A 57,671-nucleotide genomic window follows, 5' to 3' on the forward strand; every position below is an offset into this window, starting at 1 on the left:
TTGGTCATTGATAAAATGACAACAGTCAACAGTCAACAGTCAACAGTCAACAGTCAACAGTTAACAGGCTAATTCCCCAAAAAATAGCCTCTGGTGCGTCAATTAAGCCTGCGGCTGTATCAGGAAAGGCTGCGGTGAGGTATTTTAAAAGCATAGTGCGATCGCCCCCCGTGACCGCTATTTTGCTATCAGGAAACAAACACCGCCAATCTTCAATAAAATCCCTAACTCCTGCCACCGTCGCATACACAACTCCGCTTTTAATTGCCCCAGCAGTGTCTTTCGCCCAGCGATGCGGCAGATTTTGTGGTAAACTGATTAATGGTAATGCAGCGGTTTTTTTACCTAGCGACGATAACTGCAAACCCAAACCTGGTAAGATTGCGCCCCCAACTAAATACCTATTGACATCAGCCCCAGTAAATGTTAAAGCTGTACCAGCATCTATAAGTAAAACAGGCCAACCAAATTGGTTGCCAGCACCCAGTACAGCCAAAGCTCTGTCAATTCCCAGGGTAGGATAGAGTCCCCCGATCGGTAACTGGTCTAAAGTAATAATCCCGACATCTGGATAACTCTGCCAAATTGCTGTTTGCTGGGGAACAACGGAGGCTAAAACTAGAGGCAGGGGAACTAAAGAAAGTGTGTGAGGACTAGAAAATGCGGGAGTAGCAGGAAGACAAAGGAGATTTTGAGCAGATATTTCCTCGATCGACCTCATTACTGTTTGCACCAAATATTCTGCCTTTTGCTTCTCGGAGGACCAGGAAACAGCATCAGCATTGAGATGCTCTGTATCCCATGTTTTCTCCAGGGTTTTGCCCACAAATAATCCCCAGTGTAGCCGGGAATTGCCGATCGCCAAAGCTATTTTAATCTGCGCTTTACCTGTCGATCCAGAAGTAATGTTGTCGGTGGTTGCTGGCGAACTAAAATTGTCGGGAAGCGAATTTTCCATGTTAAGCGGGCCGGCGCAAACATTGAACTAAAGATAGATTTTAGATTAATTTTATTTGCTTAACCGGGCGGTTAACTCTATTTGACATCTGACCAAGTTCCATGCCGCGCACCAATTAGTATTGTCACCTGCAGAGGGCATACTTGCTAAATATAAATATTTGTAAAGCAAATAATTGCTTTGCTCAGGCTGCCTCCTTTATAATGTCTTAAGATATTCCAAAAGTCCTGGTAGCTGCGATGGGGCTGTTGGCGGGGTAAGCACAGGTTTATAAAACCAGACTCAATCAAAATACTGTACAACGGCTGAGTAAATATGTCTTTAAAAATACAAGAACACGAAAACCCCTGGCAGAGAGTAACTTCGCGGTTGCCTGAATCTGAAAATTGGAGGCAGGAAGAAAGTCTTTCGCTGCCGGAAGTAGACCAACAAAAAGCCCTAATCGTGCAGATGCAGCAGCAAGTTCAGTTATCAAACTTGCTGAACCAAATTAATAACGAAATTCGCAGTACACTTGACATAGAAGAAATTTTGACATCGGCCTGCAGATTGCTGGGGCAAGCGTTACAGTGCAGCCGCGTGAGCATTTTAGTCAAAGAATCAAATACAGAAAAAACTTTAGTCACTCGCGGAGAGTACAACGCGGGGGACTATCCGATCCAACTGGGAATGAAAGTACCGATGAGTGACAACCCGCATTTGGCAGCCGTCGTGTCTCAGCAAGAGTCCCTAGCAGTGACGAAGTTTCTCGATTTTCCGGGATTGAATCCACAAACCCGAAAAATTGCCGAAGCTTTGGAGATTAAGTCAATGCTGGCCGTAGCTACTCGCTATCAAGGTGAAGTGAATGGCATAATTGGCTTGCATCAGTGCGATCGCGAACGGGAATGGACTGATTGGGAACAGCAGCTTTTAGAAGGGGTAGGATCGCAATTGGCGATCGCGATCAATCAAGCCAAACTATATAGCAAAACCAGGCGCCAAGCCGAACGAGAATCCCTGCTACGGCTGATCGGCAACCAAATTCGCAGTACCCTGGATCTGGGAACTATCCTGGAAACAGCCGTGAGGGAAGTCCGCCAACTGTTGCAGTGCGATCGAGTAATTATCTATCAGTTTCAAGACAACTGGCAAGGAAAAGTTGTTGTTGAAAACATGACTGTTCCTTGGCCTTCAATTTTAGGAGATATGGGGGCTGATAAGTGTTTCCGAGGAGATTACGCCGATCTTTACCAGCAAGGGCGTGTCAAAGCAATTAATGATATTTTTAATGCTGGTTTAGAGCCTTGTCATGTCGATTTCTTAGATAGTTTGCAGGTAAAAGCTAATCTGATTGTGCCGATAGTTACATCCAGAACTGAAGAAAATACCTCCGACACAGCCGGAAGCTATAATCCTAAATATCCCGGTAGGCTGTGGGGTTTGCTGATTGCTCACGAGTGCGGGGATACCCGCAATTGGCAGCGGCAAGAAATGGAGTTGCTCTCCCAGATAGCCAACCAAATGGCGATCGCCATTCAGCAAGCAGAACTTTACAGCCAAGTCCAAGACGCTGCGGTAAAATCTCAAGCTCAAACCCAGCAGTTGCAGGCTGCGTTAGAAGAATTGCGATCGGCACAGCAGCAATTGATTCAAAGCGAAAAAATGTCAGGTTTGGGGCAAATGGTAGCGGGAATTGCTCATGAAATTAACAACGCCAACAATTTCATCCACGCTAACTTGTTTCACGCTCAAGAATATTTTAAAGCGTTGAACCAAGCTCTAGAACAGGTCGGCAATGCCTGCCCGGAAGCAGGGGAGGCAATGGTCAGAATCAATGAAGAACTAGAACTCGATTACATTCGAGAAGACTTTGGTAAACTGATCAATTCAATGCGGGAAGGCAGCGGGAGGATTCGCTCGATCGTGATGACGCTGCGAAATTTTTCTCGTTTAGACCACGCTGAATTAAAACCAGTAGATTTGAATGAAGGTTTAGAAAGCAGTTTTTTGATGCTGCAAAATAAGCTAAAAACCCATATCAAAATAGACAAGCAATACGGCAGTTTGCCGCCCGTCCAATGTCATGCCAGTCAAATTAACCAAGTATTTTATAATTTGATTGACAATGCTTTAGATGCGCTCCAGTCAACGAGCAAACCGGGGGAATTAACTATCCGCAGTTGGCAAAGCGAGCCGGACTGGGTAACAATCTCTGTCCGCGACACCGGAAGTGGAATTCCTGTGGAAATTCAAGACAAGATTTTTGACCCATTTTTTACTACTAAACCTGTGGGTAAAGGTACGGGTTTAGGACTTTCAGTCTGCTATCAGGTAATTGTTCAAGCTCACGGCGGCAAGCTGAGCTGCGTCAGTCAGGTGGGCGAAGGAACTGAGTTTATTGTAGAGTTGCCGCTGACAAATCAGAAGAGGGTAAGTGCATAATTCCTGCTTGAGTCAGATTAAGCCTTTTTTGTCACTTTGGCAGTAGTAGAGAACCTATTTGACATCTTGAGGGCGATCGTCAATCACATTACGGAGCACCAATAAACTTGGTTTTTTAGCGATGCCTACGGCTAGCTTCGCTAACGCATTTTTAATGAAATCAGATTTAACTTACGCCCGAACCTCTATTTTTAGAAATTCCCAACAGGGTTATGCGTAGACATATAAAACCCTGATTATTTGGGTCTTCCGTACTTAGTATGCTAATTTAGCTTTAAATTATATTGAAAACCTTGCAAAGCAAGGCTTTGAGGATTATTTCAGATAAATCTGTCTTTGAGCCACCTGCGAGCGCACTGAAACCGCGTATAGCTAGCTCTGAGGCACTCGAAACTAATAATTTAGCATAGCAAGTACGGAAGAGCCGATTATTTTTACTCATAATAGTCTCTCCTAATCCACTTTTGCCCGCTGAAGCAGTGAACGCTCCCTCTTGGGGGGCCAGCATCTGGGATTTAAGCTCTCCTCTACAGATGTGGAAAAGCCGCTTTTTATAGGGCTGAAAAAAAGAGCGCACTTTTTCCGGATAAAACTTATTGATGATGAAAGTAAGGAATAATCGCGTTCCTGAATACAGGTATGAATCAACTTTTCGCTTGAGGTTACACAACTCACCCTCAAGCGGGCTTATAGTCATTTGGCAATCTTGAATTCATACCTGTATTCAGCAACATCCTAAATTAGGTACTCATGGCAAAGATCCGACTTTTCCGACTTTACGATCCGACTTTTCCGACTTTACAGAGGCAGGGGTTCTAAGCCATGATAGAGATAGGGGAAAGTCAACCCACGATATCTAGATTGTAAAGATATTGTGAACCGGCGTTGCTGAATTGGGTATGCAATTTGTAGGGCAAATCCCCCCGCGGTTGCCACACCGCTGACGGGCTAAGCACTTAGAATTACCCCTACAGGTTTTGATTCAGCAGCGCCAGAATAAGCATCTATATTAAGTAGGGAAGTAATTACACTTAACATCTAATCAGGGGCAATCTAGCCTTGAACTGCTTATTGGGAAAGCATTTGGGCAGGGTAAGCATTTTTCCAGGATTTATCTGCACCTACTTATGACGAAATTTTTCTTGCAGTGACTGATAACGATAAAGAAAGCCCAACATCTGGTTTTCAGTCACTTCTAATCCTTAATTACTCATCACTAACACAGAAGCTATGGCTACTTCATTCACTGGTTCTTTGGGTCAAACCAATAATTACAGCGCTCTCAATGACCTGATCGCAAAATGGCCTACTGCCGCCCAGAATCAAGGCATCAAACTGTCTGGAATAGCTTTTGATGGCTTTGAAACTGACTATCTTAACCCTAGTGTCATCAGCAACCTCACCTTAGCAACGAACGAAAACCCTAAAAGCTGGTTGAGCTACGGCAGTACCGGTGGTATTGGTGCCCCATCCTCTTATGATGGTTGGTTTACCGACGCTAAGAAAAATCGGGCGGAAATCAACCATAACCCCAACACCAATCAATCTCAGGCGCTGAAGGTGAAATGGGCAGATAACCAAGACATTACTAGCGCCACGATCGACCTCAGTGCATTGAGTCCCAAAACAAGTCCAGGTTTGGGCGATCAAGGTAACGAAGTTGGTCTCCTGCAAGTCTTCAATAATGGGGTTTTGGTACCGGCTACCAATTTTACTTTCACTCGCCTCAACGCTCCGATCGCTCCAAAACCGCTCGCTGTGTCTTCAGATGGAGTGACTTTCATTGGCGATCGAACCGATGGCAGTTTCAAATTCAAGATAGATGCAAACCCTCTGGGCGGCGCTACTTTTGACGAACTGCGGTTCTCCACCAAAGCCTACGATAGCGCCACCGCTGCCTACGTCGCTACCCCCTTCAAAGACGATGGTTCCGACTACCTGGTGCGGAACATTGAATATCAAGGAACTGAAGATCCGATTAGCCTTCAGTTTAGTGCTCCAACCTTTAGCGTCAACGAAAATGGGACGGCTGTTGCCGCCGTGACAGTCACTCGCACTGGCAGCAGCGTCGGCACCGCATCAGCTACCGTGAACCTCACTAATGGAACTGCTACAGCCCCTGGAGACTACAACAATGCTCCCATCAGCGTCAATTTTGCCAATGGGGACACCGCAGCTAAGACTATCACCATTCCCATTGTCGATGACACCTTGGTCGAGGGTAACGAAACCGTTAATTTAAGATTGACCAACCCCACCGGCACCAGCCGTGTCACCTTGGGAACGCAAAGCACCGCCACTTTGAACATAGTGGACAATGACACCAGCCTGCAATTTAGTGCTCCAGAGTTTAGCGTCAACGAAGATGGAACGCCGATTGCAGCCGTGACAGTCACTCGCACTGGCAGTACGACTGGCGCAGTCTCAGCCACGGTGAACCTCAGCAATGGTACCGCTACAACCCCTGGTGACTACTTCAATGTTCCCCTTGCTGTGAATTTTGCCAGTGGGGATTCTGCACCCAAAACCGTCACCATTCCGATCGTCAACGACACTTTGGTGGAGGAGCTCGAAACTCTCCAGTTAAGGTTGACCCAGCCTACAGGTAATGCCTCGCTTGGAACGCAAAATACTGCCACTTTGAACATAGTGGACAATGACAGCACCCTGCAATTTAGTGCTCCAGAGTTTAGCGTCAACGAAGATGGAACGCCGAATGTAGCCGTGACAGTCACTCGCACTGGCAGTACGACTGGCGCAGTCTCAGCCACGGTGAACCTCAGCAATGGTAGCGCTACAACCCCTGGTGACTACTTCAATGTTCCCCTTGCTGTGAATTTTGCCAGTGGGGATTCTGCACCCAAAACCGTCACCATTCCGATCGTCAACGACACTTTGGTGGAGGAGCTCGAAACTCTCCAGTTAACGTTGACCCAGCCTAAAGGTAATGCCTCGCTTGGAACGCAAAAGACCGCCACTTTGGACATCGTGGACGATGACAGCACCCTGCAATTTAGTGCTCCAGAGTTTAGCGTCAACGAAGATGGAACGCCGATTGCAGCCGTGACAGTCACTCGCACTGGCAGTACGACTGGCGCAGTCTCAGCCATGGTGGACTTGACAAATGTGACTACAGCCCCTGATGACTACAGCAATGTTCCCATCTTTGTTAATTTTGGGGCTGGGGACAGCGCACCCAAAATTGTCACCATTCCGATCGTCAACGATACTTTGGTGGAGGATCTCGAAACTCTCCAGTTAACGTTGACCCAGCCTACAGGCAATGCCTCGCTTGGAACGCAAAAGACCGCCACTTTGGATATCGTGGACGATGACACCAGCCTGCAATTTAGTGCTCAAGAATTTAGCGTCAACGAAGATGGAACACCGAATGTAGCCGTGACAGTTACTCGCATTGGCAGTGCTACTGGCGCGGTCTCAGCCACGGTGGAGTTGACCGATGAGACTGCTACAACCTCTGGTGACTACTTCAATGTTCCCCTTGCTGTGAATTTTGCCAGTGGGGACACCGCAGACAAAACCATCACCATTCCGATCATCAACGATACTTTGGTGGAGGAGCCCGAAACTCTCCAGTTAAGATTGATCCTGCCTACAGCCAATGCCTCGATTGGAACGCCAAGCACCGCTACTTTGACCATCGTAGACGATGATGTTCCAGCTACTCCGATCAATCTTCCGATCGGTTCTCTGATCGCTCCTGTGACCAATCTTCCGATCGCTACTCCGATCGCTACTCCGATCGATAACGAAGATGGCACCCCGATTGCAGCCGTGACAGTTACTCCCATTGGCAGTGCTACTGGCGCGGTCTCAGCCACGGTGGAGTTGACCAATGGTACTGCTACAAACCCTGATGACCACTTCAATGTTCCCCTTGCTGTGAATTTTGCCTCTGGGGACACCGCAGACAAAACCATCACTCTTGGGAGAGTCAATGACGCTTTGGAGGAGGATCTCGAAACTGTCAACTTAAGTTTGACCAACCCTACAGGCAATGCCACGATTGAAACGCAAAGCACCGCCATTTTGAACATCCTAGACGATGAGGTTGCACCTACTCCGATCGATAACGAAGATGACACCCCGATTGCAGCCGTGACAGTTACTCCCATTGGCAGTGCTACTGGCGCGGTCTCAGCCACGGTGGAGTTGACCAATGGTACTGCTACAAACCCTGATGACCACTTCAATGTTCCCCTTGCTGTGAATTTTGCCTCTGGGGACACCGCAGACAAAACCATCACTCTTGGGAGAGTCGATGACGCTTTGGAGGAGGATCTCGAAACTGTCAACTTAAGTTTGACCAACCCTACAGGCAATGCCACGATTGAAACGCAAAGCACCGCCATTTTGAACATCCTAGACGATGAGGTTGCACCTGCTCGGGTCGATCCCTTAAGTGCAGCGAGTATTGTCTTCGACGATCCACTTACTGGCGATCGTTCGGCTAGTGCGATCGGTGGTATCCTGCCACAGGATTCCAGCTTGCTTGTGGGAGCAGTGGATATAAGCAATTTCATCACCAACTATTTCAATTGGGTGGCGAGCGCTCATCCTAGTGTGACAGTCGCTGGCACCCAGAACTGGTGGTGGCCTTCACCTACAGGGTCGATTGTGGGCGCCCTCGACCAGAATCCCATTGCTGGGGCTGGTACTGGATCGAGTTCCTTCAACCCATTTGCTACTTCGGTCTGATAGAACCCTTTCAAGGTCGTACTCTTAGATGCTACGCCCGTTATTATAGTACGACCTTGAACCCTTGTATATTGAAAAAAGTAGATGGCAATTGGCTATTGGGTGGGGTTTTTTGAGATTGTTGGTTTGTGGCAATTATTGTTGGTAAAACCCGTCGCTAAATTGATCGATTGGATATTATTGTTTTTTTGCGCTTACCTACTTAATCCTTAATTTGTTGATAAGCTTGCTGACACTGTTCAAAGGTTGAGGCGTCAGCTTCCGTATTCCCAAAATATAGTTGCTCATGTATTGTTATCACAGTTTCGTAAGGCACGGGCTGGGGTAATTGCTGGATTAATTGCAAATATTCGCCATCAGTGCGACTGGGTTGGTGAACCGCAGTTCCCGCATCATTTAACCGCTGCAACACCGCCATGTAAACACAGCGGCAAGCTTGGCGGTATTTCCCTTGCTGCTGCAACTTTTGCGATTGCAACAACCACTCTGCTACCGACAAATCGTTAATTGTTTTTTTCGCACTTCCATCAGTTGTTTGATTCCTCTTTTTGAAATTATGAATATAAAAACGTAACAGTTGCCAAATCTGCCAACTCGCCCAGACTGCGAGCAATGCTAAGATTAACCAAAAAGCGGCTTTAACGATCGCCCACAAGATGGGGGAATCAAACCAAGATGGCAATTTGACATTCGGTATATTTTGGGCAGTTTTTAGTTCCCACCACTCCTGCAATCGCTGTTGCGACTGTCCTAATTGTCACCCCAAATTAGTTTTATCAAAGGAACTTTCAGAGATAGCTTTACATCACTTAATTGATTGGGGCTTGTGGATTTGGGATTTTTTTATTCGATCGTCTTACTGCACATTTTGTACAAGTTAAGTGGCTACTAACTAATTGACTGCGGGAGAGGAATTTCCATGCAAAACTCAGTACCTCGATCGCCCAATCGATCAAACTTGCTTTCCATACCACACATATTTGCTTTTTGTCAAGAGTTATAGATAACTTTTGGGATGCTTAACTGAGTGATAGGAAATTTGATAAAGATTTACAAAAGAAACGTGTCAGAATGAAGACAATAAGGTAATGGGTAAAAGACAAGGAGGCACTGATGGTAGCGCTGACTGAACGAGTCCAACGCAGATTGACGGTGGAAAAAGTCGAAATTGCCCCTGACACAACGGCAATTCGATGCCTGGACTGGGATAGAGACCGCTTTGACATCGAATTCGGACTCAAAAACGGTACAACATACAACTCATTCATCATTCGCGGTGAAAAAACAGCCCTCGTCGATACCTCGCACGAGAAGTTTCGCCAGCAATACATGGACACTCTGACGGGCGAAATTGACCCCAAAGAGATTGACTATTTAATTATCAGCCACACCGAACCAGACCACAGCGGTTTAGTCAAAGACGTGCTGGCGTTGGCACCCCAAGCCATTGTCGTGGGGGCCAAAGTAGCAATTCAATTTTTAGAAAACCTTGTACACCAACCATTTGAGCGATTGGTAGTCAAAAACGGGGACAAACTAGATTTAGGAAACGACCACATTATCGAATTCGTATCGGCGCCGAACTTGCACTGGCCCGATACTATTTTTAGCTACGACAGCAAAACTCAAGTGCTGTTTACCTGCGACGCTTTCGGGATGCACTACTGTTCTGACAGCACCTTCGATGACGATTTAGCAGCAATTGAGGAAGATTACCACTTTTATTATGAGTGTTTGATGGGTCCCAATGCTCGATCGGTACTCGCTGCAATGAAGCGGATGGCAGAATTGGGAGAAATCGGTACAGTTGCTACCGGTCACGGGCCGTTGCTGCGGCACAACGTAGTTGAACTTACCGGACGCTACAAAAAGTGGAGCCAAGCGCAAGCTAAGGCAGAAACCACTGTAGCGGTATTTTACACCTCCGACTACGGATTTAGCGATCGACTCAGCCAAGCGATCGCCCACGGTATCACCAAAACCGGTGTCGCCGTGGAAATGATGGATTTGAGAATCGCCGACTTGCAAGAAGTCCGCGAACTTGTCGGTACCGCCGCCGGTATCGTAATTTGTTCGCCGCCGAGTAGTGGTACTGCTGCTGTGAATGCCGAAGCCGCAATCAACACAATTTTAGTTGCAGCTAACAACAAACAATCTTTCGGTTTGTGTGAATCCGGTGGCGGCGATGACGTATCAGTTTACCCGCTGCGAAACAAGTTCAAAGAGTTGGGTTTAAAAGAAGCATTTCCCAACATTTTAATTAAAGAATCACCGACAGAAGCGAGTTATCAACTTTGCGACGAAGCCGGCACCGACTTGGGACAGTGGCTGACGCGGGACAAAGCAGTCAAACAGATGAAATCCCTCGACAGCGACCTCGATAAAGCTTTGGGACGAATCAGTGGCGGACTGTACATCATCACCGCCCAAAAAGGCGATGTTAGCGGTGCGATGCTGGCTTCTTGGGTAACTCAAGCTAGCTTTAAACCGCTAGGTTTAACAATAGCAGTTGCGAAGGATCGGGCTATCGAATCGATGATGCACGCGGGAGATAAATTTGTTCTCAACGTGCTGGAAGAAGGCAATTATCAAACCTTGATGAGGCACTTTTTAAAGCGTTTTGCTCCTGGTGCCGATCGATTTGCCGGAGTTAAAACTCAACCTGCTACCAACGGTTCTCCGATTTTGACAGATGCTTTGGCTTACATGGAATGCGAAGTAGTCAGCCGGATGGAACTTTCGGATCATCATATCGTATATGCGATCGTCGATAGCGGCCGCGTCTCCAATCCAGATGCACTGCCGGCAGTTCACCACCGAAAAGTCGGAAATCACTATTAGGAAGTCAGTTGACGGTTGACAGTTGACGGTTGTCAGTTGACTGTTGACTGTTGGCAGTTGTCAGAAGCAAGAGGGAAATTCAACGATATATCGATCGACTGTCTGAGTCAACACACCTCAAACGTATTAGTAAGGTGCGTCAGCCGATGTTTTATTCGACTTCATCATCGACTATGTACAGCCGCACCCTACAATTACAGTCTAGGACGCAACTGGCTACCCAAAAACTCTCAACGTTGGGTGCTTGTGGCGCACCTTACCGGGTTCTGGGTGTTGGGTGCGCCACAAGCAGCAAACCGGGCAAACCGTTGTCATTTTGACTCCATTTTAACTAGGGGAATTGCCAATGCCTGCCAATCTTTTAGAAGACCGAGATTACACAATTATTATTGCCCGAAGCGATGCCAGCAGAGACCCTCACCATCCTTGGTACGAGGATTGGGTAGAAGCACAGGCATCTCTGATCGACTTAGCAAAAAAATGTCAGCAATTTGACAGCGACGGCATCACCCTTTACGAAGCTTCTACTCCTATGTGGAAGTATAAAAATTCCAATGTAGCGCGGTTAGCTGAAATTTTGCAGCGACAAAATACGGAACCGGATTCAGCAAAGCCGACTACAATTCATTTGGAAGAAGCTCTGACAGCAACTTTTAGCGACTATTTCGCAAGCAAAACAAATCCCACAGGGAAGAACGGAGCAATAATTGTTGCAGTCCTAGATCAAAAACCAGAAAATACCGCTGCTGTTGCCGAAATTCTTGTAAGTGCGGCAAATAAAATAGAGAAAGATGAAGAAATTGGGGTTAGCTTTATCCAAATTGGGGACGATCTGAAAACCAGGGAATTTCTGACTGACCTCGATACCAATTTACAGGGTAGAGGTGCAAGGTTTGACATTGTAGATACCAAGTTTTGGCACGAAATCAAAAGAAGTTCTGTAGTTCAGTTTCTCATAGGTGCAATTAATGACTAACACTTTGACTCCTAGACTCGCATCGGATGCCAAACCCCGCGACGTGCAGTTTATCCCGATCGCACTCGATACTTTTATTGTGCGATCGCGCACTTGGGACAGACTCAAATTTGAAGTCGAGTATTCGCTGCAAAAGGGGACGACAGCAAATAGCTATATTATTCAAGCTGACAAAACTGCTTTGTTCGACCCGCCAGGGGAATCTTTTACTCAAAATTATCTGGAATTTTTGCAGAAACGGGTGGACTTGACAAAGCTGGATTACGTGATTTTGGGGCATTTTAATGCTAACAGAGCAACCACGATTAAAGCTCTGTTAGAATTAGCTCCTCAAGTAGCTTTGGTTTGCACTAATCCAGCAGCAATTAGTTTGCGGGCCGCTTTTCCCGACCAAGAATTAAACATTATGATCGTTCGGGGAGAAGAAACTCTCAACTTAGGTAAAGGTCACGCCTTAAAATTCATCGCGACTCCCACTCCTCGCTGGCCTGATGAACTTTGCACCTACGATCCGCACACTCGAATCGTGTTCACTGACAAACTATTTGGAGCTCACGTTTGCGGCGACCAAGTATTCGATGAAGGGTGGAGCGTTTACACCGAAGATCGGCGCTATTATTACGATTCCCTGCACGCATCTCAGGCAAAACAAGTGCTGACCGCAATGGATAAATTCGCCGATTTACCAGCAGCATTTTATGCTCCCGGTCACGGCCCGATCGTCCGTTACGGCCTTAATGAACTGAGCAATTTGTATCGGGAATGGAGCCAGCAACAAAATTCAAAGGACTTGACAGTTGCTTTGATTTATGCTTCGGCTTACGGAAATACGGCGACTTTAGCGCAGGCGATCGCCAAAGGAATTACGAAAGCCGGCGTTGCGGTGGAAAGTATTAACTGCGAATTTGCCGAACCGGGAGAAATTCAAGAGGCGATCGAAAAATGCGCGGGATTTATCATCGGAACTCCCACGCTAGCAGGACACGCTCCGACGCAAATTCAAACAGCTTTGGGAATTGTTTTATCCACCGCAACTAAGAGCAAACTAGCGGGGGTTTTCGGTTCTTTTGGCTGGAGTGGAGAGGCGATCGACTTAGTGGAAAACAAGCTGAAAGATGCCGGCTATCGAATTGGATTTGAGCCGATTCGAGCCAAGTTTAAGCCGACGGCGACGACGATTCACGAGTGCAAAGAAGCGGGAACGGATTTTGCTCAAGCTTTGATTCGATCGCAAAAATTGCGGACACCGAAACCCCAGTTAGCAGCGGGGAGCGATCGCACTGAACAAGCAGTAGGAAGACTCGTTGGTTCGCTGTGCGTACTCTCGGCGAAGCGGGGGGATGTCACCAGTGCGATGCTGGCTTCCTGGGTGTCGCAAGCAACGTTTAATCCCCCTGGCGTGACGATTGCGGTGGCGAAAGATCGATCGATCGAAGCTTTGATGTATGCCGGAGATAAGTTTGTACTCAACATCTTAGCCGAAGGGCGACAGTTGCGGAAGTATTTCATGAAAAACTTTGCTCCGGGAGAAGACAGATTTGCGGGAGTCGAAACAATGGAAGCTAGCAACGGCTGTCCAGTTTTGACTGATGCTCTAGCTTATCTGGAATGCGAAGTGATAAGTCGGATGGAATGCGGCGATCACTGGGTAGTTTATGCGGCGGTTGAAAACGGTCATTTGCTGAAAAATGACGGCGTGACAGCGGTGCATTACCGGAAATCTGGGAGTCATTATTAAGCTACGGCTAGGACACGGCAGTGCCGTGTCCCTACAACTATATCGTAGTTTTTATCTGCGTTAATCCGCGTTCATCTGCGGTTAAAAAACCGATTTACTTGTCCTCAGCAGTCTTTTCCGGCCACAGATAAATAGCGCCAGAAATCAAAGTTAAAGCCACAGAAACCCAAAAAGCAATTAATGCCGGAAAATTCCACGCTTCAGACAGAGGAGCAATTAAAAGTGCGATCGCCACAATCTGACTCACCGTCTTCAACTTCCCCCAAATATTAGCTCCCGAAATCGTAGTTTTATTAACACGCCACCCCGCAATTGTCAACTCCCTGCCCAAAATCAAAAACACTCCCCAAGCCGGGACTCGACCCAACTCAATCAACACTAAAAGCGGCGCGAGCACCAACAATTTATCCACCAAAGGATCGAGAAACTTACCCAAATCGGTAATTTGATTCAGCTTCCTAGCCAAATAGCCGTCCAGCCAATCAGTAGCCGCAGCTACCACAAAAATTGCGGTGCAAATCCAGCGGCTTTGAGCGCTTGGGTCGTACAAACCGTAGAGCAGGAAAGGTACTCCCAGCAAGCGAGAAAAAGTAATCAAATTAGGCAAATTCATAATAGATATGACTAAGGCAAAGGGCAAAATCAAACAAAGGTATGTAGTTGCGCTTTAGCGCTCTTAGCTTAGGAAAGAGCGCTAAAGCGCAACTACATACCTAAAATTTAACCCTATTTGTGACAGTTGGTCTTAGTCCTAATAGAAAGAAGTTCGGCAACGAAGCAGTGTAAGGGATTTAACGGATGTAACCTATCTCAGGAAGAAGTCAGAAGTCGATCGCGCAATTCATTAACTGTCGATCCAGTTCTATAATATAATCTCTGCCGTAAGATAGATTTTCTAATCCTTGTACCAGATTTTCTGGCAGGTCTTGGGCAATTTCATTGCTACAGGAACCAGCAGCTAAAGCAATTGTTGCTACTGTATCAACATCTCCCGAAAAAGCAATGCAATCTTGGAGCAGTGTGCTCATACTATCATTTCGCATGACCGCAGTAATAGCTGCTCTAACACAGACCACACCTTTAACGCTGACTTCTCCTTGCCAAGGTATCGACCACTCACCAGGGACGTGCTTTTCTAGAAAATTTCCCAAATTCTTCTTTAAACCTAGCTGATAAATAAAGTAATGAGACATCAAAGCGGCCGCTCTAGCTGCTTTAATGCCATCAGGAGTATTGTGAGTAATGGCAGCTTGAATGGTAGCATTTTCGATAACTTTTTCAATAGTAGGAAAAATTCCAATGGGGCCTGCTCGCATCGCCGATCCGCTTTTATCGCTAGCGGAGTGAATTTTGTCTAAGAATTCTTTTCCGTCTTGAACTTGTAGCAAAAAATTGTAAAATTTACCAGCATAACCCAATCGCCGATCGCGCCCAAAAGCTGCAACAAATTTGCTGGCTAAAAGTTCCGGTGTCCAAGGTTCTCGGCTGACGATAGCTTCTGCGACGGCTAAACTCATCTGCGTATCGTCGGTGTAACACCCAGGCTGAATGTCGTGACGGGGATGCTTGATGTAGCCGTTGAGATTGTTGTACAATTCGATCGTCTGCTGGTCAACAAATTCAAAACCCGCACCGTAAGCATCACCAATCGCTAATTCTATTAACATACATTTAATCCGTTTCCTACTATTTCATCCCCGGTTTTCCCTAAAATTTAAAATCCCAAAACAACCCAAACAGCAAGTCTATTAACACGCACCGTTTTTACTGAAGACAACCCCAATTGTTTGGCAAATCAGAGTGATGTCGTAGACAACAGACCACTTGCGCTGATAGTCGAGATCCATGCGGACAATCTCGTCAAAGTCTTTAACTCCAGACCGTCCGTTGACTTGCCACTCCCCAGTAATACCGGCTTTGACATTTAAACGCTGCCAGTGAAAATCGTCATAGGCAGCAACTTCATCGGGAGTTGGCGGTCGAGTTCCCACTAAACTCATGTCGCCAACTAACACATTCCAGAATTGAGGCAACTCGTCCAAACTCGTGCACCGTAAAAAGCGGCCGACGCGGGTAATTCGCGGGTCATTTTCATTCTTAAAAATGTGACCCTTGGCTTGGTTCCTAACTAAATGTTTGAGGTTTTCTGCACCGACAACCATCGATCGAAATTTCCATATTCTGAAAGGTCGCCCTTTGAAGCTGCAGCGGACTTGACTGTAAAGCAGCGGGCCCGGATTGTCCCACAGCATCGCCACTGCCACCGGCACCGCCACCACTGCAGCAATTGCCAGTCCCAGCAGCGAGCCCAAAATATCGATCGACCGTTTTACCTTGCTCGTTACGGATCGGTGATGCTGTTGTTTTGATACACCGACTCTGTAAGTAAATTCTTGAAAAAATAAGGACAGCATTTCTGATAATGATGATTTCGACGAGGCACCCATCGGAAATTTCATATGATTTGTCTCAACTTTAACGATCTCTTACGTCCATCTTATTAGCCATCCCAAATCTGCAGAACCTGAAATGCTCAGCTTTGCACAATCTTTAAAAAGCACTCACACTTTTATAAAGTTTCTATGTGTTTTCTATAAAAACGTATAAAGTTTATGTAAACTTGCGTACATTTACAGAAAAAAGTTAGTCCTGGACGCAAAAAAACCTGGTTTCGACTAGAACCCTTCCCCGAAGACAGGGAGGATTCTACTGAGAAACCGGGTTTTTTGCCGTTTAGCGATAAATATCGGTGCGAACATCCCAAGCAAGTGTTAGCGGCTCTAACAATTTTTGCTGGCTGCTAGAGGCGAGTTTGCCTAAATATTCGCGAACAACAGAGGCGTGTTCCAGATTCAAACGATAACCCCGTGAGACATCTTCAATGAAAAGCGGCTCAGCCCAAATTGCTTCCCAATCAGGATTTTGCCTCGACTCCTCGGCGAGCAGCATGAAATCTTCCTCCGCAGGCACAAGTCCCGCCGGCAAATTTCCTTCCAAAATCCGCAAAATTCGGGGTTCGCAGGTGCGGGTATTCACGCCTTGGCGTTCCAACAACTGCAAAATTTCCTGAAAGCTCAGAGTTTCCTGGCCCAAAACCTGCATTAATTCCCAGAGCAGAAAAAAGTCGCTGTACTGCTGCTGCGACACACCCAAAATTTGAGGATAGAGAGCCAAACTCGCTAACCCGCAGGCAACTCGACCAATTTTTTGGGGAAAATTTGTACTTTGAGATACAGAATTTAATGCAGAATTGTCAATCTCAAAAATATCTCGATCGCCGTGCAATTCCTGGTCTTGAACCACGATCGCATTCGGCAGCTTCTGCCGCAACCAGCGGGCGATCGCAGGCCAAGCACCCATACCCCCCGCACAAATCGCCTGATTAATCCCCGCCGGCGACATCCCCGCGCGGCTGAGCAAAGCATTCAATTCACGATTCAACTGCTGCACAAAAGGCACTAAAACCAGACTTTCCAAATCTTTGCGCTTGACATCCCAATGCTGCTGGCCAATATCCAAAGTAAAACTTTTTTGATGTTGCAAAATAACTTTTATTTGCCTTGCCGCCTCTAACAATTGCAGGCCAAAAGCAGAACCTTGTAACCGCTGCTGCAATTGATAGCGGTTCGGCAAATCAGGATGGCCAGGACGTGGCAAATCGATCGACATTCCCCAAGTTTCATTTTTAGCCAACAACTGACAGATAATATCCTGATCGAAAGCATCGCCAGCCGCATCAAAACTGTGGCAAGTAAAATCAGCACGACTTAAATCTTGAAGATTAGACGGCAACTCAACTAAAGCTAATTCCACCGTCGCCGCCCCCGCATTCAAAATCAAAGTTCCCCCGCTAAAAGACGAAGCATTCACAGCCAGCGGTGCAGCTTCTTCACCGCCCTTAGCAGAATCCACGGCTGACGACTCGACTTCCATGTTATTTTTCACAGGAGTTACAGCAGCAAGCAAAGTGGCGATCGCATCTTCCACCACAAAAATTTGCGAATCAGAAGCCACCAGAGACGCGCCCAAAACCGCCTCCTGCAGATTAAACATATAAACATCCGACCAGCCGGCCGGAGTCCCCAAAATTACACCCTGCAAGTCTAAAAGCGCCGCATCGAGAGTTTCTGGCGTCAGTCCCGAAGCCCTACAAATTAAATTAGAAACTGGCAATCCTGCAAAATTCGCCCTTGGTGCAGAATCCAAAATTTCCCCTGATTCGGCAAATTTTTGTCCCCGCAAACTCGGATTCAAAGTAGCCAGCAGTGCCCGCACGCATTGCAGCGGCAAGGCGATCGAAAAAGCCTGCAAGGGCGACCACTGCAACAGCGGTTCGTACATCCCATCCGCTTCCCGCTGATAAGGAATGCCCACCTTTAAAGGCCATTTAAAATTTTCCAGTAAAAATTCTCCTGCAGCCAAAGCCTGGGGTCGGAATCCCACCGACTTGACTGTCACCTCTGACCCTAGGCTTCCTGGGGCTGTGTTCGCCAGCACCGCAGCCGAGGGAATCCGACAACTGGCGTCTGCTGCCCAAGCCTCAGCCTGCGATGCTTCCCAGTAAATCGGGTGCAACTCGCCGCTGGTGCGATCGAGCAAAGCCGCAGACAGGCCGGTGGAACCGAAATCAATGCCTAAATACCAGCTAGAATTCCGGCGTTGTGATGGGGCGATCGCACCTGCTGCAGAATGCCCAGCCGAGTCTTGCTGCTGTGGCCCGGCTAACTCGCTAAAATCGGTTTTCCCCTGAACAACTCCTGCTTTACTCTCTGTCGAAATTAGGTTTTTTTTTTGACTTTCTGGAGGACTCGATCGCAGTTCGTTAGTTTCGGCAGTTTCTGGAGGGGGAGAATCCGTCAAAGGTCGATCGGTCTCGGTCAAACTAGCCAAAATCTCGTCTAGCGTCAAATTCGAGTCGTCTTCCTCCGCAAACAAATCATCCTCAAGTTCGTTTTCCAAAACAAAGGGTTCATCATCAGAGGAGAGTTCCAACACATCCGAGAACAAATCCTCCAGCGTGCCGAGTTCTTCCTCTGCCGCCTCCGCAAAGGGATTGTTTGCAATGCCTTCGGGGGAACTCGCCGATAAATCCAAGCTGTTAGCGACTGAGAAATTCGATCGCCCGAAGCTAGTATTTTCCAATCCCTCCAGATTGTAGAGGTCTGCCTCCAAAAGTTCCAGAGTATTGTTGTCCAAATTTAGAGCTCGATCGAGGTCATCTTCTAATGCCTCGACCGGCAGCAAGTCCTCGTCCGGCGAAGCTTGGATGTACCCCTCATCGAGGCGCTGCGAGGATGAGTCGAACTCGCCAGTTTGAACGTCACCGGCACTCGGCACACGGGACTCGGCACTGGGGCGGTTTGGGCTAATTTCGGCAGATGTTCTCAACGGCAAAGCTGCTGATTGAGGGACTGTAGCGCCGAACTGCTCGCCTTGGTTTTGAGCCGTTTCTAGATTTTCTCGATCGTCCGCGTCAAGTTGCACCTCGGCGGTTGAGGCTGGTGCTTCTGAAACTTGAGGTACTGTTGCCCCTTGCGGTTCAAATAAATCTGCACTATCTAAAGTTAGAGACTCTACAGAATTCCCCATTACCAAGTCTGAATCTTCATCTACTAAAATCTCTTCCAGAGATTCGCCTTCATCCAGCAGATTTACAAACAAATCTTCGGTCATTTTTAGCGATTCGGCAGTTTCCTCGTCCGCCGACGCTCGATATTGTACACCTTCACTTTGGGGCTCAATTACAGTAGTTTCTACGGGGGTACTTTCGATTTGTAATTCTACTTCAGGAACCGCTTCTCCCGCGAACAAACTTGCATACAAATCCTCAATATTTTCGCCTGTTTCTGTTAAGCTATTCTCCGATTCACCGCCAGTAAACTCCGTTGCATTTCCCGATGTTTCGGGTGCAGAATCGAACAAATTATCTTGCAACTCCGGGAGCAAAATTGGGGCTTGAATGCGATCGCGGTCGCGCCTCAACTGTCTGAATTGCGGAGAAATTTCTGTACCGGCGTAGGGAAATCTGTCTTGTTCTCCGAATTCGCCGGTGCGAATTTCCTGCACCGAGTCTCCAGTCTGAGTCTCTGTGGCTGAGTTCTCGATCGCAGTATTTGAAGGGGCGGGAGCGACAGAAGATTGATCGGCTGCGGTTGGGGTGACGGTTTCGAGATTATTTGCTAAATCGATCGGCTGTTGAACGTAGGAAGAAGCTTCTCGCCCCAACTGTGAGGCCAAGTGGTTGACCAAAGCCGCGAACATCGCCTCGCTCTGCTGGCTCAAACCGTACATATTTTCGAGTTCTTGTCTCAAGGAAGCTTGATAGCTTTGCAGATTTCCTTGCAAAGCCTCGAACACGATAGCCATCCTAGAATCGAGACTCATCAGCAGACTGTCAGCATGAGATTGGAACAGTTGCATTTGCTCCAACCTCTGAGCCGGCGTCAGCAGCGGGTGTTCTTCTGAGGTTTGTGGGTTAAGTGTTACGTCAATAGCCGATTGTTCATCAGGTCCACTGCCCAAAGAGTAAGGTGCTGCGCTGCTTTGCAATAACTGATTTTCTAGGGAACTTAGAATTTGGGAGAAATCGCTAGTCAAGGTTTCTTCCAAGCGGGCAGTCAGTACCTGCAAGAATTCACCAATGATTTGCTGTTGGTTGGCTTGTTGCTGAGCTAGGGATTGTTGCTGCTGCCGTTTTGCTTCTAGCAGTTTGATTTCTTGAATTAGAGCTTGCTGCTCTTGCCGCAGAGCTTCTATGTCTTCTTGGAGCGGCCCTGTCAGGCTGGAACGCAGGTGGCTGATTTCTCCGGTTACGGCAAGCATGATTTGCTCTGCAGCTGAGGGGCCAGGGGCGGGCAGAGGCACTTTGGGTACTGGAACTGGTTGCGGGCGGACATTTGGGCGGGCGGGGGCCTTTGGGGCCGTTAGCTTTGAGTCTGAGGAAACCAGATAAGCGCGAACTCGCTCTAAAAGTTGGCGCTGGTGGACAGTATCAAGAGAACCAGTCCAAGGCAAGCGGGGTGCGGGCTTGCTGAGTACCTCGTCTATCTCAGCAATCAGTGCTTGAATTTTGTACTTCTGAGAATTCAAGGGCGGAACCTCTGGGAATGCGGCTTGGGAGAAACTTTACCGAAAAAAGACTGAAGTCAGGCGGCAGCGATGCCAATAGATAGAATAATCTGAATGCGAGTCCGTCAATCGATTTGAGATTTGAGATTTTAGATTAAAGAATTGAAGCATTGACCCCACGGATAAATACGTTCGGCAAGTTTCATCGGATACAGGTTTTTTATTTCTGGACGGATGAATCCGGGGGCTTGTATCCTGAATGCGAGTCAGTCAATAATTTACTAATATTTTCTGACAACTGTTAATTAACGTTTTATCTTCGGATAACTTCTATTGCCTATCATAGGTTAGCCGGTACTTCCGCACCAAATGCCCGCTTCTATCAACTGCAAGTGCCGTCAAATTCGGTGGCTCAGGGGCGAGTTTCCTGACCCGGAGGCTGATTCCTGCTCGGAATAGCTGCGATCCCCACAAACTTTTGCCTTCACCCGCTTCAACGGCGGGCCGCACACTGTCACCGCGAGTTTCGTTAGCATGGCGGCGCGCCACTGTCTCTTCATCTTTCACCGACTTGGAAAAAACCTCAAATAATTTGCGATTTGGGATACCGAGATTCGGGATTGTCCCCGTATACTGGGTTTGAGTAACCTTTAATTATAGCCTTTTATATGTATTCGTGGCTAGATACTAATGGTACAATAATCTTGGGCTAGCAGAAAAGTTGGCTGGGAAGTGGGTGGGTTTCGCTCGCGAAGAGCGCCAGTCTTTAGGCTCGCAATGGCTGTGGATTTTGCCGATCGTGCTGACATTTGCCAGGTTCTAGGCAGTTGCTCGGATTTGGGATCTGTCTACCGTGCTTGCAGCCTTGTGCTCGTGGATTCTGCCTTCTCGACTGCTGGGCTGACTGACAACAAATCTCTCAGCAGTGTTAAACTTGTCTTCGCGAAGTGCTTTCAAAGGTAATTCGATCGGCTCAGTCGTTTGCCACATTGCTAAAATTTTGTTAATAAAATTGGCTCAGTGGTATATATCTAAAAAATTATGGTATATTCTTTAGTTTCTAGCTCGCAATCAGAGCTTGAGGCTATTAATTCCCATATTGGGCCTTTGACCGCAAAACTTTAGAGGTAAAATTGCCGATTTTAGATCCTTGTTTCTCAAATCTTGAATCTCAAATCGAATGACTCGGCTGCAAGCTATTTCTAACTGCCCAGCGCAGATCCAGCGCATAAATTAAAATGATGGCCTCATGGAAGACCGCTTTAACACCCGAGATCCGCAGTCCAATATAAATCAATTGATAGTTTCTACTCCTTTTTTTGCAGGCTTGCCCGATCCTGTAATTGAGAGAGCAACTCTCCACATCGTTACCCGCAGTCATCCGGCAAATCAAGTGATTTTACTCGAAAATGACTGGGGAACATCAGTGTATTTTATATTGGATGGTTGGGTGAAAATTCGCACCTACAACCTAGACGGAAAAGAAGTAACACTGAATATTTTAGGGAAAGGAGAACTGTTCGGGGAAATGGCCGCGATCGAAGAAGCACCGCGATCGACAGATGTCATCACCCTAGCCCCGACACTGATCGGCAATATGCCATCTCAGGATTTTGTGCAGCTCATTCATACCGAGCCGCTAGCAGGCATTCGCCTAGCTCAACTGATGGCGCGTCGCCTGCGACAAGTCAACCGCCGCCTGCGTTTGCGAGAGTCTGACAGTACCTCGCGAGTAGCAGATATTCTATTATTTTTGGCAGAGGGGCAAGGCAAAAAAATCATGGAAACAGGAGGTACAGAAATACCGAACCTGCCACACAGAGAATTGAGCAGCCTCAGCGGGCTGGCTCGCGAAACAGTAACGCGAGTGCTGAGCAAGCTGGAAAAAAAAGGAACTATTCAGCGCGAACGTGACGTTTTGTGCATTCCCGACCTGCACGCCTTAGAGCGTCTGTTAGTCTAGAAGTATCAGAGATTGCTTTTATTGAATCTAATTCAAAAGCACTCTCTGTTAATTAACTGATATTAATGATTTCCCGCCGGAGGTAAAGCTATGAGTTTTAAGAAAATTTTTGTTGCCTTAGATGATTCAGAACTGAGCCACCGCGTCTTCAGTCAAGCTTTAGAATTAGCTCTGAGCGATCGGGCCCAGGTGATGCTATTTAACTGCGTTACTGTCAACACGCTGGGCGAGAGGGCAGTGCCAATTCCGGTAGATTTGGGCATGAATGTCGAGTTAATGAATCAAGCTTATCAAGCTCAACGTTTGCGGCTGGAAAGCGAGGAAAAACAGGCTTCGGGTTTGCTGAAAAATTACTGCGACGCTGCAGCAAAACAAGGATTGCAGGTGGAATTTGACTGCAAAAAGGACGGTGCTCCGGGGCATAGTATCTGTGAAGCCGCCGAAAATTGGGGCGCAGATTTAATAGTGTTGGGAAGGCGTGGCCGCACGGGGCTGGCAGAAGCTTTCCTCGGCAGCGTCAGCAATTATGTCGTTCACCACGCATCTTGTTCGGTTTTGGTAATCCAGGAAGCGAAAATCGAAAAATAGTGCTGCTGAAAATTTTTGCTGAGAAAATCCATCTAAAATAAGACTTGCGTTCTTACCGAAATCCGGTTTCTGCGAGCAATATAAAATTGGGCGGCGAGGCATCCAAACAGTGAAACCGGGAATCAGCCGTATCGGGCGCAAGTCCCGTAAAATCTAAAATCTAAAATCTAAAATCGGAAAATCGGGAATCAGCCGTATCGGGCGCAAGTCCCGTAAAATCTAAAATCTAAAATCTAAAATCTAAAATCGGATGAGTGATTTTTTGTCAGCAGATGCTGCGTCTAATTCGGGTAGTTCACCCAGTACAAATAACGAGCCGCAAACCGCCGATATTTCAGCACTGGCTGGCGATCGTACAAATCCAGATCCGGGGAAGCGCCCCTCTGGGGAAGCGCCTTTAAGGCTGGTAGAAACGGCTTTTTTGGCAAGTACCGCTAGCTTAATTTGGCTGGTAAATTATTACTTTCCGCTGGGGCCTTTGCTGCGGGTTTTTTTCCCGATACCCATCGCCCTGGTTTATTTGCGCTGGGGCAACCGAGCAGCTTGGATGGCAGCTTTGGTATCGGGTTTGCTGCTGTCGGTACTCATGGGCCCGACGCGGAGCATTTTATACGTGATGCCTTTTGGAATTATGGGAGTTGCGCTGGGAGGACTTTGGAGGCGCAAAGCGAGTTGGTCACTCTCTGTTAGTGTGGGTGCAGTAATTGGTACTGTAGGCTTCTTTTTTCGGTTTTGGCTGCTGTCAGCGTTGGTGGGTCAAGACCTCTGGGTTTACGTAACCGCCCAGGTAACAGAGATGGTGGAATGGCTGTTTGTGAAGCTGGGCTGGCTTAATGTACCGAGTTTGAACACAATTGCGGCGATCGCCGCCGGGATGATTTTGGTTAACAATATTGTCTATTTATTTGTAGTACATTTAGTAGCTTTGCTGCTATTAGATCGTTTGGGAAATCCAATTCCGCGGCCCCCAAGCTGGGTTCAAGTTTTGATCGATTATAACGATCAAGCATGAAAACCCCGTGACTTTAGTCCGGGGAAGAAAAGCATAAGGAGGCTTTAGCCTCCCAGTTCCTTTGTTAGAACCAAGTTTTTACGACTAACTTTATAGTATACGAAACTTACGTGTAAAGCTTTGTGAACAACTCAAGCGATATTAAGCCGATGTTGTTAGCATAAGGAGATCGTGATGAGGTCGAAGTCATGCTAGTTTTTGAATTCAAAGCATACGGAAAAAAGCAGCAATTTGCCGCTGTAGACGAAGCAATTAGAACAGTACAATTCATCCGTAACAAAGCATTGCGATTTTGGATGGAAAACCAAAAAGTCAACAAGTATGACTTGAATAAGTACAGCGCTGTTTTAGCTAAAGAATGGACGTTTTGTGATGACTTGAACAGCATGGCTCGACAATCAAGCGCCGAAAGAGCGTGGTCGGCAATCGCCCGATTCTACGACAACTGTAAAAAGAAAATCCCAGGAAAAAAGGGTTTTCCGCAGTTTCAGAAAGACAATGGGTCGGTCGAATATAAAACGACCGGGTGGCGGATGGCAACTGACCGAAAATATATCACTTTTACCGATAAAAAAGGCATCGGAAAACTCAAGTTGAAAGGAACGCGAGACTTACATTTCTATCAGCTTAGTCAAATTAAGCGAGTACGCTTAGTCAAACGAGCCGATGGATATTACGTCCAGTTTTGCATTCAAGTTGACCGTTCCGAGAAGATTGAAGTTACAGGTAATGCTATTGGATTAGACGTGGGGCTCAAAGAGTTCTACACAGACTCTAATGGTGTTACCGTCGAAAATCCGCGTTTTCTGGGCAAAGGAGAGCGCCGACTAAAGAAAGCCCAAAGGCGGCTTTCAAAGCGAGTCAAAGGTTCAGAAAACAGAAAAAAAGCTAGGGTAATTCTAGGAAAACGCCACCTCAAAATAAGTAGACAGCGTAAAGATTTTGCTGTGAAATTAGCAAGATGCGTCATCCAGTCAAACGACTGTGTAGTCTATGAAGATTTGAGAATCAAAAACATGGTGAAGAATCACTGCTTAGCTAAATCAATTAACGACGCATCTTGGTATATGTTTCGAGTGTGGATGGAATATTTCGGTAAAGTATTCGGAAGAATTACAATTGCCGTACCAGCCCACGGGACGAGTCAAGAATGCTCTAGCTGCGGAACCATTGTTAAGAAAAGTCTATCAACACGAACCCACGCTTGTCGGTGCGGCTGCGTGTTAGATCGCGATCACAACGCAGCTAAAGTAATCCTAAGTCGGGGATTGAGTACGGCGGGGCACGTCGGAACTAGGATCTTAGATCCGAACGCTTGTGGAGAGTTGACCGCTACCGATGTTGAAGTAATTCTGCATCGGCAAGTCGATTCTGCGAATCAAGAATCCCCTCGGCTTTAGCCAGGGGAGTGTCAAGAAGAGTAGTTATTGGGCATGGGGCATCGGGCATCGGGCATCGGGCATTGCTAATTGCTAATTGCTAATTGCTAATTGCTACTAAATAACTAATGACTAATAACTAATGACTAATAGACCTCTCCAGAAAAGCAAGTCTTGAACAGGCAGGATACCTGTTCCACAATAATTATTCCAGATATCTAATGACTGCTGACTACTGACTACTGACTAATGACTAATTTATGATTGGTATTTATACAGAAATTGAACAGGGTCAGCGGTGGCTCGATCGCTATCGGGGACGAAAACCGATATTTGCCTGCGTGTTAGGATTTACCGCTACTGGCTTAATTCCGGGGATTTCAGCAGCAGGAGCAACCCCGCACGATCGGCAATTTACTTGTTTAGCCGATGCAGAATTTTTGTATAACGGCCCTCAACCGTCGCCCCAATATCCTTTGCCGCCCCTAGAAGCGGGTGCCTCGCCGGTACTGATATCTCGCGCTGTAGTCGAAGCTTTGGAACTTCCCCTTTACCTATTTAATGCTGGTTTGCCCCTCCCACCTACCGTACCTGCAATTGATTTGGGCGGCACTCCGGCAAAGTGTCTGATTTCTGGGAATGCTTTAGAACTCGAAACAGTCAAACATTTGCTCGAACAAGGATTAATTTGGGGAGCTAAATTGGCTGCTCAAACTAATGGCAGCTATTTAATTTTAGGGGAGTGCGTAGTTGGGGGAACGACTACTGCTTTGGGCGTGTTAATGGGTTTGGGTATTGCAGCGGCGGGCAAAGTTAATAGTTCTCATCCTCGCTGCAATCACCCTCAAAAATTGGCTGCGGTGACAGCGGGACTCAATAATGCTGAGTGGGAAATTAACGGACAAAACAGCACTCCCCTGGAATTGGTAGCGGCGGTGGGCGATCCGATGCAAATAGCGGTGGCGGCAATGGCGATCGCCGCGAGTCGAACTTGCGGGGTGCTTCTGGCCGGGGGTACGCAAATGCTGGCAGTGTACGCTTTGATGCAAGCCTTAGCCCGTGAATATGCTCTCTTTTGGCTTCCCGAACAAGTCGCGGTGGGGACTACGCGCTGGGTAGCCGAAGACCCTACAGGAGACACTGTAGGACTTGCTAATGATATCGGCGGTGTGCCTCTGTTGGCCGCGCAGCTAAGTTTTGCTGGATCTCGCTACGGGCAACTGCAAGCTTACGATCGCGGCTATGTTAAAGAAGGGGTCGGTGCGGGAGCCTGTGCGATCGCCAGTGGCTTGGCTGCAAATTGGACTCCCACTCAACTCCTCCACGCTGTTGAAGCTTTAGCCTCGCGCTGTGACATTAAACATTAAGTAGATAGTTATAAGAATCGATGCCAGATTTGTGAACTTCTCTCTTTCTTCTCTTTCTTCTCTCTCTCTGCGTCCTCTGCGCCCTCTGCGGTTTGTAAAAAAATCTTGTTCACCAAAGAAATAGCCTTCCTATTTCTACACAATATCTCCCTTTCATGCAGTATTCCCCCTGCTAATTGCGGGAGATAAAAAACTCTATGCAATGAATCTATAAGTAGACGAGCATAAATCAACGCAACTTGTATTTTTTTTGAATTACTACCCGATCCCCGCTAGCAATATTTAATTAGGCCCGCCTAGATGTTGCGAGTGCATTCTTTTGGAGAGCAACTGTTCTTCCAAGGCGGCAATTCGATTGTAAGCTGCTGTTAGCTGAGCTGTTAAGCGCTGGATTTGAATCTCTGCGCTCAGCTCTTTTTCCAAGCTTTGAGAATTCTTGTCGAAGTAGTTGTCATCTAACAGTATGTCCTTGTGTTCGAGGAGGGCGTCGAGACTGCTGTAGCTTTGATAGGGCGAGGTTTGGTCATTTCCTAGCGTTCCAGAGCGATCGTTTCTCTGTTGCTGGGTCAGCTTCGTCTCCTTAGCCGACTCCAAGAGCTTTTCATTGAGGTTTTCTATGAGTTTGTAGAGGGCCTCGACTTGTTGGCTCAATACTGTAACTTGCTGGCGGAGCGCTTCCATACAATTATCCTTTGGCTCGTAACTTATATCTTTACATTTTAGGTAAATCTTTACATAACTTGGATTTATCACTAAATTATTTAATTTTTGACGTAATTGTTGTGTTTCCAATCCTGGCGGTAGATTTAGGAAGCCAGCTTGAAGATAATCGCTCGCCATTCGTGAGTCGATTGTAGATTTTAGATTTTAGGTTTTACATAGTCTTGGACACAGGAACCGGGTTGGTTAACCCCCATACTTCGTTCAAACCTTCAATCAGAGTTAAAACGTCGGGTTTCTGAGAGTCGGATCGCAGAGCGTCTTATTAGATTGACTTCGCTCTCGCCAGTGCTTTCAGGATTCAGATGAATGGATGTTTAGTTTTTTTAGTTATTAAGCTGTGGCAGATTTAAAAATAATTTTTCACTTCGGTTGTGTAAAAAGCCTCATCCAACGGCAGATGGCAGCGCTCTCGTTGTTTCGTTATATTAAAAAATGTAACACAGATGCAGTCGATCAACCGGGCTGCCGAGCAAAACTCGATCAAAGGAACTTGGGGCAGAGAAATCAGGCGTTAAGTTGACGGAGTTTTCGGCATCCGAAAGCTCGATCGACAAGGTAGAAGGTAAAATCAGGGCAAGAGCCAATCGATTTTAGATTTTAGATTTTAGATTTTAGATTTGAGAATTGAAGCATTGACCCCACGGATAAATTCGGGGGCTTGTATCCTGGATGCTTTCGGTCAAACAGGCTCTCTTGGCAGCAGAACCGAGTACAATGGCTCTGTGTTTGAAAAAGAAATAAGACAAATCGGCGCCAACTACCGGACTCGACAAACAATTATTTCCCCGGCTGTAGAACACAAAACGATGGGTCAATATTTAGAAAAGCGGATTGACAGGTGAAACGAAGGTCTTTGCTATTGGGGGCCGCCACCCTAACTTTAAGTCAATTGGCGGCAGGGTGCGACTCGAAGCCCATTCTCAAAATTCGATCGCTCAAAAACGGTATTCCGGCCCAACTGGTAAGCAAATTTAGCCGCGATGTACAACCGTCTCCGCTTTTGCAGGTAACGCAAGAAGGACAATTAAAAGAATTATTCGCCCTGTTGCAGCAGTGGAAACAGGTTCCCGAATCAAAAAATCAAGCTAACTTGGTGATGTTGGGAGATTACTGGCTGACTTTGGCAATTAGGCAAAAATTGATTAAGCCGATCGATCCTGCTAAGTTTGCTAATTGGCCACAATTGCCCGAAAGATGGCAAAAACTCGTCAGGCGCAACGATGAGGGTAAATTAGATCCTCAAGGTAAAGTGTGGGCTGCACCTTACCGCTGGGGAAGCACGGTAATTGCTTATCGAACCGACAAATTTAAGGCTTTGGGGTGGACTCCGACAGATTGGAAAGACTTGTGGCGAGTCGAATTGCGCGATCGAATTTCTCTGCCGGACAGTGCCAGAGAAGTTATCGGTTTAACATTAAAAAAACTCGGAAAATCTTACAATACGCAGCAATTAGATCAAGTCCCAAATCTTAAAAAAGAACTCGCAAATCTGCACCAACAAGTTAAACTTTATAGTTCTGATTCTTACCTGCAACCATTAGTTTTAGGCGATACTTGGTTGGCAGTAGGTTCCTCTGGGGACTTGCTGCCGCTGCTGCAAACTCAAAAGGATATTGCTTTAGTAGTTCCGGTTTCGGGAACTGCACTTTGGACAGATTTGTGGGTACAACCAGCATCCGGTAATCCAGTTTCGTTAGTGGAAAAATGGATTGATTTTTGCTTACAACCTCGGGTTGCTCCTCAATTATCTTTGCTGGCTAAGGCTAGTTCGCCGATAATTGTCGGCATGAAACCCGAAGATTTGCCGGAAGCTGTTCGCACTAATTCTGTGTTGTTGCCGGATGCGAAGATTCTTGCTGCTAGCGACTTTATGCTGCCTTTTGGGGATGCGGGTATTCAGCAATATCGATCGCTCTGGCAAGAAACTAGGCAAGTAGTGAGAAGTTAAATTACAGTCCTCCCGCGAGCCCGCCAGGGGTTGAAACCCCTGTCTAATAGCTAAAGTCCTCTCAAAGAGGACTGAAGAACTCATCTCATTTCCGGTTACACTCATACATGATGTTGACTGTTGAGAGTTGACTGTTGACGCCGTGAACAGTCAACCGTCAACGCCGTGAACACTGAACTGGAATTTACTATTCCGATGCTAACGGATTTGATATCATTAGTCGTCTTCAGACGACTTTAGCTTTGAGGCAGGGGTTTCAACCCTTGCCGGACTATGGGTTTGACCTTAAGTTGACACTCCCAAAGGCACGGCGCCGTGTCCTAACTCTTGTAGGGACACTAATCTAAAATCCTTTCACCCTTCCTCGAAGACCTGGATTTGAGAGAGATTCTAAATCAATCCGACAGTTAAGCCGATCGCCCTTGCACGAATAAACTGCCAAAGCAGTGCCTTGACGGTTGCAAACTCGCACATTGTAACCATAATCGTTGGCGACAGTGCCAAATCGGTTAACAAACTGATAGCGTTCCATATAATCGAGCAAACTCCAAAGTTGGCGATTGACTATGAGAATTACCCAAGTATTGCCGGGATCTACAAACCAGCGATCGAGCAATTTTCCCCCAAAGAGTTTTTGAGCTAACCACAGACTCGGAACGCTTTTTTCGGTTTGCGAAAGCGGAGGCGGCGGGAAATTAGCAGCGTTGCCAGTCGGGCAGCTCGGCTGCTGGGAATATGCGGCCGATTGTCCCCACAGCAAGGCTCCGAAGCACGCAGAACCCGCAATAAGGAACAAAAATAAACTTTTTGTCAAAATGCAATTCTTGCGGGGATAAACATCGTATTTCATAATAATTGTTTTATTTTTTATATATTTCCCGTAGGGTCGCATTTTACCAACCATTTATGTCGGAAACTCGCCATCTATAAAACCCGCCCCCGCACAGCACATAACCTACATCAACCTTACATTTTATTAGAGGCAAAAGATGTACATTGCGATTGTTTGTTGTGTGGGGGCGGGTTTATTAGATTGTTTTTTTTTGCTTTTATTGTTGGTAAAGCCCCCACTACACTCATGTTAAAATTCCGATCGCCTAAACAATGAAGCAGGCAGACAAGCAGTAAAAGTAGAACCGCAATCTAACTCGCTAGTAACTTCAATATCGCCGCCCATCATCTGACAAAAACGCTGGCTGATAGTCAGTCCCAAACCCGTACCGCCGTACTTGCGAGTAGTTGAATTGTCGGCTTGAGTAAAAGGTTGGAACAGTCGCTCTTGCTGCTCTGGTGTCATGCCGATGCCCGTGTCCGTCACTCGGAAAATTAAAAAATCTGCATCCAAAATTAACAGTTGAGCAACTCTCGGTTGATATTTATTTTTTAATTCTTCACTGGTAATTCTTTCGACAGTAAGCACGATCGTCCCATTAGCAGAAAATTTAGCAGCATTGCTGAGCAAATTCAGCATTACCTGCCGCACTTTCATCAAATCGCCGTGCATCGCGCCGATATTGTCAGAACTCAATACTTCCAAAGTATTGCCGTTTTTATCCATTAGCGGTTTGATAGTTGTTATCACCTCCTCGATTAAGCCTCCAACATCGAAGCTTTCGAGGTAAATCTCCATCTTGTCAGCTTCAATTTTGGAGATGTCGAGAATGTCCTCAATTAGGCGCAGCAAGTGTTTGCCAGCAGTGCGAATTTTGTCTAAATCCGAGACTATCTGTAAGTTGCCTAACTCTTCGGCATCTTCCACCAGCATATCGCTGTAGCCGATAATCGCGTTCAGGGGAGTGCGTAACTCGTGGCTCATGTTTGCCAGAAAAGCACTCTTGGCGCGGTTGGCGAGTTCTGCGGCTTCTTTAGCCAACTGCCATGCTTCCTCAGCGTCTTTGCGTTCGGTGATATCCCGCAGTGTCGCCACCACCGCTTCGACGCTGCCGTCTGTCGCACAAACCGGGCTGAGAATGTACTCGTAGTCGCGGGTTCCCCAGTTTGCCGTGGGGACAATTACTTCGCCTTTAACGGGTTCGGCTGTGGCAAATATGCGGTCGCATTCTTGGTGAACCCGCTGCATAATTGTTGGTGGCCAGCCTAATTCCTGCCAAGTTTTGCCAATCATTTCTCTGGGGTTCATGCCGGCAGCTTGAGCGGCGGTGCGGCTGACATAGGTGTATTTTCCCGATCGATCTACTAGAAAAATTAGGTCAAGAGAAGCGCCGAGAATCCCGTCCACTGTTCTGGCGTGTCGGGCTACCTGAGCGGTCATTTGTCTGACTGTGATGGCGCCGCGGACTCTGGCGGCGAGTTCAAACCGCAAGAGTTCGTTGGCTTGTTTGAGGAATAGGGTGCGCTGTTCGACTTCTATTTCTAGTTCTGCTTTGGCTTTTTCTAGGGTGCGTTCGGCAAGTTTGCGATCGCTCACATCTGTAGAAATTGTACCTACTGCATAAGCTTTACCTTCGGAGTTGCAGAGGGGAAATTTCAGAGAAATATAAGTGTGCGGGCCATCGTCTTGAGGGATGATTTCTTCGATGGTTAGGGGCGAGGAGGATTCGAGAACTTTCAGGTCGTTTTCCCGCAAAGCTGCTGCTTTGTCTTGGGGAAAAATCTCGCCGTCGGTTTTCCCTGTTATTTGCTCTTTTGCGATCTCGAACAAATTGTCAAAATGGCGGTTGGTGAGCAGGTATTTTCCGTCAACATCTTTGATGTAAATTACTGCTGTTGAGTTGTCTAAAATCGCTTGCAGCAGTGCTTCGCTCTTTCGCAGGGCTTTTTGAGTGTTTTGGCGATCGAGTATTTCTGGCTGCAATTCCAAGTTGAGGCGATTTAAGTCTTGCCAAGCTTCCTGGACTTGATTTAAGGCGATCGCGCTTTTTTCTAATTCTGTATTTTCTGTATTTACCTGTCGCGACTGGTTTGAGACGGAGTTTTCGGGCAATTCTAGGGGTTGGAAAGCGAGCGGGATATGGGGATTTGCGATCTGGCGATCGCCAGCCAATTTTTTATATCGAAAATCTACGGCTAATTGACCATCTAAACTCGATTTTTTAGGGAATAAATCGGGGAATTCGCCGAAATTTAAATTGTCATAAATTATATCAAATGTCCGCGATCGCTGTGGCGGTTCGGCGCTGGAGTTAAATGCCCAATTCCCGTCTGCTGTTGATAAATCTGAGTTAGCGGGTTTAGCAATCCGGCGAGTGAGGGCAACTCCCAAGGCGAATGGGACAAGGGCAGCCGCAGACATTGCCAGCAGCCAGTTGTTGCCCCACCAAGTTGCGATCGAGGTTTTGGGGATGCCCCGCACTAAAATTACAGCGGGTTTTCCGGCTAAATTATTCAGAGATTTTGCGGCTACTGTATAAGCCTGATTCCCTATTTTTATTTGCTGAGCAACTGGTTTGCCATCGGCGGCGCGTGCAGAGATCAGTAGCGATCTGTCCATCCACTGTAAGTCGGGCAACCGTTGATTTTTCGTAACACTTTGTCCACTTACCAAGACATATTTGCCCTCATTAAGCGGTGCATAAATAGCGTAAAATCCGACGAGTGGATTGACTGTTTCGCTATTTGCGATCATTGGAATTTGGGTCAGATTTCTTCCTAAAAATAAAGCAGCGATAACAGTCTGATTTTTGGAATTTTTTACGGGAATTTCTGAGTAATTCACAATAACACGTTCGCTCAATCCCGTTTGCAAAGTTGGCAATTGTTTGGGATTTTCAGATTTAGCCAGAATTTTGCTGGTCGTAATTGGCTCTTTTTTTGCTAATACTTGATAGGCTAGGTTGCGAGGATTAAAACTTTGTCCCTCTTGGTTGAGATTAACGCTAACAATTATCTTCCCATCTTTCCCCACTAAAGCTGCACTGTGTATGGCTCCTGTTTTGACTTGATTTTCTAGAATTTGCTTGACAGATTTTTGCAAATATGATATTTTTTTACCGCTGTTGTAAGCTAAAGCTGTTTGGGCGATCGTTTTGCTGTCAGAAGAGTTTTGCAAACGGTCGGCGGCGCGATCGAGTTGGAGATTGTAGTTAATTTCACTAAGGCTCAGTTCAGATTTAGCTTGATTTTGCAGTTCGTTGCTTCCAACTGCCGATGTTAGCCAAAGTGCTGCTCCCGTTAGTCCGACTGGCAAGATAGTTTGTAAAGTCAGCAGTCCGATTAGCTGTTTTTTGGTAAGAGATAAGTTGTAGGTACACGGCTTGAAAGCTGCTTTCAATCTTCTTTCGGAAGTCGCAACTTTAGTTGGTTGCAGACAATTTTGCTGGCTGTCGTTTAACTGAGTATGAGCCATAGTAGTAAATGCGGGATCGGTTGTAGATGACAGGCCATCAATTAATCGGGAAGGCAATCAATCAATTTTAGATTTGAGATTTTAGAGCTAAGACTTCGGCGTGAGCGCTCAGTTGAACGATTTTAGATTTTATATCTAGTTGGGTTAATCAATCGTCATAAAATTATTCGGTATCGCCCGCGCCCACCCAGCAAGAAAATGACTGGGGTATTCTCAAAGAAATCAGTTTCTCGGTGTTAATCAGATTGTCTTATTTAGTTGTTTTTACATCTACTGTCGGCTCCTATTTAAAGTGTGTTGGGAGCATCCAAATGAGTGCTTTGACAAGAGTGCGAGCCGGAGAGTTCCCGCTTAGATGTAGGCTTGGCTGTGCAAGATACTCGCACTCCTCAAAAAGGCTTTTTGCCATGTTGCGGGAGGCTGGCGCATAGACTCGCCAAACTAAGTAGTTGTTCGATCGACTGTATCCTAAATTTACTTAAACCAAAGTTTAGCGTAATTATTGCAACACTTATATACGCTCGATCGCCTTTTCCCTGCTTCACACCTTTTTTTCAATCCCACAACCGCCTACCTGCTTTGCCGGCCAGTCGCTGGTGAGTATCTTTGAGCAAGGTTGGGATGTCTAACTCTTCGGGACACCGGGGCAAACATTCGCCACAATCGGTGCAGCGGTTGCCTTTGCTGCCGGGGAACCAGTGTCCGGCATTTTCAAACATGGCGTAGCGGTATTTGCCAAAGTCAGTCATGTCGCACCCGACGGCGAGATTGCGGAGTCGCAATACTTCGGGAATGTTGATGTTTTCCGGGCAAGGCAAACAGGCATAGCACTGGCTGCATTTGTCAGCTTTCAAAGTCGCTGCCATAACCGATTCTAGCCGATCGAACGCAGCGATTTCGGTGTTGGTGAGGGGAAAGTCGCGATCGGCATATTTCAGGGGTTGCTCTAATTCTGTCGCATTTGCAGGGCCCACACTCAAAGTCCCAATTCTAGTATCGCTAAGTAAAAACCGATAGTTTAACTCTAAGGGCGAGAAAGGCGAGCACAATTGTGCGAGAGTTTCCGGGGGCGTGTAGAGTTGCCCTCCTTTATCTGCCGGGGAAATGATGAAAACGCCCATATCTTTGTCTTTGGCGAGTTCAATTGCCGGGGCGTTGCTCTGAAAAAAATAGTAATAATGCAGATTGACAAATTCAAACAAATCTGTATTGATTGCAGCCAAAATCAGATCCAGAGGCCCGTGAGTCGAAAAGCCGACGTGCCTAATGCGACCATCGGCGAGGGCTTTGCGTACAGATTCCATGCAGCCTGTGGGCGATCGCACAATCGCCAAATGTTCCCAAGTATTCAAACCGTGAATTGCCAGACAATCGATATAGTCTAAATTCAGGCGTTTGAGGGATGCGTCGATGCAGCGTTCCATTGCTGCTGCATCCTCGGTTGGGGAAATTTTTGTAGTGACGTGGAGGCGCGATCGATCGACAGACAAACCAGCCGAAAGGGCCGCGCCAAGATATTCCTCGCTGCAACCGTAACCTGCAGCCGTTTCCAGGTGATTGATTCCCTGAGACACCGCCTGTTGTACAGTCTGACAGGCAGTTTCCTCAGAAGCCAAATAGCGCATGGTTCCCAAGGAAAATACAGACAGGTGCAACTCCGTTTTGCCAAACCGTCGATAGCGCATAAAGTTTAGGAAGTTTCGCCCGGGCTGAAGCCGCTTCTCTTAATCAAATCCTCTGGACGGAGGTTTGAAATAAATTCCCGGAAGGCCCGGCGTTCTGCCTCATCAGCATCTCGATCGACTGGTATCGAAGCATCGGCGACGACTTCTTCCATCACCCAGATGGGGCTATTCGTTCGCAAGGCTAGGGCGATCGCGTCGCTAGGTCGGGCATCGATCTCTTTTTTAACTTCTCCGTGACGGACGATCAGCACGGCATAGAACGTGTTATCTTGCAGCGAGTGAATAACTATGCGCTCCAAGGTAAGACTCCATGCCTCTAAAAAATTGACCATCAGATCGTGAGTTAAAGGCCGAGGAGGCTTGTGGCCTTCGATCGCGCTAATAATAGCCTTTGCTTGCTCCTGACCGATATAAATAGGCAAAGCCCGTCGCTCAGTAGCGTCTCTCAATAGGACAATAGGACTGCGCGTGGCTGCATCTAAGGCAATTCCAGCGACTTTCATTTCAATCATAAAAATGCTCGGTAAGTGGGAAACTCAGAGACTTTAGTCCTGAGAGGGAAACAACATGGGCGGTTTCAACACATTCGACTACGCTCAGTGAGCACCACCTTGAATCCCCTTTCCCCTTTCGGGGGTAGAGGGGTATGGTTGCCCCTCTTTGGAGATATGGTTGTCTCCGGCTCCCTTTCGGGGTAATGTTCGCTTCGCCAATGTTATGAGAGCTTGTTAGACTTGCAACACTGTCTCAGTGACCTTAAGACTGTTTAATTGCAAATGACAGGGCGGAAAACTAGCGTCGCATTCTCCGGTGTCGTGACTCAAATAACGTAGCCAGTTAAGGCTGAGGCTGGTCAGCACAGCTTGCTTCGATTGCTCTTACAAGCTCAGTCCCTGGTTTTAGGGCTGGGTTACTGACAGAATTAAGAAACTGCAAGGCGGTAGAAAACTCGGACATAAAGATGACCTAAATCCAGTATGACTCGATCTTCGCCTGAATCTGCAACTGATCTGGGACTATCGATTTTAGATTTTAGATTTTAGATTTTCGATAGACTCCGGGGGAGAGGGGGACAGCAAAACCTCCTGCGTCTGGTTTGTGCCTGTGGTTTCATGTAAATAAGCGATCGACTAAGGAAAAATACTTATGTTTACAGGACTAATTCAATCTCTCGGAAAACTGAAGTCGCTAGGCAACGATTATTTCCAAATTTCCTGCACCTCAAACAACTCGTACCTAATTTTACAAGATTTAGCCATTGGGGACAGCGTAGCCGTGGATGGAGTCTGTTTGACGGTAGTGGAAGTTCTGCCGCAAGGTTTTGTCGCCGTCGCTTCCCCAGAAACTCTCCGGCGCACTACTCTGGGATCATTCCCCGATGCTTTGGTGAACCTAGAAACCTCCCTGCGCGCCGGTAGCAAATTGGGGGGACATTTTGTGACGGGGCACGTAGATGCGATCGGCACTTTAGCCACATCAACCCAAACCGCCAATGCTTGGGAGATGCGGTTTACTGCCCCACCAACAGCAAATTCGGGATGGCAACGTCAAATCGCACCTTACATCGTTTCCAAGGGCAGCATCGCCGTCAACGGCATCAGCTTAACCGTGGCAGATTGCGATGCTGACGGCAATTGGTTTGAAGTTGCTGTCATTCCCCACAGTTTTGGTGAGACAAACCTCAGCTATTTGCAACCAGGAAGTTTAGTAAACTTAGAAGCAGATATTCTGGGCAAGTATGTCGCCAAATTTCTCCGCAGCGGCTCAAAATCCCATCCCGAACCTTGGGAAGAAACCCCGGCACTCAACAGTTTGGGAACAATTACACCAGAATTCTTAGCAGAACACGGATTTATTTAATCAATGAAACAATAAAAATCATGGCTGAACGAAGTAGCTGTGGGCTGCGTCAGCCACGAATTCTTTTATCAATAATTGACTGCTCTGAGCTGACGCACCTACTAACTGCGGTTCCTTAATTAAATTCTTGTAACTTCTGGAGCTTTTCTTTGCTATCCTGGATTTTATCAATTGACATCTCCTTACCTTTAAAAATATAACTTTTAGTTGTAGTCTATCACCATTCTCTTCGTTGGGAAAAGTCATTGAAACGTGCTACATACCATTGACGTTGAACAGAGAATGCGGTAAATTGTTATTAGGGATTTATTGGCTATCTCTTCCACCGACTGTGTAAGTTTTGACTGCGACGAGTGTAAGGTAGAGCTGACAATCTAGAAAGAAAAATTTTTTTTGAAAAACCTTGTTAAAAGCCAATGCAGCCAGATTCTCAAAAATCCCACAATTTTCCTCTCGTCTCAGTCATTATTCCTGCTTACAACGCTGAGCCATTTATTGAAGAAACTGTGAAATCAGTTCTCGCTCAAACTTATCCAGCAATTGAAGTTTTAGTAGTCGATGACGGTTCCCAGGATCGAACCTCTGAAATTGTAAAAAAAATTGGCAAGAAAGATTCTCGCGTCCAGCTTCTGAAACAGCCAAATTCTGGAGTCGCTGCTGCTCGAAACTTAGGAATTGAAAAGTCGAGAGGAGAATATATTGCTCCCATTGATGCCGATGATATTTGGTATCCTGAAAACATTGAAAAACAAGTTCAATGTATGTTGCAGGGAGGAGCAGAAGTAGGGGTGGTCTATTCGTGGACAGTGGACTTGGATGAAAAAGGATTGCTAACAGGAGGATTCCGGTCTTTTAGAATTGAAGGTGACGTGTACGCCACCCTAATCTGCCACAACTTTATAGGAAACGCGAGTGCTTCTCTGATCCGTCGCAGTTGTTTGGAAAAGGTGGGGGTTTATGACCAGACATTGAAGGAAAGGAATGCTCAAGGCTGTGAAGACTGGGACTTGTACCTGCGGATAGCAGAGCTTTATCAATTTCGAGCGGTGCCGGAATTTTCAATTGGCTATCGCAGGATGTATAACACTATGTCTACCAACTATACGACAATGGCGAATTCTCAATCTTTGATGCTGCAAGCTGCCAAGCAACGGCATCCCGAAATTCCCGATTTCCTGCACCGATTATCTACCAGTAATTTTTTGCTGTACTTAGCGAACCAAAGCAGCCGCAACGGCCGCGATCGCACCGCGCTCTTTTGGTTATTCCAAGCTTTAAAAACTGAGTGCATCTCACCCTTATTGCGTTCTGGCTTTTACATAGTATTGGGAAAGAGCCTTTTAAACCTATTATCCCAGTCTGGGAAACATCAGGATGCTCTAGATGCACCTGTGAGAGTAGAAGATACGCCATCCTCTGAGAACCAACCGATCTGCCGGGAGGTGTTGGTAGAGATCCGGCGCAAAAAGATCGAATTAATGGTAACGATAGGGAACATTTTTCACCGCTCAATTTCCCTCCTTGTCAAGCGAAATCAACCAAATATTGACACGCTCCCTCAAGTGAACATTAGCGCCACTCCCCCGACAGAGGCAGAGTTGTCTTAATGAAAAAAGAAATTAAGACTATTAAAACGTAATTACGCACTGCAACGCAGTGGCGGTGAGCAGTTACCAATTTTTCAAACGATACAACACCGACTCAGTATTAAAATCTTTTCCGAAAACTGGTTGCAGCGGGCCCTCGGCACTTGTCAGCCAAGATAGAGCTTTTTTGGTAGCTCGGTCTGTCCCATACACGGGTCCGAATCCCACAGTCCTAATTTTATTTCGGCGGAGGTTGTCAATCCATGCCGAAAGTCGATCGGCTCTAAACGGCACATATAAAACTTGTCTGTCCCAATTTCTCCCATAAAACAGGTAGCTGCGGGAACTTAAAAAGAAGCCTATTCTTTCATCAGATACTGTATTTTTATCGATATACTCGTAAATGCCGCGATACAGTTCTGTGCGAGCAACATCTCGCTTTTCCCTCGCCACCCAACTAGCACTTACCATCAATGCTATACATATACAAATTATCATTATGTAACTCGACTTCTTCAGGCTGGTAAGTAGATTTTTTAACCAGATTAAATTAGGAGGGTGCTTAAATATAATCCAACCCAGCAGCAGTAATCCAATAAAAACTAACAGATATATTGCTAAATATCGAAAACTGGGGGCTAATATTTTGATCGCAATATTGATAGCTTCCCCGAAATTAGATTTCAACTTGTCAACCAATCCGGTTCCCCAAATAATACTCTTTCCGGTAAAAGAAGCATTTTTAAAAATGTCACCAATTGTGCTGCTAGTAATGCCAGAAATACTGCTAACTAAAACAACTGCGACAACCACTCGATTTCGCGTTTTTAACTTAGTTGCTGTAGCTGCGGCTGCGATGCCCAGCAAGCTTAAAAAGGGAAATCCGTATCTGAGATTGGGACCGAGTAAAGGGCTGATTTGACCGATCAAGTCTCCTGCAGTACCCGACGAGTAAGGTGTAATTAAATACAGAATTCCGGTGCTGGCGAGAACTACAATTAAAATGATATTATTTTGATTAATTATTCGGGTTTTACCTTGGATAAAAGCCAGAAATGCTGCCAATACCTGAAGTGCGAACGCCAGAAATGGCAGTTGCAATCTAATGATAACTTGTAAGCCGAGAGTTTGCCAATGGGAAATATTACGGGGATTAAATTGAGCTGCTAAAGTGCTTTGCCAAATCTTGAAAAGTGGCGAAGCGGGCGACGCAGGTAGGGTAGGTGTTGGCTGCTGTACGGGAGACGGTAAGGCAAAAGGCTGTAAGGGAATTTTAAGAACGCCGACTTCGCCGACAGGATAATTGATTTGCAGCAAGTTTCTCGTATACCAAAAACCTCCTAAAAGCAAGCAACAAGCTATGCCGCACAGCAAGACTGGTTTGAGAAAGTGGCGAATTCTAAAACTAGCTGGTGTGGAATTTTTATTAAAGACGAATCTTTTAATTTCTAATATTGCTAATCCTACTAAAAGTGAGGCTGCATATACTATCCCAGTGATTTTTATTCCGGCTAGCATTCCTGCGGCTGCCAAAAAGAGGGAGAGTTCGGATTGCGAGCGGCTGCTATGATAGGATAAACCTAGATACAAACCCACTGTAAATATTGCAGCTAGCGGTAAGTCGACGTGAATCGTGTTAACTTGGTTTAGCACCATCGGTACTGTCAATACTAAAGATGCTGCTGCCATACCGTGAATTCGGCTTGCGCCAAATTTTACGCTCAATAGATAGACGGCAATTCCCTCAAGTACCCACGCAATTAGCAGGGGAAAAGCCGCGAGAAAATCTTCTCTGAAGGGGAGTACACACAAAACAGATAAAACGTGCCAATTGTACGGATATACTTTAGCTTGCTCCTGATCGAAAATCCAATTTCCGATGGCATCTAATAATGTAAATGAATGAGTTTGATACCATCGGGCGATCGCAGGCAGCTGAAACCACAATGAATCATAATTGGTTGTGGGTTTGGTTGCGAGAGTTTCCAACAGCACAACTCCTGCAAAAGCGGCGGCACCAATAATGAGATATTCGGATTGGCCTAGAGGCTGCTGGAGTTGGGGAATCGGCCACTGCGAGAAGGTAAAAGCTCTGTGGTTTTTGGCATAAATGACGATTAAACCGATCGCACAAATCAGAATTTCTACTATAATGACCGCAGAAATATTTAGTCGCTCGGCACTTCCTAAAATCAAGCCGATACAAACTTGTACAATGCTCCATCCCGTCAGGAGTACGAGGAGAAAATGGGGAAATGAATAGTTCTTGTTTTCGTTGTGATTCTCGAATGCCAGAGACAAGCTTAAGGGAATCGGGCAGACTACAATAATCAGAAATAAAATTAATTCCCACAAATGCTGCGCTATTAGCATAAGCTGCAAGTTACCCATTTTTATTGGTTTTTCTTGGTTCCGAGGTTTTTTCTGGTAAAGAGAAATCCATCGGATCTGATATCAACACATCTTGCGCCATGCTCAGCCACAGGGTAGGAGTGCCGATTTTACAAAACATCAATTTTCTTGCGGGGTGGGCGAATAGCCCGCCCCTAAAAAATTAATGTATCCAAGCCTCCATTTTTACCTGTTAGCTTGCTTCTGAGTTTTGGGTTTGACTGCTTCAGCATCTTTGGGCTTAGAAGTGTCAGCTTTTAAGAATTCCGGGAATGGCGGCTGGAGGTTGTGAACTTCGATGTCCATTCCCAGCGGCAGAGGTGGAAGCTGAGGCAGATCGTTTTCCCAATCCTTGAGTGAGCTAGCGGTTTGTATTTCCACCATTTTCGGCATTTGCGGTACTTTGGCGGTTTCCAAACTGCCGATCATTTTTGCCAGAGCGAATTCTAGCTGAGAGCCCGGGTCGATCGCCACCCAACCCTGGTCAGTCATTTGCCGAACCTCGAAGTGGAGGTGAGGCCCTGTAGACATTCCCGTACTGCCGACGCGGCCGATAGTCTCTCCCTGTTTCACCCACTCTCCCGGTTTCACAAACAGTTCCGAAAGGTGGGCGTAGAGAGTTTCCTGAGAATTTTTGTTGTGGTTGAGAACCACCGTCAAACCGTAGCCACCCAACCAATCGGCGATCGCCACTTGACCGGCATAGGCCGCCAGTACCGGCGTTCCCATCGGGGCCCCCAAGTCAGTTCCGGTGTGAAACCTGCCGTAGCCCAGAACTGGATGAGTCCGCCACCCAAACGGCGAAGTAATGGCCGAAGCAATAGATAGCGGAAACAGCAAGCTGGTGTTGCCATTTCCGGGCATTCCTGCGGGACGCGGCGTGAGATTGTAGTAAGCAAAACCGGTATTGCTGCCGCTGCTGACACTAACCGCACCGACTTGAACCGGCCCGAGTCCCATGCTGGGCGCTGGAGCGCCGCCGCCGTAAGATGCAGATCCGGCATAATATCCAGCGTCTGCGGAGTATCCAGTGTCTGCGGAGTAGCCGATGTTAGCCGAGTAGCCGGTGTCTGCCGAGTATCCTGCGTCTGCGGAGTATCCTGCGTTAGCCGAGTAGCGCGGGGGTGCGTAAGCAGATTCCGGCGGGTTGGAACCCCCCCAAACCTGGCTGCCTATTTGTTGAACGGCTTGACCGAGTTTACTGACAGGATTTCCGCTACTATTTCCGGCAACAGTTCCCCGAACCTCGCCCGGAAGGCTTTCTGGCAGATTTCGAGGAGGAGGGGCTGCAATATAACCGTCGTCTGCGATCGGAGTTTCCGGGCTGTAGTTGGGCTCTGCTGCATCTGCCGTGACGGGATCGGAAACAGGAGGAGGCGCGCACAAACCGCCAACTTCTTCGCAGCCGTTCGATCGTTCTGCAAACTCTATGGTTGTTGGCGCTTCGTACTCTTCGTACTCGCTGGTAGCGCCAATGCTGTAGTCTGTTTGGTCGATTTCAGCGTGGGCTGGGTTAACGGGCGCTTCAAAAGGCGGCTCCTGGGCCGTCGCTTCTGGCAGGGGAATCAGCGCGGGTTCCGGCAGATAATATTCGGTGGGAGGTGGTTCGGTGGCGTACTCAGGCTCTGACGGCGGTGCGGCATCGAAAGGCTCGGACGGCGGGACTTCTGCCTGCGGTTCAGGGTATGGTTCTGGCGACCCTTGGCTGAATTCGGGTTCCGGGGGCGGGAGAGGAGCTTCAAATAATGGCTGGAGGTCTGCTGCGCCGGGGACGGCTTGTTCTGCTGGCGGAATTTCGGCTTGGGCCCAAACTAAGCCTTTGCTGAGCAGTCCCAGACTGGCAAGACAACCCAGTCCCACCAGCAGTGAGCGATCGGACAAAAGGCGCGATCGAGTCCGGGCGCCTGTAGGGTTCTTTTTTTGCTGTTTGGTGTTCAAATGGGCTGTTATTTGCTTGTCTGGAACTGGTTTCACGATTTTTTTTCCCAACTCAACAGGGGGCACAAGGATCTCGAAGTCAGGATCGAATGTATGGCAATCCTTGTCTTTATATACAGGCTTAACTGATTTTACCGGGCTTGAGGCAATTTTTTTGCACATCGAATAAGTCGAATGCCACGGGGTAGAGTCGCGATGGATACCCTGGTTTTTTCGACCCTGATTGCACCCGTAACTCGTCTGTGACGGTCACACCGATGATAGCGCTTTGGCGTTCGTTTATGTTAATTAGTTACTAAAATTTTGCTCTCGGGTGGTGCAAAATTTTGGTGGCGTCCGCCGGAGTTAAGCGCCCAGGAATGGGTATTTTTTGATTAAAGCCGATCGTGCGTTTAAACTCAGATGTTGCACCATTGTCAATAAGCTTTTTATGAACAGGCTTTTGGGCCTGTTCCACAAAGAGTGAATTTTCTTGTGGAACAGGCCCAAAAGCCTGTTAAGCGAGAATGGTGCAAGATGTGGGTTTAAACTGCATCGGCTTAATCGGCAAAATTTTTGATTGTTTACAATACAAGGCAAATGATTCGCTTGGGGAAGGATGGGTTTCATGACTGTAGCTGGCGATCGCTTGACAAATTTTCCTGACTCTGAATGCGCCGGACAACCTGACGGTATCAGTTGGGACTGGCAGAGCTGGCAAGGCTTGCCCTATCTGACTTGCAGCTTGCTTTCTCGCTGGTCTCACGGCTTTTTTACTCGCGATTTCTCGCCCCAGGGGCCGATCGAGCTGACGGAAGTTCTCGAACCGGGAGCTAAGGTTTACCGACTGCAACAGGTACACGGCAATGGGGTACTCAAAACCACTGAGTTGTCCCCGGTTGTGGATCGGAACCCGGAAACCGCTGCCTCAAGTTATGCTGAGGCTGATGGCTTGGTGGCAGCTCGAGAATTGGAGGCGCTGTGGGTTTGCTCGGCTGACTGTGTGCCGGTGCTGATTGCTGACGATCGCACGGGACTGGTTGCGGCAGTTCACGCGGGTTGGCGCGGGACTGCTGCTAAGATATTACCAGAGGCGATCGCTCAACTTGTGGCACAAGGCAGTCAACTAGAAAATCTGAAGATTGCTATGGGGCCGGCGATCGCTGGAGAGGTTTACCAGGTATCTGTGGAAGTGGCAGCGGAACTGGGAGCCACCATTGCTCCTTTGAGTGCCGTTAGTGCGACAGCCGACGGCATCTGCGAGTTTTTGCACCAACTCCCCGAAACGCCTGTATTGGCCGATCCAGAACCGGGAAAGGTACGCTTGGATGTTCGCCTCTGCAATGCTCTGCAATTGCAGCAGTTGGGAATCGATCTTTCTCAAGTGGCGATCGCTCCTTTCTGTACTTATTCTGACTCGACTCGCTTTTTTTCCTACCGCCGCGATCAACTTAAAAAAGTCCAGTGGTCGGGAATTGTGAGTGCCTGCGGGACAAGTCCCTTCTGAGGGCATTTGGCAGAAGGTAAAATTTTAGACGGCCAAGATAAAAATAAAAATCTTTGGATTCATTATTTTTTATTTACGAATGCCAAATGCCTTCTAGTTTCTATTTTCGTAAGGTTTGCTGGTTCCTGTTTTAAAGCACCAAAAACTAGCAGCAAAACTTTTGGGAAAGCGGCAGAGCTCCCGCCCCGCTTTCCTCTCTTGTTAAGATTGCTCTATAACGAGAGTCTTCAGCGGGTTATTACCATGAGTGAGCCAACTCCCTATCAACTTCTTGAAGTCGATGAAGATGCTTCCTTTGATGAAGTGCAAGAGGCCCGCACGCGCCTAGGCGAGCAGTACAGCGGTGACAAGAAACGTTTGGAATTGATCGAAGCAGCTTACGATGCGATCCTCATGGATCGCCTGCGGCAGCGACAGGAAGGGAAAATTAAAGTACCCGAACGCATCCGCTTTCCCGAACGGCTGACTCCCCCACCCCCAAGCTTTACTCCGTCTCCTCCTAGTGGCAGCCCAGCTTGGTTGCAGCGGTTAATCGATACTCCTAGTCGATCGGACATTTTGTGGCCGGCTGGGGTGTATGTGGGGTTAGGCGGACTGAGTATTTATCCGGCGGCTAATGATGGTTTACTACAGTTGACTCTGGCTCTTGGGGTCGGCTCTTGTCTTTATTTTGTTAATCGCAAGGAACAAAAATTTGGTCGGGCTGTGCTGCTGACTGTGGCTGGCTTGGTTATAGGCTTGTTGCTGGGAGGCTTTTTGGGTTCTTTGGTCAGTCCGGCATTTATAACAACAGAGAAATTTATCGCTTTGTTTACGTTTTTAATTCTGTGGCTGGTCAGCGGTTTTCTGCGATAGTCAGCAGTCATTAGTCAGCAGTTATTAGTCAGCAGTCATTAGTCAGCATTCATTAGTCAGCAGCCAACAACTAATAACTGTGAAATCAAGACCTCTGATAAATAACATCAGCTAACAATTAATAACTAATGACTAATGACTAATGACTGGGGAATTGTTGACTGTTGACTGTTGACTGTTGATTGATGACTGGGGAATTGTTGACTGTTGACTGTTGACTAATGACTGGGGAATTGAGGACTAATGACTAATGACTAATGACTAATGACTAATGACTACTGACTATCTAAAATAATCTCAACTGCTTCACTCAAATTGTTAGCAATTAAATCCGGTTGGTGCATTTCTAGTTGGGTGCGATCGCGAATTCCGCACAAAACACCAATTACCTTGACACCGTGCGTTTTTGCTGATATAATATCCGCCTCCGTATCGCCAACCATCCAAGTGTCAGAAGCCGGCGGCAGTTCGGCCAGAGCTCTTGCCATCAACAGGGGCTTATCTTTCACATCCCCGGTTTTAACGTAATCGTTGGGGAGGCAATAGCGGCGGTTTTCTGGGAAAAATTGCCCTAAATTGCAGCGGTTGAAGGCTTCATCTAGTTCCCTAACGCGGCGCATGGTCATCACCGCTAAGTCTACTCCAGCGCGCTGCACCTTTTCGAGAGTTTCGACAGCGGTGGGAACTGGTTGATCGTAAATCATGTAGGGTAGGGTGTGGACGGTTTGACGGCGTTTCTGGGCAAAATCGCGGGCTTGGGCTGCGTCTAATCCTGAGAGGATGGCGATTTCGGTTTCGGGAACCCGCGCGCGCTTCATGTCCCAAAACTCTGCCTTGGGGAGTTCGCGCACTGGTTGCCCCTCACGTTGAGTCTCGGCCAGACAATACTGGTAAACTCGGTAGTAGCGATCGGACACGTCCATGATCGGGCCGTCAAAGTCGGTAATAAGTCTCAGCATTTAGCAGAGTATTTTTAAGCTTTTATACAAATCCTTCGATACTATATCATTTAAAGGTAACACTTTCTTTACAAAAATTGACACAAATACCCTGGGGAGGTAAGGTCTATAGGAATGGTGCTAATTAAAGCAAACATTTGAATTAAACTGTGCTGTTCCTCAACTTGAGCGGTTGTCAGCCATATCGGGGAATTTAAAATTAAAATGTGCCGCACAAATAGTGTAAACAGCTACATATTGTTCATAAATCTCTACCTCAATCGAGGCTGATTTTGACTGCGCTTTCTCAAAAAAAGTGGGTTCAATTAATATTTGGCCCCATTTTTTAAACAAGCAAAAAAATGCTTGGATAATCCAAAGTGTAATGTTTGCATAAATTAGCTAGCGGTAACAGGTGATGACATCAGCCAGTATAAAAATTCCCATGATAAATAGCAGCCAAACAACAACTAATATCGTTTCCGGTTGCATCGGCATCCTAAAATCGAGTCAACAGTTAACACTCAACCATTCTGTTTTTCCACCCCTCCTTCTACAGTCAACAGTCAACAGTCAACAATCATTCCGGTGCAACCGGAATTGATCTAACTTTACCGGCTAACCTTTGAGAGAGATGCTCTACAATAACGAGATCCTTCCAACATTAACTGTAGAGAGCAGCCCCAGAAGTATTAATATTCTTCTTTATAAGCTGTTATCCTTACGCAGGATTGAATACCTCACAGTCGATCGCGAACTCAAGATTCAAGAAATATCTTTGAAAGTGCAAGATTTTGCCTACATTCATGAGGAAGTAGGCGAAGGAAAAGACGTGCGCGATAGTTTTCCTGAACTGATTGGAATTGAAGGAATCCTTGAAGATATTATTGAAGAACGACAGCAAGACTTTCAGTTAAAATCAATTAGCAGAGTTCTCAAAGACGGCTCTTATTTGTATCTAAATTTGTACATTTTTGGTTGTAAGGGACAAGCCACTGCTGACAGATTGATTATTTTATGCGAAGATGTGACAGATAGTATTGGATCTCCGCCAACCATCGTTCATGCTGCCAATAAAACAAGTATTAAAGGCGATAACTTAGCTGCGGCTGGCGATTATATTGACAAAATTATTAATTCCCTAGGGGATGTTTTGTTCGTAACAGGAACATCGGGCCAAATCAAAAAAGTGAATCAAGCTGCACAGCAATTATTTGGATATACCGAATCGGAATTAATCGGCCAATCTATATCCATGATTACGGCTGAGGAGGAATTGTTACGCAAAGTCAGCCAGCTACCTCCTGCACTTAAAAGCGAATATTGGCCTCAAGTAAAAGTAGCTTGCCAAACGAAAATAGGTTTAAAGCTGATTGTTGCGTTTTCATGCTCTAGTTTTGAGACAAGCACAGGAAGCCCGGATGCAGATAGCGAGGTTATACAAGATTTTGTTTATATCGGCAAAGACATTACCAAGCAACAACGCATAAAAAAGTGTCAAGAAGCACAGTATGCTGTTACTCATATCCTATCAGAATCAAGTTCTCTAGATAATGCAACTCCGAGAATTTTGCAAGCTATTTGCCAAAGTTTTGGGTGGGATCTTGGCGAACTTTGGACGCCTGCAGAGGCGGAGAAAGAAACTAGATGGGCTGGGGAAATAAAATCTGAAAAAGAGTCGCTTTGGTGCCTGCCACTTTGCTGTCCGATCGAGGAAACTCGTTGTTGGCGGCGGGTGGTAGTTTGGCAGGCGGCGGAGGAAGTTAGGGAGTTTGCCGAAAACAACGAGCCGATTACTTTGGCGGCGGGTGAGGGTTTACCCGGAGCAGTTTCCAAGAGCGGTTCTCCGCAGTGGATTACTGATCTTGTGGGCGATCGCAATTTCGTGCGATCGCACTTGGCAGAGGAAGCGGGACTGCGATCGGGATTCGGTTTCCCCATTCACGCTAGGGGCCAAGTTGTAGGAGTAATGACTTTTTTTTGCCGGGAAGAACTGCCGCCCGATCAAGATTTACTTCAAATAATAGCTGTGGTCAGTTCTCAATTAGGAGAATTTGTCAAGCGCAAATATGCAGAGCAAGAATTGTACGAAGCTGAAGCTTCAATCCGATTTTTGTATGAACAAGAAAAACGGCAAAGTGAAGAATTAGCTCGGCAAAATTTAGCTTTAGAACAAGCCAAATTAGAATTACAAGCAGCTAACATGGAATTGCAGCGGCTCGCTTCGGTGGATGGATTGACTCAAATTCCCAATCGCCGCTGTTTTGACAAAAAATTGGAGTTAGAATGGCAGTTGATGGAGCGAGAAAAAGAGTCGCTGTCTTTAATTTTGTGCGATATCGATTTTTTCAAACTTTACAACGATCATTACGGCCATCAAGGAGGCGACGAATGTTTAAAAAAAGTGGCCGAGATTTTAGCTAACAACGCTCAGCGGGCAGGAGATTTAGCCGCCCGGTACGGCGGCGAAGAATTTGCGGTAATTTTGCCGCGAACTGATGTGCAGGGAGCAATACGGATAGCTGAATCAATTCGCAGCGATTTGAAAGCGGCGACAATTTTTCATGCTGCTTCCAAGGTAAGTAAGTTTATAACTCTCAGTATGGGGAGCGCTACTACTGTACCTGGTGCTGGTTTATCGATAGAGGGGTTAATTGGACAGGCCGATCGAGCGCTGTATCGAGCTAAACTAGAAGGGCGCGATCGTATAGTTTGCCTAGACTTGAAAATAGAATTTCAGGACGGGAAAGGAGTATTTTCTGATGATTGTGAGAGAAGCTAAAATCGCTGACGCACCTGCAATCGCACGAGTTAATCTAGATACTTGGCGGACAGCTTACCGGGAAATTGTACCAGCAGATTACCTCGCACAGTTATCCTATGAAAAGCGAGAAAGCAATTGGCAAGAAATCCTGGTGAACGCAGAAAACAGTAAAAATTTTGTGTGCGTTGCTGAGAATGAATCGGGAGAAATTGTGGGTTTTGCTACCGGTGGTTGCGAGCGCACGGGCAAATATATATATAAAGGAGAATTATTTGCCATCTATATTTTGGAGGAATATCAGCGTCAAGGAATCGGACGGCAACTCGTGAGAACAGTTGCGACAAAATTGGCAAAATTAAGTTTGAACTCGATGCTAGTTTGGGTACTAGGAGACAATTCAGCCTATAGGTTTTATGAATTATTAGGAGGTGAAAAAGTAGACGAACAGCAGACAAGTAGAGCCGGAGTTGCACTCAAAGAAATTGCCTACGGGTGGAAAGATATCACAGTGCTAATTAACACGGCTGTATGAGCTAAAAAGTGGAAGTTTTGTCAATCATCTATCAAACTTCCCCTCTTCATTTGTTCGCGTTCAATTGCCTCAAACAAAGCTCGAAAATTCCCTGCCCCAAAACCTCCAGCTTGCACCGGTGTGCCGTTAACTAAACTAACTCGGCGCTCAATAATCTCGAAAAAGAAAGTCGGTTCTGCAAAAATTGGCTGGGTAAATATTTGCAGCAGCATCGCTGCGGGAGTATCTTCTTGCCAATCTGCCAAAACTTGACAAGCTGCAATTGATTGCCAATCTGCGGGTAAATAGTTTTGTCGCTGCTGCAATTCCGAGTAGTATGTTGGAGGAACAGGCAGAAAAGGCAAACCGCGCGATCGCAAATCGGCAACAACCCCCACAATATTATTAGTTTGCAAAGCCATGTGCTGAATACCCGGCCCCCGATTTGCACTCAAAAACTCTTGAATTTGAGAATTAGCTGATGCGGGTTCATTAATCGGGAATTGCACCCCACCTTCAGCGTGCACCATAACTTGGCTCCGCAAAGCCGATTTCTCAGTCTGAATGTCAAAATTTTGCTGCGGTTGAAAACCTAATATTTTTTGATACCAACTAACAGCAGTTGACAAATCGCCAGATTCAACATTTAACACTACATGGTCGATTAGGGTAAACATCGGCAACTTAGGAGAAGCCGATAGCAGTGAATGGCCGCCAATGCGCTCAACGAGCGTGTGGCTTAAATCTCCCCAACCAGCGATTTTTGCCCGCTTAAAATAGCCTCTTTCGTTTAGGTCTTCTTGAATCGGTTCCAGGATTTTAGCGCCTGCCGCAGCCGCTCTAGCTACCGCTAATTCGATATTTTTTACCCGAAAACCCACATCGGCAATCCCTGGAGGGTGAAACTTCAACCAAGTAGCAGCGGGACTAGCGGGTGTCAGGGGCGAAGATAAAACAAAAGATACATTGCCGCTGCTGACAACTTCAGTTTGAGTGTGGCTGTTGGCATAACCTGCCGTTGATTGAAAGCCTAAGCGGCTGACAAACCAGTCGCGGGATATTTTAGCATTTTCAACGTAGAAGTGAATGCGATCGAACTCCATAATCAATAATTGAAAATGGAAACTGAAAAAGGGAAAATCTGCTGATTTTCAAGGCGAAATTGCAACGGAGGAATTGAGTAATGGATATTTTTCATACTTTTTATTGCGCGCCCACTTAATAATAACCTAAAAATTGAATATTCTAGCTCCCTCTGAAGGTAGAAATAAGTCGGCACTTAAAAGAAACCCGGTTCTGCGATAACTGAGGTTTGACCGCTAGGCCTTCGCCAATAGGACTAAGGCAAAAAAATGGTTTGACGCGCTACTTATAGGGGTAAGGTGCACCAGCCCGTGCACCTACATAATTAAGTGCTGTACAAATTCTCAAACCTAAAAATATCATAATTTTTATTGCCTTCAGATTCCGCTGCTTTCTGCCTTCAAATCACTCCTCAATCGCTAAAAAAACAAATGACTTTCCGGCTGAATATTAATCTCCATCGGCACAGCTTGCGGGTCAGCCGAAAGAGCAAACATAATCGCATTTGCAGCAGTTTCAGTAGTCAGCATTTTTGACCTGTCTACCTTCAAACTCACATTATCCCAAAACGGAGAATCCACCCCGCCAAAATAGAATAGCGTAAACTTAATGCCGTAGCGTCGCAGCTCATCTGCCATGCACTTGCTGAAACCAACTACCCCAAACTTTGAAGCGCAATAAGCCGTTCCCATCGCCATCGAATGCTTGCCCAAAATCCCGATGACATTGCAAATGTGACCGGATTTGCGCTCTTTCATCACATTCGCCGCTGCTTGAGACGTGTAAAAACTGCCTTTTAAGTTCAAGTCAAGCATTGCATCTAAATCAGCGGGTTCTAACTTGTTCCACTGCTTGAGAATTCCGGCACCGGCGGCGTTTACGAGGGCATCAATTTGTCCGAAATGCGTCGCAGCTTTGTGCATCAGCGTCTCAACTTGCTGCAAATCGGTGATATCTGTGGGCACGCACAGTACCTCTGTTGTTGAAAGTTCGCTAGCTAAAGTGTCTAATTTACTGCTGTCTCTGGCGGCGAGCACTAGCCGCACACCCGCATCAGCGAGTTTGCGGGCCACTGCTGAACCGATGCCGCCAGTCGCACCCACCACAACCACAACTTTGTCCTGCATATCCCTTTACATTTCTTTACGTCCAGATTGTATAATAACTCAAGTTGCTAGTAATGGGAGATGTTGCACCATTCTCAATAAGCTTTGTATGAACAGGCTTTTCGGCCTGTTCCACAAGAAAATTCACTCTTTGTGGAACAGGCCGAAAAGCCTGTTCCTGAGAATGGTGCAATATGTGAGTTGTAATGGGACGTTTACATAGGGGTTCTCAGGAAAGTAAGGTACTCTTTCAATGCCCAATGCCCTGTTTGGTCAATGCCCAAGAACACCTCATGTTACTGAGAAAGGCTATATATTTTAATTTTTAATTAATTGAGGGAAACTTGCCAGCCTTTTTCGGCTTTTTTTAGCTGGAGAGAAGCGCAGGATTGCAAAAATTTAGTAAATTTCCTACCGAGATTAAAATCTTTAATTATTTGGGTAATTTGTTTGCCGTATTGTCGGTGAAATTCGCTGCCTACATTGGAGAGAAATACAGAATTTTCAGGAGAGTTGCCGGTTAACTCGCCAACGATTTTGACAAGAGCTCTTTCCAAGTCTTCCAGAGAATTAATATCTGTCAAGGTGGCAGGTGCTGCCTGGTGGTTATTCAGATTTTCTTGGTTAAGTATTGGCGGTGGAGGCGATAATCTCACTTCAAAAAGAGTGACATAAGTTTGAGAAGTTTCGGAGGGTTTGTGGAGGGCAAAATCGGTGGGATATTTGAGAAAGAGATCCCTGGTTTTAGTGCCGAGCAAATGATGAGAAACAACTTGATTTAGGACTAAGCCGTAATTTTCCTTAAATAAAGCTGAAACAGTAGAAAGTTTGATCCACTGAGTTGATGTGCGTTTTTGCTCTTTTTTGATTAATTCTTTTAGCTGAATAACTAATTGTTCTAGGGGTGTTATTTCCGGTGTGGTGACGAGGGAATGGGTTTCCACTTGTCCGGTTTTGCTGTTTAAAACTATGATTTTATCTATTTGTTTGCGGACTTGAAATACGGTTAATCCGTGGGCTTGCAGTGTATTGCTGAGGTGAGTGAGGGCGCGATCGGACGAACAGACAAAAATCTCTTTGGCTGTGGGATAATGTACGAAAATCGAGGCGCCGACTGTAGCCATTTTTAAGTCGGCGCTGTCTTTGCCGGGGGGGACGTGAATTAGTTGATAGCCGCGCTGGTGAAATTCGGCATCTTTCTTGCCCATGCTGCGCCAGTTGGCAAAGGCTACTTTGATTTGGATGGGATAGTGGCAAATTCCCTCTAGGAATTTTTCGGTTTCGATGTTGAGTTGCAAGTTTTCGACATCTAGCAGCAAGATAGCAATGCCGAGAGGAAGGGGGGCTGGTGGATTGGCTATTGGAGTTGGAGGTTCTGAGGAAACAGAGTTTTGTGATGTAGCTGGTGCTGTTTGAGATTGGGCTAGCTGCTGAATTTTCGCCCATAATTTGCTGAAGTGAGGTGAATTAACGAATTCTGGAACCAGGATAATTTGTAGGTATTTTTTCGCTGTCAGCAGCAGGGAATCTGTATCGCTGGCTACTCTGAAACTTTTTGTCAATTTTGCAATCAAAACTGACTGAAAAGTAGGTTTTGCCCAGGGGGTGTTCCTGTATTTTTCAGCTATCCATTCGGGATGCTGTTCCTGAATGGTAATTAGTGTTTGAGCGATATAGCGACTGATGGCGCTGAATGCGAGAGATTCTTGAGTCGCAAGCTCGGGAGTTCGATCGGGCATGGCCCTCTACAATGCGGGATGCTGTTTCAATTTATCACAATTCTAGTTTCTCGCCGGGAGTCGGACGATCGCCCGCCAAATTAAACCGGCGGCAATTAATGCCAATCCTGTCAGCCAAATTTCCCTCTCCACCCAGAAAGCCAGAAACAGACAATTCCCCAAACCCACCCAAGCCAACCACTGCGGATAAAGCCTTTCGGCGGGGGAAAGTTGCAGCGCCGCAAGGTTGGTGATAGCGTAGTATATCAAAACACTAAAAGCACTGAAGGACCAAGTGGTTTTGACATCGCCGAGGAGGATTAAAAGTGCGATCGTAACTTCGACAACTACCACAGCCACGTAGGGAGTTGTCCCCTCTGGATTCAGCCACGCCAAGACTCTTGGCATATCCCGACGCCGCCCCATCGCCAGCCAGACGCGCGACAGCCCTAAAATTAAGTTCAGCAAGACTCCCAACATAGCGGTAATTGCACCGACGGCTAGCAGTTGAGAAACTCCTGGAATTGGGAAACTGCGGGCGATGACTTCCAGGGGTGCAACCGTACCGCCTGGTTGTAAAGACAATTTATCGGGTTCCCCCGCGCCCGCGACAACTATTGCTACCGCCACGTAAAGCAGCATTGTCAGCCCCAAAGTTAAAATTATGGCTTTGGGAATGGTTTCCCTCGGTTCCCGCACTTCCTCGCTCATTGTGGTGATGCGGGCGTAACCGCTATAAGCGACAAACATCAGGGCGGTGGCCTGCAGGATGGAGCCGATCGAGCTATCATTCTGTAGCGCGGGCATGGACCACCTTACCTCTGGCAAACCGACAGCAACAAACACCGCTAAGGATAGGAGTGTAACTGAGACTGTGACTGTATTGGCAATATTCGATCGCCTAATTCCCGTCAATACAATTAAAGTGAGGGTGGCGACGGATCCTAAAGCTGTTAGGATCAGGTAAGTGCGATCGGCTACACCAACTGCATTTAAAAAATACCCCGCAAAACCTAAAGCAGCAGTAGCCGCAGAAGCCGTTTTCGCCAACAGAAACATCCAGCCGGCAGTGAAACCCAGCCAAGGATTGAGATATTTGTAGCCATATTCATAAGTACCGCCGCTAACAGGATGATTTGCCGCTAATTGAGCGCTGCTAAGGCCATTGCAAACAGCAACTAAAGCCGCAATACCCACAGCCAAAATCACTCCCGGCCCAGCAACTTCCGCTGCAATGCCGATACTCACAAATACTCCGGTACCGAGGATTGAGCCCAGGCCCATGAGAGTTGCGCCGAAAACACCTAACTCTCGCTTCAGAAGCGGTGAAGACATAAATATAGCGGTTTTCTGTTCAGTGCCATACTGATATTAGGTTACATCGAGTAATATTTGCAATAATTCCGGCAGGGGCTTAAACCCCCGCCTCAAAAATCAAGTCCCCAGCTAGGAGGACTGAAATATTTATTGAGAATGTTGCCCAATCTCAGTTAACAGTAAGTCAAATATTACTATTTCAGAGTTTTCTTAAGAGGTTAACTGTGAGACAGAGGCTTAAGCCCCTGTCGGAATATAGCGACTGAGAGAAAGCAAAACACCCTGGTATTAACCGAAACGGCCTTGAATGTAATCTCTCGTACTCGAATTGCCCGCAGAAGTAAAAATCTTACTTGTAGGCCCAAATTCCACCATGTGGCCGATGCGGCTTTCATCAGTATTAAAGAAAGCCGTGTAATCAGAAACGCGAGCCGCCTGCTGCATATTATGGGTCACAATTACAACTGTTAACTGCTGCCGCAGAGTCTGAAACAACTCCTCAATCTTCATCGTAGAAATCGGATCTAGAGCAGAACAAGGTTCATCCATCAGCAAAATTTTTGGCTTCACAGCCAAAGCGCGAGCAATACAAAGTCGCTGCTGCTGTCCCCCCGAAATCCCCTGAGCCGATTTATTCAAATCGTCTTTGACTTCATTCCAAAGCGCCGCACTTTTAAGTGCAGATTCCACAATTTCATCTAATTCTGCTTTGCTTTTGCGACCAAAAATCCTCACCCCGTAAGCAATATTATCGTAGATGCTCAGCGGAAACGGATTCGGCCTTTGAAACACCATCCCAATTTGCCGACGCAAACTATTAATGTTTACTTTCGGGCTGTAAATATCCTGTCCAAAAAACTCTACTCTTCCTTTTATTTTAACTTTTCCCTCCAATTCGCCAATCCGGTTGAGAGCTTTGAGAAACGTAGATTTGCCGCAACCTGAAGGGCCAATAATCGCCGTAATTTGCGGGTGAGGGATATTCATTGATAAATTTTCTAATACTTTGTGATTTCCGTAATAAAAACTCAAGTCCTGAATCCGCAGTGCTGGCATTGCATTGGGGTCTATTTCCGGGGTGGGATCGTCTAGGAATTGAGCTGTATAGTTTTCGGAGTTCAAGTTAGCTTTAGGTTTCATTATTTGCGGGTTATATTGTTAATATTTGACTGAGAGATGCACTTTAGTTATTGATTTATCGGTTTTGCAAGCGTTTCCGAGTTACTGTACGGGATGCGACGCTAGCAATCAAAACCATGCCCAAAAGGACAGAGGCAGCAGTCCACGCCAATTCGTTCTGCTCCTTGTAAGGAGAGCTGGCGTAGCTATATATTAATACCGACATAGAAGGAGTCGGAGTCAGCAGTGTTTCGGGAATTTCTTTTAGTTTTGAAATGGTTTCTGCACCTATGGGAGACTGCATTATTTCGCCCAATTTATCAACTAAAGGAGGCCAAAATTGACTCGACAAGGCAGTTACAATCAGCGGGGCGGTTTCGCCGGCGGCCCGGGAAGCAGCGAGTAAAATACCTGTGGTAATAGTTGGAAGTGCTGAGGGTATGATAATGCGAAACATAGTTTGAAAGCGTCCGCCTCCCAAACCAGCAGAAGCGAGGCGGTAAGAAGTAGGCACTAATTTTAATGCTTGTTCTGTTGTCAGAGCAACAACTGGAAGCATGATGATGCCGAGGGCAAAACCGCCTGCTAATGATGAAAATGCTTTGGTTGTAACGACAATTAGGGCGTAGGAAAAAACGCCAACTACGATCGAGGGAACGCTGCTAAGAATGACGGTGATAAAGCGAATACTATTAGCCATCGCTTTGTTTTCTCTACCAAACTCAGACAAAAATATTCCGGTCATTACGCCTATGGGTACGCTGATTAATGTCGCAATTCCTACCATTAAAGCAGTGCCGAGAATCGCATTGGCAAAGCCGTTGGGCTGGTCTTCAACTCCGACGGGTGCGGGCAGAGATACTAGCACTTCCCAGCTCAAATGTGTAAGTCCTTCCCCCAATATTTTGTATAAAATAGCAAACAAAGGGAGCAGGGCGAGAGCTGTCAGAGCGAAAGCGATAACTGTCATTCCCCGGCTGAAAAAAGTTCGGCTTAGGGACAGGGGGTTGTTGATTTCTGCATCCAGAATACTGTTTGAATTTTGTGCTTGAGTCATGGGATTTTAGCTTTGATATTTGAGATTAAACCAGCGGATAAATCCGGCGGCGCGGCTTGCGATCAAATTGCTTTCGATGATGTTAAGTTTTAGCTTTCTTGGCCCCAATTAGCTGAACTAACAATACTGCGATCGCATTTACCAACAGAGTGATGACAAATAGAATTAAGGCTAAATACATCAAAGCGCCGGTGTGCAGCGGTTCGACAGCTTCCCGAAATTGACTTGCCAAAACAGCAGGAATTGA

General features: G+C 46.6%; 43 protein-coding genes (1 of these 43 only partly in view). 18 read left to right on the forward strand and 25 right to left on the reverse strand.

Annotated features, from left to right (window positions below; all coding sequences use genetic code 11):
• Positions 1–46 precede the first annotated feature (46 nt).
• Positions 47–958 carry a pantothenate kinase gene (locus QUB06_RS02855; RefSeq protein WP_333434022.1) on the reverse strand — a complete coding sequence of 304 codons (912 nt, stop codon included), beginning with the start codon at positions 956–958 and terminating at the stop codon, positions 47–49.
• Positions 959–1,273: 315 nt separating this feature from the next.
• On the opposite strand from QUB06_RS02855, the gene QUB06_RS02860 reads away from it, so the two are divergent.
• Positions 1,274–3,382, forward strand: a complete 2,109-nt coding sequence (locus tag QUB06_RS02860) for a GAF domain-containing protein (protein ID WP_333434023.1) — start codon at positions 1,274–1,276, stop codon at positions 3,380–3,382.
• A 274-nt stretch (positions 3,383–3,656) separates the two neighbouring features.
• On the opposite strand, the gene QUB06_RS02865 is transcribed toward QUB06_RS02860, so the two are convergent.
• Positions 3,657–4,079 carry a hypothetical protein gene (locus QUB06_RS02865; RefSeq protein WP_333434024.1) on the reverse strand — a complete coding sequence of 141 codons (423 nt, stop codon included), beginning with the start codon at positions 4,077–4,079 and terminating at the stop codon, positions 3,657–3,659.
• Positions 4,080–4,612: 533 nt separating this feature from the next.
• Here QUB06_RS02865 and QUB06_RS02870 point away from each other — a divergent pair.
• Positions 4,613–8,101 carry a Calx-beta domain-containing protein gene (locus tag QUB06_RS02870; protein ID WP_333434025.1) on the forward strand — a complete coding sequence of 1,163 codons (3,489 nt, stop codon included), beginning with the start codon at positions 4,613–4,615 and terminating at the stop codon, positions 8,099–8,101.
• 202 nt (positions 8,102–8,303) lie between these two features.
• On the opposite strand, the gene QUB06_RS02875 is transcribed toward QUB06_RS02870, so the two are convergent.
• The gene (locus tag QUB06_RS02875) at positions 8,304–8,834 is read right to left on the reverse strand and encodes a DUF4129 domain-containing protein (RefSeq protein WP_333434026.1); all 531 of its coding nucleotides are present in this window, start codon (positions 8,832–8,834) and stop codon (positions 8,304–8,306) included.
• Positions 8,835–9,214: 380 nt separating this feature from the next.
• Between QUB06_RS02875 and QUB06_RS02880 the strand changes: the two genes are divergently transcribed.
• From QUB06_RS02880 to QUB06_RS02890, 3 genes are all read left to right on the forward strand, one after another.
• Positions 9,215–10,942 (forward strand): diflavin flavoprotein, encoded by a 1,728-nt coding sequence (locus tag QUB06_RS02880; RefSeq protein WP_333434027.1) that lies wholly within the window; start codon positions 9,215–9,217, stop codon positions 10,940–10,942.
• Between the two features lie 346 nt (positions 10,943–11,288).
• Positions 11,289–11,918 (forward strand): hypothetical protein, encoded by a 630-nt coding sequence (locus QUB06_RS02885; protein ID WP_333434028.1) that lies wholly within the window; start codon positions 11,289–11,291, stop codon positions 11,916–11,918.
• A complete protein-coding gene (locus tag QUB06_RS02890) occupies positions 11,911–13,656 on the forward strand; it encodes a diflavin flavoprotein (protein WP_333434029.1) in 1,746 nt (581 codons plus the stop codon). Before QUB06_RS02885 ends, QUB06_RS02890 begins: the two co-directional genes overlap by 8 nt.
• Positions 13,657–13,750: 94 nt before the next feature.
• On the opposite strand, the gene pgsA is transcribed toward QUB06_RS02890, so the two are convergent.
• From pgsA to QUB06_RS02920, 6 genes are all read right to left on the reverse strand, one after another.
• Positions 13,751–14,269, reverse strand: coding sequence for a CDP-diacylglycerol--glycerol-3-phosphate 3-phosphatidyltransferase (pgsA, locus tag QUB06_RS02895; RefSeq protein WP_333121563.1), 519 nt, complete (start codon positions 14,267–14,269; stop codon positions 13,751–13,753).
• A 208-nt stretch (positions 14,270–14,477) separates the two neighbouring features.
• Positions 14,478–15,323, reverse strand: coding sequence for an ADP-ribosylglycohydrolase family protein (locus QUB06_RS02900; protein WP_333434030.1), 846 nt, complete (start codon positions 15,321–15,323; stop codon positions 14,478–14,480).
• Positions 15,324–15,404: 81 nt separating this feature from the next.
• Positions 15,405–16,115: a sugar transferase gene (locus QUB06_RS02905; protein WP_333434031.1), complete on the reverse strand. Its 711-nt coding sequence runs from the start codon at positions 16,113–16,115 to the stop codon at positions 15,405–15,407.
• Between the two features lie 274 nt (positions 16,116–16,389).
• Complete coding sequence (locus QUB06_RS02910; RefSeq protein ID WP_333434032.1) at positions 16,390–20,745, reverse strand: hypothetical protein; 4,356 nt, start codon at positions 20,743–20,745, stop codon at positions 16,390–16,392.
• Between the two features lie 309 nt (positions 20,746–21,054).
• Positions 21,055–21,291 (reverse strand): hypothetical protein, encoded by a 237-nt coding sequence (locus QUB06_RS02915; protein ID WP_333434033.1) that lies wholly within the window; start codon positions 21,289–21,291, stop codon positions 21,055–21,057.
• A 252-nt stretch (positions 21,292–21,543) separates the two neighbouring features.
• Positions 21,544–21,714: a hypothetical protein gene (locus QUB06_RS02920; RefSeq protein ID WP_333434034.1), complete on the reverse strand. Its 171-nt coding sequence runs from the start codon at positions 21,712–21,714 to the stop codon at positions 21,544–21,546.
• A gap of 259 nt (positions 21,715–21,973) precedes the next feature.
• On the opposite strand from QUB06_RS02920, the gene QUB06_RS02925 reads away from it, so the two are divergent.
• The 5 genes from QUB06_RS02925 to cobT all read left to right on the forward strand — a co-directional run bounded on the left by QUB06_RS02925 (position 21,974) and on the right by cobT (position 27,033).
• Entirely contained in the window at positions 21,974–22,687 is a 714-nt protein-coding gene (locus tag QUB06_RS02925; RefSeq protein ID WP_333290119.1) for a Crp/Fnr family transcriptional regulator, read from the forward strand.
• A gap of 90 nt (positions 22,688–22,777) precedes the next feature.
• Entirely contained in the window at positions 22,778–23,275 is a 498-nt protein-coding gene (locus QUB06_RS02930) for a universal stress protein (protein ID WP_333434035.1), read from the forward strand.
• 250 nt (positions 23,276–23,525) lie between these two features.
• The gene (locus tag QUB06_RS02935) at positions 23,526–24,287 is read left to right on the forward strand and encodes a DUF2232 domain-containing protein (protein WP_333434036.1); all 762 of its coding nucleotides are present in this window, start codon (positions 23,526–23,528) and stop codon (positions 24,285–24,287) included.
• Between the two features lie 188 nt (positions 24,288–24,475).
• Complete coding sequence (locus tag QUB06_RS02940; RefSeq protein WP_333434037.1) at positions 24,476–25,687, forward strand: transposase; 1,212 nt, start codon at positions 24,476–24,478, stop codon at positions 25,685–25,687.
• 239 nt (positions 25,688–25,926) lie between these two features.
• Entirely contained in the window at positions 25,927–27,033 is a 1,107-nt protein-coding gene (gene cobT, locus QUB06_RS02945) for a nicotinate mononucleotide-dependent phosphoribosyltransferase CobT (protein WP_333434038.1), read from the forward strand.
• Positions 27,034–27,315: 282 nt separating this feature from the next.
• Here the strand turns inward: cobT and QUB06_RS02950 are convergent, their stop codons facing one another.
• Together QUB06_RS02950 and QUB06_RS02955 are read right to left on the reverse strand one after the other, a co-directional pair.
• Entirely contained in the window at positions 27,316–27,873 is a 558-nt protein-coding gene (locus tag QUB06_RS02950) for a hypothetical protein (RefSeq protein WP_333434039.1), read from the reverse strand.
• 308 nt (positions 27,874–28,181) lie between these two features.
• A complete protein-coding gene (locus QUB06_RS02955; RefSeq protein WP_333434040.1) occupies positions 28,182–28,340 on the reverse strand; it encodes a hypothetical protein in 159 nt (52 codons plus the stop codon).
• A 48-nt stretch (positions 28,341–28,388) separates the two neighbouring features.
• Between QUB06_RS02955 and QUB06_RS02960 the strand changes: the two genes are divergently transcribed.
• Entirely contained in the window at positions 28,389–28,598 is a 210-nt protein-coding gene (locus QUB06_RS02960) for a phycobiliprotein lyase (RefSeq protein WP_333434041.1), read from the forward strand.
• Positions 28,595–29,704, forward strand: a complete 1,110-nt coding sequence (locus QUB06_RS02965) for an extracellular solute-binding protein (protein ID WP_333434042.1) — start codon at positions 28,595–28,597, stop codon at positions 29,702–29,704. Before QUB06_RS02960 ends, QUB06_RS02965 begins: the two co-directional genes overlap by 4 nt.
• Before the next feature lie 343 nt (positions 29,705–30,047).
• Here QUB06_RS02965 and QUB06_RS02970 read toward each other — a convergent pair whose 3' ends face one another.
• From QUB06_RS02970 to QUB06_RS02985, 4 genes are all read right to left on the reverse strand, one after another.
• Positions 30,048–30,554 carry a hypothetical protein gene (locus QUB06_RS02970; protein ID WP_333434043.1) on the reverse strand — a complete coding sequence of 169 codons (507 nt, stop codon included), beginning with the start codon at positions 30,552–30,554 and terminating at the stop codon, positions 30,048–30,050.
• 231 nt (positions 30,555–30,785) lie between these two features.
• Entirely contained in the window at positions 30,786–34,010 is a 3,225-nt protein-coding gene (locus tag QUB06_RS02975) for a PAS domain-containing protein (RefSeq protein WP_333434044.1), read from the reverse strand.
• A 554-nt stretch (positions 34,011–34,564) separates the two neighbouring features.
• Positions 34,565–35,695, reverse strand: coding sequence for an aldo/keto reductase (locus QUB06_RS02980; RefSeq protein ID WP_333434045.1), 1,131 nt, complete (start codon positions 35,693–35,695; stop codon positions 34,565–34,567).
• A 5-nt stretch (positions 35,696–35,700) separates the two neighbouring features.
• Positions 35,701–36,207 carry a bifunctional nuclease family protein gene (locus QUB06_RS02985; RefSeq protein ID WP_333434046.1) on the reverse strand — a complete coding sequence of 169 codons (507 nt, stop codon included), beginning with the start codon at positions 36,205–36,207 and terminating at the stop codon, positions 35,701–35,703.
• A 634-nt stretch (positions 36,208–36,841) separates the two neighbouring features.
• Between QUB06_RS02985 and ribE the strand changes: the two genes are divergently transcribed.
• On the forward strand, positions 36,842–37,555 hold the full coding sequence (ribE, locus tag QUB06_RS02990) for a riboflavin synthase (protein WP_333434047.1): 714 nt from the start codon (positions 36,842–36,844) through the stop codon (positions 37,553–37,555).
• A gap of 416 nt (positions 37,556–37,971) precedes the next feature.
• Positions 37,972–39,162 carry a glycosyltransferase family 2 protein gene (locus QUB06_RS02995; RefSeq protein ID WP_333434048.1) on the forward strand — a complete coding sequence of 397 codons (1,191 nt, stop codon included), beginning with the start codon at positions 37,972–37,974 and terminating at the stop codon, positions 39,160–39,162.
• 63 nt (positions 39,163–39,225) lie between these two features.
• On the opposite strand, the gene QUB06_RS03000 is transcribed toward QUB06_RS02995, so the two are convergent.
• Both QUB06_RS03000 and QUB06_RS03005 read right to left on the reverse strand, forming a co-directional pair.
• A complete protein-coding gene (locus tag QUB06_RS03000) occupies positions 39,226–41,532 on the reverse strand; it encodes a hypothetical protein (protein ID WP_333434049.1) in 2,307 nt (768 codons plus the stop codon).
• Positions 41,533–41,718: 186 nt separating this feature from the next.
• Positions 41,719–43,506 (reverse strand): peptidoglycan DD-metalloendopeptidase family protein, encoded by a 1,788-nt coding sequence (locus QUB06_RS03005; protein ID WP_333434050.1) that lies wholly within the window; start codon positions 43,504–43,506, stop codon positions 41,719–41,721.
• A gap of 571 nt (positions 43,507–44,077) precedes the next feature.
• Between QUB06_RS03005 and pgeF the strand changes: the two genes are divergently transcribed.
• Both pgeF and QUB06_RS03015 read left to right on the forward strand, forming a co-directional pair.
• Positions 44,078–44,956: a peptidoglycan editing factor PgeF gene (gene pgeF, locus QUB06_RS03010; protein ID WP_333434051.1), complete on the forward strand. Its 879-nt coding sequence runs from the start codon at positions 44,078–44,080 to the stop codon at positions 44,954–44,956.
• A gap of 243 nt (positions 44,957–45,199) precedes the next feature.
• A complete protein-coding gene (locus QUB06_RS03015; protein WP_333040744.1) occupies positions 45,200–45,811 on the forward strand; it encodes a CPP1-like family protein in 612 nt (203 codons plus the stop codon).
• A gap of 275 nt (positions 45,812–46,086) precedes the next feature.
• Here QUB06_RS03015 and QUB06_RS03020 read toward each other — a convergent pair whose 3' ends face one another.
• Positions 46,087–46,770, reverse strand: a complete 684-nt coding sequence (locus QUB06_RS03020) for an HAD family hydrolase (RefSeq protein ID WP_333434052.1) — start codon at positions 46,768–46,770, stop codon at positions 46,087–46,089.
• 613 nt (positions 46,771–47,383) lie between these two features.
• On the opposite strand from QUB06_RS03020, the gene QUB06_RS03025 reads away from it, so the two are divergent.
• Together QUB06_RS03025 and QUB06_RS03030 are read left to right on the forward strand one after the other, a co-directional pair.
• Entirely contained in the window at positions 47,384–49,531 is a 2,148-nt protein-coding gene (locus QUB06_RS03025; protein WP_333434053.1) for a diguanylate cyclase, read from the forward strand.
• Positions 49,512–50,045 carry a GNAT family N-acetyltransferase gene (locus QUB06_RS03030; RefSeq protein WP_333286303.1) on the forward strand — a complete coding sequence of 178 codons (534 nt, stop codon included), beginning with the start codon at positions 49,512–49,514 and terminating at the stop codon, positions 50,043–50,045. The genes QUB06_RS03025 and QUB06_RS03030 overlap by 20 nt, the downstream gene beginning before the upstream one ends.
• 20 nt (positions 50,046–50,065) lie before the next feature.
• Here the strand turns inward: QUB06_RS03030 and hppD are convergent, their stop codons facing one another.
• From hppD to pstC, 7 genes are all read right to left on the reverse strand, one after another.
• A complete protein-coding gene (hppD, locus tag QUB06_RS03035; protein ID WP_333434054.1) occupies positions 50,066–51,127 on the reverse strand; it encodes a 4-hydroxyphenylpyruvate dioxygenase in 1,062 nt (353 codons plus the stop codon).
• 399 nt (positions 51,128–51,526) lie between these two features.
• Positions 51,527–52,234 carry an SDR family oxidoreductase gene (locus QUB06_RS03040; protein ID WP_333434055.1) on the reverse strand — a complete coding sequence of 236 codons (708 nt, stop codon included), beginning with the start codon at positions 52,232–52,234 and terminating at the stop codon, positions 51,527–51,529.
• Between the two features lie 308 nt (positions 52,235–52,542).
• Positions 52,543–53,952 (reverse strand): NYN domain-containing protein, encoded by a 1,410-nt coding sequence (locus QUB06_RS03045; RefSeq protein WP_333434056.1) that lies wholly within the window; start codon positions 53,950–53,952, stop codon positions 52,543–52,545.
• A 42-nt stretch (positions 53,953–53,994) separates the two neighbouring features.
• Positions 53,995–55,266, reverse strand: a complete 1,272-nt coding sequence (locus QUB06_RS03050; RefSeq protein WP_333434057.1) for an APC family permease — start codon at positions 55,264–55,266, stop codon at positions 53,995–53,997.
• Positions 55,267–55,536: 270 nt separating this feature from the next.
• Complete coding sequence (pstB, locus tag QUB06_RS03055; RefSeq protein WP_333434058.1) at positions 55,537–56,388, reverse strand: phosphate ABC transporter ATP-binding protein PstB; 852 nt, start codon at positions 56,386–56,388, stop codon at positions 55,537–55,539.
• A 55-nt stretch (positions 56,389–56,443) separates the two neighbouring features.
• Entirely contained in the window at positions 56,444–57,424 is a 981-nt protein-coding gene (gene pstA, locus QUB06_RS03060) for a phosphate ABC transporter permease PstA (protein ID WP_333434059.1), read from the reverse strand.
• Positions 57,425–57,506: 82 nt separating this feature from the next.
• Positions 57,507–57,671: the final stretch of a phosphate ABC transporter permease subunit PstC gene (gene pstC / locus QUB06_RS03065; RefSeq protein WP_333434060.1), read on the reverse strand. The gene runs 837 nt beyond the window's last position; 165 of the gene's 1,002 nt are visible here — the last part of the coding sequence; its start codon lies off the right edge, out of view — the gene reads right to left on this strand; its stop codon occupies positions 57,507–57,509.

Origin of the sequence: Microcoleus sp. D2_18a_D3 (assembly GCF_036702455.1) — a bacterium.
In the GTDB taxonomy this organism is placed as follows: Bacteria; Cyanobacteriota; Cyanobacteriia; order Cyanobacteriales; family Microcoleaceae; genus Microcoleus.

Bases quoted from the DNA above. Each gene is read 5' to 3' on its own strand.
- QUB06_RS02855 (WP_333434022.1), bottom strand. From the start codon at position 958: ATGGAAAATTCGCTTCCCGACAATTTTAGTTCGCCAGCAACCACCGAC.
- QUB06_RS02860 (WP_333434023.1), top strand. From the start codon at position 1,274: ATGTCTTTAAAAATACAAGAACACGAAAACCCCTGGCAGAGAGTAACT.
- QUB06_RS02865 (WP_333434024.1), bottom strand. From the start codon at position 4,079: ATGACTATAAGCCCGCTTGAGGGTGAGTTGTGTAACCTCAAGCGAAAA.
- QUB06_RS02870 (WP_333434025.1), top strand. From the start codon at position 4,613: ATGGCTACTTCATTCACTGGTTCTTTGGGTCAAACCAATAATTACAGC.
- QUB06_RS02880 (WP_333434027.1), top strand. From the start codon at position 9,215: ATGGTAGCGCTGACTGAACGAGTCCAACGCAGATTGACGGTGGAAAAA.
- QUB06_RS02885 (WP_333434028.1), top strand. From the start codon at position 11,289: ATGCCTGCCAATCTTTTAGAAGACCGAGATTACACAATTATTATTGCC.
- QUB06_RS02890 (WP_333434029.1), top strand. From the start codon at position 11,911: ATGACTAACACTTTGACTCCTAGACTCGCATCGGATGCCAAACCCCGC.
- pgsA (WP_333121563.1), bottom strand. From the start codon at position 14,269: ATGAATTTGCCTAATTTGATTACTTTTTCTCGCTTGCTGGGAGTACCT.
- QUB06_RS02900 (WP_333434030.1), bottom strand. From the start codon at position 15,323: ATGTTAATAGAATTAGCGATTGGTGATGCTTACGGTGCGGGTTTTGAA.
- QUB06_RS02905 (WP_333434031.1), bottom strand. From the start codon at position 16,115: ATGAAATTTCCGATGGGTGCCTCGTCGAAATCATCATTATCAGAAATG.
- QUB06_RS02920 (WP_333434034.1), bottom strand. From the start codon at position 21,714: ATGTGGCAAACGACTGAGCCGATCGAATTACCTTTGAAAGCACTTCGC.
- QUB06_RS02925 (WP_333290119.1), top strand. From the start codon at position 21,974: ATGGAAGACCGCTTTAACACCCGAGATCCGCAGTCCAATATAAATCAA.
- QUB06_RS02930 (WP_333434035.1), top strand. From the start codon at position 22,778: ATGAGTTTTAAGAAAATTTTTGTTGCCTTAGATGATTCAGAACTGAGC.
- QUB06_RS02935 (WP_333434036.1), top strand. From the start codon at position 23,526: ATGAGTGATTTTTTGTCAGCAGATGCTGCGTCTAATTCGGGTAGTTCA.
- QUB06_RS02940 (WP_333434037.1), top strand. From the start codon at position 24,476: ATGCTAGTTTTTGAATTCAAAGCATACGGAAAAAAGCAGCAATTTGCC.
- cobT (WP_333434038.1), top strand. From the start codon at position 25,927: ATGATTGGTATTTATACAGAAATTGAACAGGGTCAGCGGTGGCTCGAT.
- QUB06_RS02950 (WP_333434039.1), bottom strand. From the start codon at position 27,873: ATGGCGAGCGATTATCTTCAAGCTGGCTTCCTAAATCTACCGCCAGGA.
- QUB06_RS02970 (WP_333434043.1), bottom strand. From the start codon at position 30,554: ATGAAATACGATGTTTATCCCCGCAAGAATTGCATTTTGACAAAAAGT.
- QUB06_RS02975 (WP_333434044.1), bottom strand. From the start codon at position 34,010: ATGGCTCATACTCAGTTAAACGACAGCCAGCAAAATTGTCTGCAACCA.
- QUB06_RS02980 (WP_333434045.1), bottom strand. From the start codon at position 35,695: ATGCGCTATCGACGGTTTGGCAAAACGGAGTTGCACCTGTCTGTATTT.
- QUB06_RS02985 (WP_333434046.1), bottom strand. From the start codon at position 36,207: ATGATTGAAATGAAAGTCGCTGGAATTGCCTTAGATGCAGCCACGCGC.
- ribE (WP_333434047.1), top strand. From the start codon at position 36,842: ATGTTTACAGGACTAATTCAATCTCTCGGAAAACTGAAGTCGCTAGGC.
- QUB06_RS02995 (WP_333434048.1), top strand. From the start codon at position 37,972: ATGCAGCCAGATTCTCAAAAATCCCACAATTTTCCTCTCGTCTCAGTC.
- QUB06_RS03000 (WP_333434049.1), bottom strand. From the start codon at position 41,532: ATGGGTAACTTGCAGCTTATGCTAATAGCGCAGCATTTGTGGGAATTA.
- pgeF (WP_333434051.1), top strand. From the start codon at position 44,078: ATGACTGTAGCTGGCGATCGCTTGACAAATTTTCCTGACTCTGAATGC.
- QUB06_RS03015 (WP_333040744.1), top strand. From the start codon at position 45,200: ATGAGTGAGCCAACTCCCTATCAACTTCTTGAAGTCGATGAAGATGCT.
- QUB06_RS03020 (WP_333434052.1), bottom strand. From the start codon at position 46,770: ATGCTGAGACTTATTACCGACTTTGACGGCCCGATCATGGACGTGTCC.
- QUB06_RS03025 (WP_333434053.1), top strand. From the start codon at position 47,384: ATGCTCTACAATAACGAGATCCTTCCAACATTAACTGTAGAGAGCAGC.
- QUB06_RS03030 (WP_333286303.1), top strand. From the start codon at position 49,512: ATGATTGTGAGAGAAGCTAAAATCGCTGACGCACCTGCAATCGCACGA.
- hppD (WP_333434054.1), bottom strand. From the start codon at position 51,127: ATGGAGTTCGATCGCATTCACTTCTACGTTGAAAATGCTAAAATATCC.
- QUB06_RS03040 (WP_333434055.1), bottom strand. From the start codon at position 52,234: ATGCAGGACAAAGTTGTGGTTGTGGTGGGTGCGACTGGCGGCATCGGT.
- QUB06_RS03045 (WP_333434056.1), bottom strand. From the start codon at position 53,952: ATGCCCGATCGAACTCCCGAGCTTGCGACTCAAGAATCTCTCGCATTC.
- QUB06_RS03050 (WP_333434057.1), bottom strand. From the start codon at position 55,266: ATGTCTTCACCGCTTCTGAAGCGAGAGTTAGGTGTTTTCGGCGCAACT.
- pstB (WP_333434058.1), bottom strand. From the start codon at position 56,388: ATGAAACCTAAAGCTAACTTGAACTCCGAAAACTATACAGCTCAATTC.
- pstA (WP_333434059.1), bottom strand. From the start codon at position 57,424: ATGACTCAAGCACAAAATTCAAACAGTATTCTGGATGCAGAAATCAAC.